This is a genomic window from Pseudomonas sp. AL03, from assembly GCF_029960815.1.
Taxonomy (GTDB): Bacteria; Pseudomonadota; Gammaproteobacteria; order Pseudomonadales; family Pseudomonadaceae; genus Aquipseudomonas.
Genome location: NZ_JASBRE010000009.1, coordinates 1 through 57,671 on the forward strand (window position 1 = coordinate 1; position 57,671 = coordinate 57,671).

The following is a 57,671-nucleotide window of genomic DNA, read 5'->3' on the forward strand; positions in this document are numbered from 1 at the left end:
TCGCGCTGGGCACGCAGGGCAATTTCCTCGGCGCCTTTCCTGTCCTCGATGCGCAGTTCGTTGTATCCACCACCGCCGGGGCTGCTCTGGCTACGGAAAATGCTGCGAGTGTGCTCGGCGGGCAAATCCAGTGGCACCGGGGTTGAGGCGTTTGGCAGACAGTTGAGGATAAAAGGTTTGTCAGGATCGCCCTCGCTGAAGCCCACCAGCACTTCCATGCCGACTCGCGGGATCAACACGCCGCCATAGCTGTCATGGGCCCAGCCGGTGGCGACGCGCAGCCAGCCACTCGATTGTTCGTTGTGCTGACCGTCACGGTCCCAGAGCAGTTGAACCTTTACTCGGCCGTACTCGTCGCAGTAGATCTCTTCACCGGGCGGGCCGGTGACGACCGCATGTTGGTTGCCCGTCATCTTGGGTTTGGGGTGTTCAAGGGCCGGTCGGAATATCACGTCCCAAGGTGTGGCGACGAAGTGGTTACGGTAGCCCTGACTGAAACCATCCTGCGGACTACTGTCGGTGATTGACTCCTCAAGCACTTGGGGTTGCAGGCCAACATGTTCGACTTCAGTCAGAAGCCACAGGCCATTGCGGTCAGCGCGTGGGTGTTCGGTCATCTCGACAAAATGGCCGCTGCGCAGGGCGCACTGATCGCTACGCCCTTCGGCTTGCTGGTAATCGGCACGGTGGCGTTCCAGCGCCAGATTGGCCAGATGTTTACCGCGCTCACGATGGGTGAACTGACCTGGGAATCCATAATCCTCAAGGTGCGGCAGCAGCGGGTTTTTAGTCTCGCTGTCGAGTTGCAGGCGCGGTTTCTCGAAGTCGTAATCACGACGGCTGACGTGGGTCGGGCGGGTTTCCAGTCGCAGCTTGAAACGGTCGATCACCGGCGCTCCGGCGACCATGCCACTGCCTGGCCTGTACGCGGTTGACTGGGAGGGTTTCGAGAAGCTGGTTTGATCGTCGCCGAACACCAGCACATGCCCATCGGCGCTGTGCTCAAAATGAAAGTGCAGGCCTTCTTCCTCACACAACCTTTGCAGGAAATGCAGTCCGGTTTCGTACTGCACGCAATACAGCCGTGGCCGGTACTCGGCGCTGAGTTGGAAGCGCCAGGCATCGGGCTGCATCCCTTGGCCGTTCAGCACGCTGGCGATGATCTGCGGCACGCTCAGGTGCTGGAAAATACGCTGATTGTGGCAGTGGGTGAGGTAGGCGAGTTGGGGCACCAGGGTCATCTGATAGCGGGTCAGGCGTTTGCCTGAATCGCCTTGGGCGGCTCCAAAGATCTGCCCGTGAATGCCGGCGCCGTCAGGACCGAAGCGCAGAAAAGCCGAGCGATGCAGCAGAGAATCGAGGTCCAGGTCGGGGCGTTCGCTGACCAATTCGAGTTTGACTTCGTAGGGCTGGTTAAGCGCTTCCTTGGCGCGGAATTTGAGTACCTGAAGGTCGTGGGAAAAACCGTCAATGTCGAGTTTGAAAGCGACCTGCTTGGCATCGCTGAGCATCCACATGTCCCTGTGTCTATTTGTAAGCACGGGACTTTGCGTGGATCTACCAATCGGCGCAGTCAGACGAATCGATATTTAGCGTAGGACGCTTCCGTTAAGCCGAATGGTTGTCGAATATCGTTTTCAAATAGCCGAGCAGCGTTTCATAGAGTGCGTCGACCTCGGCGACCTGCCCCCGAGCCCGCAGACAGCCGTGAACCAACCCGTCCCCGTAATAAAGCGTCGCTGCCACACCTGCTGCGTTCAGTCGCTCGGCGTAGAGCACACCGTCATCGCGCAGCGGGTCGAATTGAGCCACGGCGATCAAGGTCGGCGGCAAACCACTGAAATCCTCGGCGAGCAACGGCATCGCATAGGCACCTGGCTGTCGGGTGCCGCGCAAGTACAAGGCGTGATAACACTCCAGATCGCTGCTGCTGAGCAAGGGAGCATCGATGCATTCACTGCGCGATGGCAATCGCTGATCACCACCCAGCCCCGGATAAATCAGGACCTGCGCAGCCGGCAATGGCTCGCCCGCATCGCGCAACGCCAGACACAACGCCGCCGCCAGGTTGCCACCGGCGCTGTCCCCGGCCACCAGCGTTCGCTCGGGATCGAGCAGCAATGGCCCGGCCCGTAGCGCGCGCCAGACCCCCAGACAATCCTCGAACGCCGCCGGAAACGGATGTTCCGGCGCCAACCGATAATCGACGGCGATCACCAGCACGCCGAGCGTCGACGCCAGTTCGGCGCAGATGAAGTCGTGGGAATCCAGGTCGCCCACCACCCACCCGCCGCCGTGCAGATACACGATGCACGGACAACCGCTGGTCGGTGGTGAAACCGGCGGTTGATACGACCGCACCGGCACGCCTGCCAATTCAAAGTCGACCACATAAAGCCCGGCAGGACGCGGCGGGGTAAACGCCCGGCACATCCGGCTGTAGGCCTGACGCAAACCGGTGAGGTTGCTGTCGGTGCTGTTGAAGCTGACGGTTTTCTCGACGAACGCCGTCATCTGTTCGGATAAAGGATAGGCCGCCATCAAGGTTTCAAACTGGCCTGAACGGTTGCCACGCCTTCCTTGCCATCGAAACTGCTGACACCCGCCAGCCAGCGCTGCAAATCTTCCGGATGGTCGCGCAGCCATTGTTTGGCAACTTCCTGAGGTGTCTTGCGCTCCATGATCGGCACCATCAACTGGCTTTCCTGGGCGGCGGTGAAGGTCAGGTTTTCCAGCAGGCGGTTTACGTTCGGACAGCGCTGGGCGTAGTCCGGGGCGGTCACCGTGGAAACGGTTGCGGCGCCCTCGTTCGGGCCGTAAACGTCTTCGCTGCCGGTCAGGTAGGCGATCTTCATGTTGATGTTCATCGGGTGCGGAGTCCAACCGACGAACACCACGAATTCCTTGCGATTCACCGCCCGTTGTACGGCGGCAAGCATGCCGGCCTCACCGGACTCGATCAGCTTGAAGTCCTTCAGGCCAAAGCGATTGGTCTCGATCATGGTTTTGATGGTGGTGTTGGCGCCACTGCCCGGCTCGATGCCGTAGATCTTGCCGCCGAGCTGATCCTTGAATTTGGCGATGTCGGCGAAGGTTTTCAGGCCCGCTTCGGCGACGTACTCAGGTACGGCGAGCGTTGCCTGAGCGTCGGCCAGGCTCGGCTTGTCCATGATTTTCACCTGATTGGCGGCCACGAACGGTGCGATGTTTTTGTCCATCGCCGGTTTCCAGTAACCAAGGTAGATGTCCAGACGCTTGTCGCGGATGCCGGCGAAGATGATTTGCTGCACGGCGCTGGTTTGCTTGCTTTCGTAGCCGAGGCCGTTGAGCAGCACATCGGCCATGCCGCTGGTGGCAATCACGTCGGTCCAGTTGACCACGCCCATGCGCACGGCCTTGCAGGAAACGTCGTCAGCGGCCAGGACACTGGTGCTCAGAAGAGCGGTGCCGCAGAGGATTGAGAGACAGCGGGTGAACAGTCTTTTCATTGGGGAGGTTCTCGTGCGGCAGCGGATTATTATGGGCCCGGTGTCTAGTGCACCGTGCCCAGAACATTACGCAGCGTCGAGAGGTTAAAAGCGAACTGTAGCGACCGTGTTTTGCACGGTGGCGACTGTCCTGATCGATCGTTCCCACGCTCCGCGTGGGAACGATCAGTTACCGGTAGTGTTTCTCGCCCCAAGCCAACAGTCCTTGCAGCAATTCCTTGAGCACCACCTGGGTCGGTGCCGCCAGATCCGGGCGATAACGGAACGGCTCGAACTCTTCCATATAGGTGCACTGCCCCAACTCCAGTTGCACCGCATGGATGTTCTCGGCCGGATTGCCGTAATGCCGGGTAATGTGGCCGCCCTTGAAGCGACCGTTCAGCACATGGCTGTAATCGCCGTGGCGTGCGCAGATGGCTTCTAGCTGACCGGCCAACTGTGGATCGCAACTGGCGCCGTTGAAGGTGCCAAGATTGAAGTCCGGCAGTTTGCCGTCGAACAGGTGCGGGATCACCGAGCGGATCGAGTGCGCATCGAACAGCAGTGCGTAGCCAAACTCGGCTTTCAGTCGCGCCAGCTCGTTTTGCAAGGTGCTGTGATACGGCGTCCAGACCTGCTCCAGGTAAGTCGCTCGTTCCGCCGCTGACGGCTCCATGCCCTCACGGAACAACGGAATGCCGTCGAACAGCGTCGCCGGGTACAGGCCGGTGGTGGCGCCGACATACAAAGGCTTGTCGTCAGACGGTCGGTTCAGGTCGATGACAAACCGCGAGTACTCGGCAGCCAACGTGCTGGCGCCCAGGTCGGCAGCAAATTCGTACAACTGCGGGATATGCCAGTCAGTGTCCGGCAGGCTTTTCGCGTCGGGGATCAACCCCGCTTCAACCGCCGGGGTCAGTTGCAGGCCCGCGTGGGGCATGCTGATCAGCAACGGCACGCGGCCTTGTTTGAAGTTCAGAACCTTATCCACAACTGCTCTCCTAAACGCTTGTTTCGACGCCGTGACGCACGACGCGTTTTTCCAGGTCACCGCCCAGCCAGTACGACAGGTCGGCCGGACGATCGATTTGCCAGGCGACGAAATCCGCGACCTTGCCGACTTCCAGCGAGCCGTGAGTCTCGGCCATGCCCAACGCGGTGGCAGCATGAATCGTTGCACCGGCCAGCGCTTCTTCCGGGGTCATGCGCAAACAGGTGCACGCCATGTTCAGCATCAAGCGCAACGACAACGCTGGTGAGGTGCCAGGATTGAGGTCGCTGGCGATGGCGATTTTCACCCCGTGTTTGCGCAAGGCGTCCATCGGCGGCAACTGGGTCTCGCGCAGAAAGTAGAAGGCGCCGGGCAGCAACACCGCGACGGTGCCGGACTTGGCCATGGCGATGGCGTCGTCTTCGGTCATGAATTCCAGGTGATCGGCCGACAGTGCGTGGTAACGCGCCGCCAGACTCGAACCGTGCAACGACGACAACTGCTCGGCGTGCAGCTTCACCGGCAAGCCGAGTTGTTGTGCAGTGACGAATACGCGCTCGACCTGCGCCGGCGAGAACGCCAGGTATTCGCAGAACGCATCCACCGCATCCACCAGACCTTCGGCGGCCAGGGCGGGAAGCATCTCGGCGCAGATGTGGTCGATGTAGTCGTCGGCGCGATCCGCGTATTCCGGCGGCAAGGCGTGGGCGGCAAGGCACGTGCTGCGCACGCTGACCGGCAGTTCGGCGCCGAGACGGCGAATCACCCGCAGGATCTTGCGTTCGTTGGCCAGGTCCAGGCCGTAGCCGGATTTCATCTCGACCGTGGTCACGCCGTCGCGCATCAGGCTTTTCAGGCGTTTGGCGGCGCTGGCGAACAGTTCGTCTTCAGTGGCCGCGCGGGTGGCGCGTACGGTGCTGGCAATGCCACCACCGGCCGCTGCGATTTCGGCATAGCTGACGCCTTGCAGGCGCTGTTCGAATTCATCGCTGCGGTTACCGCCGAACACCGTGTGGGTGTGGCAGTCGATCAGGCCCGGTGTAACCCAAGCCCCTTTTAAATCATTGACGGCCGGGTATTCGCCCGCCGGCAGTTCAGCGCGTGGGCCGATCCACTCAATGTGCGCACCGGACGTCACGATGGCCGCATCCTCGATGATCGAGTAGACGCCTTGCGCCATGGTTGCGACGTGGCAGTGTTGCCAGAGAGTTTTCATCCTTGGCCTCCGTTAGGTTATCGATGAGAAAAAGAAGGTTCCTGCTCCACCGGCACTGCCTTCCCTGCCGCCGGTTTCACCCACGTCAGGTAGGCCAGCACCAGCAACACAATCCAGACCACGCCGACGATCAGAGCTGCCTGGGTGTCCGGGAAATAGCCCAGCACGCCGAAGATGAACAGCATGAAGGCAATCGCCGCCATCGGCGCATAGGGCCAGAACGGCACCGGGAATTTCAACTGTGCGACCTGTTCGCTACTCATGGAACGACGCATGGCCACTTGGGTGAACAGAATCATCAACCAGACCCACACCGTGGCAAAGGTCGCGACGGAGGCGATTAACAGAAAGACGTTTTCCGGAATCAGGTAGTTCAACAACACGCCCAGCAGCAGCGCACCGCTCATCACCACCACCGTCAGCCACGGCACGCCATTGCGCGACAACCGGGCAAAGCCTTTAGGTGCATGCCCTTGCTGAGCCAGGCCATACATCATGCGACCCGCGCCGAAGATGTCACTGTTGATGGCCGACACCGCCGCCGAAATCACCACGATATTAAGAATAGTTGCCGCCGAACTGATCCCCAGATTGTCGAAAATCTGCACAAACGGGCTGCCCTGGCTGCCGATCTGCTGCCATGGAAAGATCGACATCAGCACGAACATGGTCAGCACGTAGAACAGCAAAATACGCAGCGGTACGGCATTGATCGCCCGGGGCAGCACGTGCTGCGGGTCTTTGGCTTCACCGGCCGTCACGCCGATGATTTCAATGCCGCCGAACGCAAACATCACCACCGCGAACGAAGCAATCAGGCCGCCCACGCCATTGGGCATGAAGCCGCCATGGCTCCAGAGATTGCTGATGTCGGTCGCCTGGGCGCCGGGCGCAGTGCTGATGCCGAACAGCATGATGCCGAAGCCACCCAGGATCATCGCGACGATGGCCGCGACCTTGAGCAGCGACAGCCAGAACTCCATTTCACCGAAGACTTTGACGTTGCACAGGTTCAAGCCGCCGACCACCGAAACGATGCCTAGCACCCAGATCCAACGGGCGACTTCCGGAAACCAGAATCCCATATAAATGCCGAACGCGGTGACGTCGGCCATACCGACGATGACCATTTCAAACGCGTAGGTCCAACCGAGGATGAAGCCCGCCATCGGCCCAAGATAGGTGCTGGCGTACTGGCCGAACGAGCCGGCCACCGGGTTGTGCACCGCCATCTCACCGAGGGCGCGCATGACCACGAACACCGCCGCGCCACCGATCAGGTAAGCCAGCAGTACCGCGGGGCCGGCCATTTGAATGGCCGAGGCAGAACCGTAAAACAGCCCGGTGCCGATCGCCGACCCCAGTGCCATGAAGCGAATATGTCGGGCAGAGAGCCCGCGTTTGAGTCCTTTTGATTGCTGTTGCATTGCTCGTCCTTAATTATTTTTATTGGCGACATGATCGTTCCCACGCTCCGCGTGGGAATGCCTCTGGGGACGCTCCGCGTCCAGTGACGCGGAGCGTCACGGGCTGCATTCCCACGCAGAGCGTGGGAACGATCATCAGAGAAGGAGCCGTTACAGGCTAGGCAGCAACTTCGCCGGTACCAGCGCGTTCAGGCAGCGGGTCGCCAACAACTCGCTCGCTGCGTTGATGTCCGGTGCAAAGAAACGATCCTTCTCATAGAACGGCACTTGCGCACGCAGAATCGCCCGGGCTTCTTCCAGTTTCGAAGAAGTTTTCAACCCTTCACGCAGATCCAGACCCTGGACCGCCGCCAACCATTCCACCGCGAGAACACCGCGAGTGTTTTCGGCCATTTCCCACAGCCGCTTACCGGCAGCCGGGGCCATGGACACGTGGTCTTCCTGGTTCGCCGACGTCGGCAGGCTGTCCACCGAATGCGGATGGGACAGTGCCTTGTTCTCGCTGGCCAGTGCCGCCGCGGTCACTTGGGCGATCATGAAGCCGGAGTTCACGCCGCCATTGGCCACCAGGAACGGCGGCAGTTGCGACATGTGCTTGTCCATCATCAGCGAGATACGACGCTCGCTCAGGGAGCCGATTTCAGCGATGGCCAGGGCCATGTTGTCAGCGGCCATGGCCACCGGTTCGGCGTGAAAGTTACCGCCGGAGATCACGTCGCCTTCAGCGGCGAAGACCAGCGGGTTGTCCGAAACGGCGTTGGCTTCAATGGCGAGCACTTCAGCGGCTTGACGGAACTGGGTCAGGCAGGCGCCCATGACTTGCGGCTGGCAGCGCAGGGAGTACGGGTCCTGAACCTTTTCGCAGTTCTGGTGCGAGTCGGACACTTCGCTGCGCTCACCCAGCAAATCGCGGTAAGCGGCAGCGGCGTCGATTTGGCCTTTCTGACCGCGAGCGGCATGGATCCGTGCGTCGAACGGCGAGCGCGAGCCCAACACGGCTTCGACGGTCAGGGCGCCAAGCGCCACAGCGCCAGCGAACAGGTCTTCACCTTCGAACAGACCACGCAGCGCGTAAGCGGTGGAAACCTGGGTGCCGTTGAGCAGCGCCAGACCTTCTTTCGCCGCCAGGGTCAGCGGGGTCAGACCGGCGACTTTCAGCGCTTCAGTCGCTTCCATCCATTCGCCTTTGTAGCGAGCTTTGCCTTCACCCAGCAACACCAACGACATGTGGGCCAAAGGCGCCAGGTCGCCGGATGCACCGACCGAACCTTTCAATGGAATATGCGGGTAAACCTCGGCATTGATCAGGGCGATCAGGGCGTCGATGACCTTACGACGAATGCCGGAGAAACCACGGCTCAGGCTGTTGACCTTGAGCACCATGACCAGTCGAACCAGCGCGTCGCTGATCGGCTCACCGACACCGGCGGCGTGGGACAGCACCAGCGAGCGCTGCAGGTTCTCCAGGTCTTCGCTGGCGATACGGGTCGAAGCCAGCAGGCCGAAACCGGTGTTGATGCCATAAGCGGTGCGGTTCTCGGCGAGGATCTGTTCCACGCAGGCAACGCTGGCTTCGATCTGGGCTGAGGCGCTGTTGTCGAGGGTGATTTTGACCGGCTGCTGATAGATATCACGCAGTTGGGCAAGGCTCAGTTGGCCGGGAATCAAATTAAGCACAGTCACTTTTATTCTCCTTTTGAGAGTTTTCTTCTTTTGTTAAGAAGAGTACTAACCAGACGCTCCGGAGATGTCCGTTGTCCGTCGCTTCCCGTCTTTTGGCGGGCTGCGCCTTGGCACGCTGGTGTTTTGTGGAAATCAGTTCAGGTTAGGTAAAGCGTTGTGCAGCAAAATCGGGTCTTTCAACACACCGGCAGCGGCGGCGATGTCCGGTGCCAGCCAGCGGTCCTGGTCGTAGGCCGGGACCCGCTCGCGCAACAGACGCCAGGCCGTATCGGTGCCGGCGCCGAAACGTTGTTCCTTGAGAAATTCAAACGCCTGGGCCGCCAGCAGGTACTCAATCGCGAGGATCTGCGTGCAGTTTTCCAGGGCGCGATGCAGCTTCAGCGCGGCGTTGGTGCCCATGCTCAAGTGGTCTTCCTGCAGGCCCGAGGTGACGTAGTTGTCGAGCACTGCCGGTTGCGCCAACTGACGGTTTTCCGCGCACAGCGAAGCGGCGACGTATTGGACGATCATCATTCCGGAATTGACCCCCGGGTTAGCCACGAGGAATGCCGGCAAACCGCTGACATGCGGGTTGATCAAGCGGTCCAGGCGACGCTCGGCGATGGAGCCGATTTCCGCCATGGCAATCGCCAGCAAATCTGCGGCCAATGCCACTGACTGGCCGTGCGGGTTGGCCTGGGACATGATGCGGAAATTGTCCGGCGTACCCAGCAGCAACGGATTATCGGTGCAGCCGTTGAGTTCGGTTTCGATCTGTTGAGTCGCGTGCGCCAGTTGATCTCGTGCAGCACCGTGGACTTGCGGAATAGAACGGATGCTCAGCGCATCCTGCGTGCGGATGCCTATGCTCGAAGCAATCACTTCACTGCCATCCAGCAACGCCCGCAGATTGGTGCCAACCTGCTGCATGCCCGGATGCGGCTTGAGCGCGATGATCTCGGCGTCGAACGCGGCAATCTGGCCACGCTGGGCCTCGAAGCTCATCGCGCCGATCACGTCAGCCCATTGCAGCAGGCGCGTGGCATCAGCAATCGCCAGACAGCTCAGGCCGGTCATGCACGGCGTGCCGTTGACCAGGCACAAGCCGTCCTTGGCACCGAGCTGAACCGGTTGCAAACCTTCTTCGGCCAGAGCTTGTTGCGCAGAAACGATCTGCCCGCGATAGCTGACATTGCCGACGCCCAGCAACGCGATGCCGATGTGCGCCATGTGGGTCAGGTAACCGACCGAACCCTGGGACGGCACTTGCGCAGTAATACCGCGATTGAGCAACGCCAGCAACGCTTCGACCACCCGGCGGTGAATCCCGGACTTGCCCTGGCTGTAATTGAGAATGGCGGCGCAGAGGATCGCGCGAGTCTGCTCGTCGGCCAATGGTGCGCCAACGCCACAGGCGTGGCTGAGCAAGGTGTTGCGCGAGAGTTGGCTGAGTTGCTCGTCTTTCAACGAGACATTGCACAAGGCACCAAGGCCGGTGTTGACGCCATAGGCGCGCTCGCCGCTGGCGACGATACGCTGGACGATGGCCTGGGCATTCTCGATCCGCGCCCAGGCCTGTGGCGACAGCTCAAGCTGTGCGCCATGGCGGGCTACGGCGACCACATCCTGCCAACGCAGGTGGTCGCCTGCGATAACGATTTTTTCAGCCTGGGACATCTGGAGCCTCATACCAATTCTGTTTTGATCGTTCCCACGCTCTGCGTGGGAATGCCGCCTGGGACGCTCTGCGTCCCGTTGTCAGCGCAAGGTCCAAGCCCTGCGAATGTGACGCGGAGCGTCACGGGATGCATTCCCACGCAGAGCGTGGGAACGATCATCACCTCAAACCACCGCAGCCCGCCGCTGAACGAACCGATCCACATACTCATCCGCCGGCGAATGCAGGATCTCTCGCGGCGTACCCACCTGAATCAGGCGCCCGTCCTTGAGAATCGCAATCCGGTTACCAATCCGCACCGCCTCATCAAGGTCGTGGGTGATGAAGACGATGGTCTTGTGCAGGGTCTTCTGCAGTTCCAGCAACTGGTCCTGCATCTCTGCGCGAATCAGCGGGTCGAGCGCACTGAAGGCTTCGTCCATCAGGATGATGTCGGTGTCCGCCGCCAGTGCGCGAGCCAGGCCCACACGCTGGCGCATGCCGCCGGAAAGCTGATGCGGGTATTTGTTTTCGTAGCCTTTCAGGCCTACGGTGTTGATCCAGTGCAAGGCTCGCTCGGCGCACATTTGCTTGGTCTCGCCACGCACTTTCAGGCCGTAGGCGACGTTATCCACCACGGTCTTGTGCGGCAGCAGGCCAAAGCTCTGGAACACCATGCTGATCTTGTGCCGACGAAATTCGCGCAGGGCTTCCATGTCGTATTGCAGGATGTCCACGCCATCCACCAGGATCGCGCCGCTGGTCGGGTCGATCAGGCGATTGAAGTGGCGCACCAGAGTGGACTTGCCGGAGCCCGACAGGCCCATGATCACGAAGATCTCGCCAGTAGCGATGCTCAGGGACAAGTCGTTCACGCCGACCACGCAGCCGGTTTCGGCCAGCACCTGATCCTTGGTTTTGCCCTGGCCAATCATGGCCAGCGCTTCCTTGGAACGGTTGCCGAAAATCTTGAAGACGTTTTTGACTTCGATTTTGCTGATGGCTTCGTTGTTCATTTGCTCACCTCATGCCGTGGCCGACCGTACGCCTGAGTAATGCGGTCGATGACCACTGCCAGAATCACGATCGCCAGACCGGCCTCAAGACCACGTCCGACGTTGAGGGTCTGAATCCCCACCAACACGTCTTCACCCAAGCCACGGGCACCGATCATCGAGGCAATCACGACCATCGACAGGGCCATCATGGTCGTCTGGTTGATCCCGGCCATGATGCTCGGCAGGGCCAGCGGAAGTTGCACGCCAAACAGTTGCTGCCAACGGTTGGCACCGAAGGCATTGATCGCTTCCATCACTTCACCGTCGACCTGGCGAATGCCCAGATCAGTCAGGCGAATCAGCGGTGGCGCGGCGTAGATCACGGTGGCGAAAATCGCCGGAACCTTGCCCAGACCGAACAGCATCAGCACCGGGATCAGGTACACGAAACTCGGCATGGTCTGCATGATGTCCAGCAACGGCATCAATACCGAACGCAGGCGATTGCTGCGCGCCGAGAGAATGCCCAGCGGAATACCGATCAGCACCGAAATGACCGTCGCCACCATCATCAGCGCCAGGGTCTGCATCAGCTTGTCCCAGAGGCCGACCGCACCGACCAGAAACAACAGACCGACGATAACCGCAGTGGTCACCACTTTACGGGTCGCGTGCCAGGCAACGCCCGCCACGATCGCCAGCATCAGCCACCAGGGCGCCGCACGCAGCAGGCCTTCAAGATTGACGATGGCCCACAAGAGGGTGTCGGAGATGCTGCGGAACACGTCGCCGTAGTTGGTGACCAGCGAATCGACCCAACCGTTGACCCAGTCGGCGATGGAAAAGGTAAAGCTTTCGGGAAACATAAGAGACTCTCAATCAAGGGGTTGCGATCAAGCGTCCGACTGCCGCTCAGGGCAGTCGGAGAGGCTCAACCTACAAGGCCGCGTCGATCTTTTTGGCTGCGTCTTCGCTCACCCATGCATGCCAGACTTCAGGATGTTCCTTGAGGAAGATTTTCGCCAGTTTTGGTGACTCGATCCGCTCTTTGGCCATACGCCCGAGATTCTGGTTGAGCAGGTCGATTGGCAGGTTGACCTTTTCCAGCACAGCCACCAGTTCCGGGGCTTGCTCGTGGAAGGTCTTGGACAGGCCGACCTTGATGGTCACGCGCTTGTCCACGCCTGGTTTCTCTTCGAGTTTAACCAGGTCCACCTGGCCCATCAGCGGGGTTGGCGACCAGTAGTAGAACAGGATCGGCTCGCCACGTTTGTAGCTCGACAACACGGCGGCATCCAGCGCCGGGCCGGTGCCTGGGCGGAAGTTGGTGTAGGTGCTTTCCAGGCCGTAGCTTTTGAGCATTTCGCTGTTGTCCAGTTCACAGGTCCAGCCGGCCGGGCAGTTGTAGAAACGGCCCTTGGATGGCTCTTCCTGATCCTTGAACACGGCGGCGTACTTGGCCAGGTCGGCGATGTTTTTCAGGTCCGGCGCCTTGGGTTCCAGCTTGCGCTTGGCGTCGCCTTCGATCACGTAGCGCGGCACGTACCAGCCTTCGATCGCGCCAACGACCGGAGCGCCGACACCGACCACCTTGCCGGCCTTCTCGGCCTTGTTCCAGACCTCGCTGCGTCCGACCCACTCTTCGGCGAACACTTGAATGTCGTTGCTGCTCAGGGCGTTTTCCATGGTGATGGAGTTGCCTGGCAGGCTGTCGACCTTGCAGTCGTAACCTTTCTCCAGCACGACCTGCATCACGTCGGTCAACAGCATGCCGCTTTCCCAGTTCAGGCCGGCGAATTTCACCGGTTTGCCCGACTCGCACCAACCAGCCGCCTGAGTAGCGCCGGCACTGGCCAGCAGGCCCATGGAAAGCAATGTGGTCAGCAGGGTCTTGTTCGATTTCATTATGTGACGCTCCTAATCATGAATTGGCTTACGGCAGTCAAGAGGCATCCAGCCCTGTCCACGTCCAATCAGGCCTGCGCCGCAGCGCGACCGGCCCCGCTTGTTTTAGGTTGTACGACGCTGTCCTGCTCGACCGGCAGAATCAGTTGATCGGGTACGGTGCCATGCCATTTTTTTGCGCACACGTAATACAGGGCTGCGGGAAGCACCAGACCGATGATCCAGGAAATATCCACACCACCCAGGGCGTCTACCAGCGGACCGGTATAGAACTTGGTGGAGATGAACGGCAGTTGCACCAGTACACCGAAGACATAGACGCTGATACCGAGGGGGTTCCAACGGCCGTAGCGACCGTTCGGATCGGCCAACGCCGGCACGTCATAGCGCTCGCGGGTGATGCAGTAGTAGTCCACCAGGTTGATCGCGCTCCATGGCGTAAAGAACGCCAGCAAGAACAGGATGAACGACTTGAACGCACCGAGGAACGAGTGCTGACCGAGCAGCGCGATCAGGGTCGCAGTACCGACGATGACCAGCACGAAAACCAGACGCTGCAAGCGCGTGACCTGCAGGTGACCACGGAAACCGCTGATGATGGTCGCGATGCACATGAAGCTGCCGTAGGAATTCAGCGTGGAGATGGTGACCTTGCCGAACGCGATGCTGAAGTACAGCAGCGCAGCGGTGGCACCGGTACCGCCCAAACCAACGATGTAGGCTACTTCGTGGCCGGCGAATTGCCCATTGGCCGTGGCGGCGGCAAACACGCCGAGGATCATCGCCACCTGTGCGCCAATGACCGAACCCGCGCCAGCGGCGAAAAACGTTTTCACCGAGGAAATCTTACTTGGCAGGTAGCGTGAATAGTCAGCCACGTAAGGGCCGAAGGCGATCTGCCAGGACGCCGCGAGCGACACCGAGAGCAGGAAACTGCTCCAGCTGAAGTGGCGGATTTGCAGCAGTGCGCCAATGTCAGTCTGGCTCATCAGACGACTGAACAGGTAAACAAAGGCAATCACACCAATAACGCTGGCGACACGGCCAATGAAATGGATCACCCGATAACCGAGCACCGTGACCAGCACGATGACACTGGCGAAGATGAGAATACCGACGCTGTCGCTGACGCCAAGCAACTGGCCCAGCGCCTGACCGGAAAGCACGGTTCCCGTTGCGGTGAAGCCGAGGTACATCAAACAGACCAGCACGATCGGGATGGCCGCGCCATAAACCCCGAACTGTACCCGGCTGGAGATCATCTGCGGCAGGCCAAGCTTGGGCCCTTGCGCGGCATGCAGCGCCATGACACCGCCGCCGAGCAATTGACCGATCAGCAAACCGATCAACGACCAGAACACATCGCCACCGAGTACCACCGCCAATGCACCGGTGACAATCGCAGTGATTTGCAGGTTGGCACCCAACCACAGGGTGAATTGGCTTAACAGACGACCGTGTCTTTCCGCTTCCGGGATGTAGTCGATCGAACGTTTCTCGATCAACGGTTCACTGCCTGCACGATCGCTATTAACAGCCATGATTCAACCTCTGTGGATTGTTATTAAGGTTTACTCGACCTCTGTAGCAGCTGCCGCAGGCTGCGTCGGGTTGCGAAGCGACCCCGGCATTCCAAAGTGGAACGAAGGTCCTTCGGCCCTTAACGCAGGCTCCGCCAGCTGCTACATAGCTTACTTACCGGTAATCATCGGCAGGTTCAGCCCCTGTTCCTTGGCGCAGTCGATCGCGATCTGGTAACCCGCATCGGCGTGACGCATGACACCGGTGGCCGGATCGTTGTGCAGTACGCGAGCGATACGCTCGGCCGCTTCGTCAGTACCGTCGCAGACAATCACCATGCCCGAGTGCTGGGAGAAGCCCATGCCGACGCCGCCGCCGTGGTGCAGGGAAACCCAGGTCGCGCCGCTCGCGGTGTTGAGCAGCGCGTTGAGCAGTGGCCAGTCGGACACGGCATCGGAACCGTCCTGCATGGATTCGGTTTCGCGGTTTGGGCTGGCGACAGAACCGGAGTCCAGGTGGTCGCGACCGATCACGATTGGCGCGGACAATTCACCGCTGCGCACCATTTCGTTGAACGCCAGACCGAGCTTGGCGCGCAGGCCCAGGCCAACCCAGCAGATACGTGCCGGCAGACCCTGGAAGCTGATGCGCTCGCGTGCCATGTCCAGCCAATTGTGCAGGTGGGCGTCGTCCGGGATCAGCTCTTTTACTTTGGCGTCGGTTTTGTAGATGTCCTGCGGATCGCCCGACAGTGCAGCCCAACGGAATGGACCGATGCCGCGGCAGAACAGCGGACGGATGTAAGCCGGTACGAAGCCTGGGAAGTCGAATGCGTTTTCCACGCCTTCTTCTTGGGCCATCTGACGGATGTTGTTGCCGTAGTCGAAGGTCGGAATACCCATTTTCTGGAAGTCGAGCATCGCTTTAACGTGCACGGCCATCGATTGCTTGGCGGCTTTGACCACGGCAGCTGGCTCGGTCTTGGCGCGAGCGCGGTATTCGTCCCAGGTCCAGCCGGCTGGCAGGTAACCGTTGAGCGGGTCGTGGGCGCTGGTCTGGTCGGTGACCATGTCCGGGCGCACGCCGCGCTTGACCAGTTCCGGCAGGATTTCTGCCGCGTTACCCAGCAGCGCGATGGAAATCGCCTTGCCTTCTTTGGTGTATTTTTCGATGCGGGCCAGCGCGTCGTCGAGGTCGGTGGCTTGCTCATCGACATAACGGCTGTTCAAACGGAAATCGATACTGACCTGCTGGCATTCGATGTTCAGCGAGCAAGCGCCGGCCAGGGTCGCGGCCAGAGGCTGAGCGCCGCCCATGCCACCGAGGCCTGCGGTCAGGACCCAACGACCTTTCAGGTCATCGTTGTAGTGCTGGCGACCGGCTTCGACGAAGGTTTCGTAGGTGCCTTGAACGATGCCCTGGCTGCCGATGTAGATCCAGCTGCCGGCGGTCATCTGGCCGTACATGGCCAGGCCTTTGGCGTCGAGTTCGTTGAAGTGTTCCCAACTCGCCCAGTGTGGCACCAGGTTGGAGTTGGCAATCAGTACGCGCGGGGCGTTACTGTGAGTCTTGAACACGCCGACCGGCTTGCCAGATTGCACCAGCAGGGTCTCGTCGTCGTTCAGGTTGGTCAGGCTTTCGACGATCTTGTCGTAGCATTCCCAGTTACGCGCCGCACGACCGATACCACCGTAAACCACCAGTTCTTTAGGGTTCTCGGCGACTTCCGGGTCGAGGTTGTTCATCAGCATGCGCAACGGCGCTTCGGTCAGCCAGCTCTTGGCGGTCAGCTTGTTACCGCGGGCAGCGCGGATTTCGACATTGCGGTATTTAGTAGGTTTCTGGGTATTGTCAGTCACGAAAAAGACTCCTCAGCGATCAATCCAAACCAACCCTGGCGGTGGGCAGCCAGCTTGTGCGCATCGTTGCGCCACAAGCGAATCAGTTGACGCTGCGAGGAGTCTCGATTGACTCATACGCATACGTCTTTACTTGTACATACAAGCATATGCAATCAAGCGGCCAACTTGTTGGATGGCTGTTCAAGAAAAGTTTTGAAAGGGCTGGAAAGCGCATGGATCAAGGGTTTTGGCAAAGATGAAATTTTTCGGGGGGATTTTGCGAGAGGGATTACAGCTGTTACTTGAGCGGGGGTTTGCGCCACGCTGGGGCGTTCGGTAACAAGTTGGTGCGCATTTGGGAACGGATTTGCTCGGTGAAAAAGCTTCGCGGGCAAGCCTCGCTCCTACAGGTTTTGCGTCGATCACCAATAGTTGGATCGACATCAATCCTGTAGGAGCGAGGCTTGCCCGCGAAAGGGATTTTGAATCAGCGTGTGATCAGCTCAATCACACAGCACGAGCCGTTAATGGAGACTTCCAAAAGCCCGGTATTACCGTCAAGTTGCAGGCAATCATGGCGGCCCAGTTGCGAGGCACTGTTACCGACCTGCACTTCAAGCTCGTCGGTGATACTGAACACGAGCACAGTGCCCGCCGAGCTGAAAAAACGCTGCTCGCCGTCCAGCCACTGCAACCGCGCGCGGTAACGCTGCGGCGCATAGATCAGGTTGAAATCGCGAATCGGCCCACCGAGTAATGTGCAGGTAACGTGGCTCTCGCCGCTGAAGGCGAACGGATCAAGCGATAACAGCGCCCGCGTCACCTGACCGTCGACCGACAAGGTCATGCCGTCGCCTTGCAACACCGTGATGATCCGCTCATAACCGGCGAACGTGGAAAACCCGCCCGATTCGCCGATATCGGCAATCGACAGACGCCAGCCGAAACCGTCAAGGCCAGTGCCTGCATCACGGGTGATCTCTTCAGTGCTGCCGCCGCCGTTTTTCCACGGCATGCGCGGATAATCTTTTGCGCGTAGAACCTTTACTTGACTCATTTATGGCTCTCTATTTATGAAACCGTCCTTCCAGACGATGACGGGAACCGGGGTGGATCAAACGGGCGGCGGTCACCGGCTGACGGCCGGACCAGGTGCGGCGACGAATCAGCAGGCACGGCTCGCCCTTTTCAATCTGCAGCAACTTGCATTCGCTGGCCTCGGCCAGGATCGCCTCGACCACATGCTCGCCTTCGGTCAGCGGCGCGACCTGGTTCAGATAGGCGTATGGCGTTTGCAGGGTGAAGTCCTGCTTGAGGTAGTCCGGCGCCACCAGTGCGTTGACGAAACGGTCTTCGATTTGCACCGGGATATCGTTTTCGAAATGCACAATCAGCGAGTGAAAGACTTTCTGGCCTTCACGCATGTCCAGCGCCAAGGCGCGCTCGGAACCGGCGGCCTCTTCCTCGAGGGTGATGACCTTGCAGGTATGACGATGGCCACGGGAGGCGATTTCGTCGGCGATGTTGTGCACTTCAAACAGCGCGGACTGACTTTTCGGCTCGGCGACAAAAGTCCCGACACCTTGCATGCGCACCAACAGACCGTCGGCGGTCATCTCGCGCAGGGCGCGGTTGATGGTCATGCGGCTGAAACCCAGTTGGTTGACCAGCTCGCTTTCCGACGGAACGCGGTAGTGCGGCGGCCAGTTTCCACTGTCGATTTGCTGGGTGATCATCTGTTTGACGCGGGCGTACAAGGGCGCCGGACTGTCGCCCATGTGTGCGGCCAACGGAGAGACTGCAGGCGGAGTCGGCACGGTTAATCCTTGTTCGTTGAAGAGAAGTTGCTAGCTTGCCGGAGTTTACCGAGCAGGCAAACGTCTGTATATGTATATACAAATAACACACGATGGGGTGCTGAACCATGTCCGCCTTCTTTGCCGAACGCGCGCTGCTGCCTAGTGGATGGGCCAACAATGTACGTCTTGAGGTCAGCGCCGGTGGCGTGTTGACCCATATCCAGGCCGATTCCCACGCAGATGGCGCCGAACGGCTTAGCGGTCCGCTGCTGCCTGGGATGCCGAATTTACACTCCCACGCCTTCCAGCGGGCCATGGCCGGGCTGGCGGAAGTGGCAGGTAATCCGAACGACAGTTTCTGGACCTGGCGCGATTTGATGTATCGCCTCGTCGGAAAAATCAGCCCGGAGCAGCTCGGCGTCATCGCTCGTCAGCTGTACATCGAAATGCTCAAGGCCGGTTACACCTCGGTCGCAGAATTTCACTACGTACACCACGACACCAACGGTCAGCCGTACGCCGACCCAGCCGAACTGGCGCTGCGCATCTGCCAGGCCGCCAGTTCAGCCGGCATCGGCCTGACCCTGCTGCCGGTGCTCTACAGCCATTCCGGGCTCGGCGGTCAGGCCCCGAACGAAGGTCAGCGCCGCTTTATCAACAGTACCGAAAACTACCTCAAGCTTCAGTCGCGCTTGCAGCCAATCCTGGCGCAACAGCCGGCGCAGTCGCTGGGTTTGTGTTTCCACTCGTTGCGTGCGGTAACACCGCAGCAAATCAGCGAAGTGCTGGCCGCCAGCGACAAGCGGTGCCCGGTGCACATTCACATCGCCGAGCAGCAGAAAGAAGTTGATGACTGCCTGGGCTGGAGCGGTCGCCGTCCGCTGCAATGGCTGTACGAAAACACCGAGGTCGATCAACGCTGGTGCCTGGTTCACGCGACCCACGCCAACCCGGAAGAAGTCACGCTGATGGCCAAGAGTCGCGCCATCGCCGGTTTGTGCCTGACGACCGAAGCCAACCTCGGCGACGGTATCTTCCCGGCGGTGGATTTCCTCGCTCAGGGCGGGCGCATGGGCATCGGTTCCGACAGCCATGTGTCATTGAGCGTGGTGGAAGAATTGCGCTGGTTGGAATATGGCCAGCGCCTGCGCGACCAACGTCGTAATCGTTTGTATGGCGCGGATCAGCCGATGGTTGGCCGCACGCTGTACGACGCAGCGCTGGATGGCGGGGCTCAGGCGTTGGGTCAGCCGATTGGCGCGCTGGAAGTTGGCAAACGTGCGGATTGGCTGGTGCTGGATGGCAACGATCCGTACCTGGCGACAGCCAGTGGCGACGGGATTCTGAATCGTTGGTTGTTTGCCGGTGGCGACCGCCAGGTGCGGGATGTGCTGGTCAACGGCCAGTGGGTTGTGCGTGATGGGCATCATGCCGGGGAAGAAGAAAGCAACCGCGCCTTCACCCAGGTCTTGCGCGATCTCCTGGGCTAATCCCTCATTGATCGTTCCCACTTCGCGCGGGAACGATCAGTAGCGGAGTAATCAGTTCGAAGTCTTGGCCATCTGCGTATCGGTCGCGCGCCAAATCAGTCGCGTGGTGTCGTAGCCCTGCTGACGTGCCTTGCTCAGCAATTCCTCACGCACAACGCCATTGACCGTCGGGGTCCGTGACAGCAGCCACAGATACTTGCGGCTCGGATCGCCAACAATGGCGGTCTTGTAGTCATCGCTGACGTACAACACCCAGTACTCGCCCTTCGCAACACCCGGTATCAGCCGCGAAAACCAGTTGTCGAACTCGACCCACAATTTGTCGGTCTTGCCCGGCACCTGTGGCCAAGCCGTGCCTTTGGCCTCTTCCCATTGCCAGTCCGCCGTCAGACAGCGGTTCAGTACCAACACGTCGCCGTCAGGCTTGAGCGTGTAATGGGCTTCGGATTGCGCGCAATTGCGCTGGAAATACATCGGCAGACGGGCCAACTCGTACCAGGTCCCTTGGTACTTCTTAAGATTGACGCTGTTGACAGTTTTCGGTGCCAACGAATCTACGCCGGAAGTGGCGCAGCCGGCCAAAACCAGGCCGGCTAAAAGGACTATCAGTAACCGTTTCATTGTTTTTCTCCCGTGGGCGCTTAGCCCCGGATTACTTCAGGCCTTGGCCGGAAAACATCAGCACTTGGTCACCGGCGTACTGCACGCTGATAAAACTGTTCTTGTCACCCCAGGTACAACTGGACATGCCGAGCGCGCCCGAGCAGTCGGTGGGTTTGCCCAGCAAGGTTTCTACCTCGGCCTTGGGCATGCCTGACGACAGCTTCGAGTAGTTTTCCTGATTGACCTTGCTGCACGCGGCCAACAACACGCAGAACGAAAGCAGGGCGATAGAACGCAGCGACATTGTGTAGCTCCTGGGGCGAAGGGGAATGGCATGACTGCCAAGCTGAAGCTTAGAAGAGAAAACCCCTGTCTGGTTCCGTGACTGGCCGGCTATTTGTGGGCCGCTCGTCTGTCTTTCGTGAAATATCAGGAACTTTCGTTGGCTGTTGAGTGTTTCGTCGGTTTTCGCAAAAGCCGCCTAATCTTTGCCGCCGCTCAGTCGACATATAAGCAGCGCAAGCCCACGACTGTGGCAAATTGACGCCCCTTTGTTGACCAGCCTCTTCGCGGTAGTTCATTTAATGACCAGAAACATGAAGTTCAGCCACAAGATCTTGTTGGCTGCTGCCCTCGTGGTGGCCGTTGCGTTCGCTTGCTTCATCCTCTTCAACGACTACCGCCAACGGCAAACCTTGCGCAGCAGTACCGAATCCTCGATGCAGGAGCTCGGCAGCCTGACCACCAGCAACATCCAGACCTGGCTGGAAAGCCGCATTCAGTTGCTGCAATCGCTGTCCCAGCAGATCTCGGTGGACGGCAGCGCTCAGGCCAACCTCAAGCGCGCCATCGACCTGCCGGCCTACACCAGTAATTTTCAGCTGAGCTACTTTGGTGGCTCCGACGGCGTGATGTTTTCGGTCCCGGCGGGCAATCGTGCGGCGGATTACGATCCCCGCGCCCGTGGCTGGTACAAGGCGGCCAACGGTGCGCAACAGACCATCGTCACCGAGCCTTACATTGCCGCGTCGTCGGGCAAACTGGTGATCACCGTCGCCACGCCGGTGAAACATCAGAATCAAATGATCGGCGTCGCCGGCGCAGACATTGACCTGTCCAGCGTCAGCGCAATCATCAACTCGCTGAACTTCGGCGGCCACGGCCATGCCTTTATCGTCAGTGCCGGCGGCAAAATCCTGATCCACCCGGACAGCAAACTGGTACTCAAGAGCCTGACCGACGCCTACCCGAACGGCGCCCCGAACGTCAGCCCGGGCTTGAAGGAAGTCGAACTCGACGGCAAGACCCAATTCATCTCCTTTACACACGTCAACGGTGTGCCCTCGGCAGGCTGGTACGTGGCGCTGGTGCTGGATCAGGACACCGCGTTCTCGATGCTCAGCGAATTCCGTACTTCGGCGATTATCGCCATGGTCATTGCCGTGGTGATCATCATCGCGCTGTTGGGCATGCTGATCAGCTTCTTGATGCAACCGTTGCTGACCATGGGCCGCGCCATGCATGACATCGCCGAAGGTGAAGGCGACCTGACCAAACGACTGACCATCCACGGCCAGGACGAATTCGGCGCGCTGGGCACCTCGTTCAACCGTTTCGTGGAGCGTATTCACACCTCGATCCGCGAGGTGTCCTCGGCCACTGGCCTGGTCAATGAAGTCGCGCTGCGTGTAGTTGCCGCGTCGAACTCGTCGATGTTCAACTCCGACCAGCAAGCCTCGCGTACCAGCAGCGTGGCCGCAGCCATCAACGAGCTCGGCGCCGCCGCCCAGGAAATCGCCCAGAACGCCGCCCTCGCCTCTCAGCATTCGAGCGATGCTCGCGCATTGGCCGAAGACGGTCAGCAAGTCGTCGATAAAACCATCGCGGCGATGCAGCAGCTCTCGGCGAAGATCAGCGATTCGTGCGGCAACATCGAAACGCTCAACAGCAACACCGTGAACATCGGGCAGATTCTGGAAGTGATCACCAGCATCTCCCAGCAGACCAATTTGCTGGCCCTCAACGCAGCCATCGAAGCGGCTCGTGCCGGTGAAGCCGGTCGTGGTTTTGCCGTAGTGGCCGACGAAGTGCGCAACCTCGCGCACCGCACCCAGGATTCGGCGCAGCAGGTGCAGAAGATGATCGAGGAACTGCAAGTCGGCGCCCGGGAAGCCGTGAGCACCATGACCGACAGCCAGCGCCAGAGCGAAAGCAGCGTCGGCATCGCCAACCAGGCGGGCGAACGTCTGGGCAGCGTGACTCAGCGGATCGGTGAGATCGACGGGATGAACCAGTCGGTGGCCACAGCAACGGAAGAGCAGACGGCGGTGGTGGAGTCGATCAACGTCGACATCACCAAGATCAACACGCTGAATCAGGAAGGTGTGGAGAACTTGCAGTCGACCTTGCGCGCATGTGCCGATCTTGAGCGGCAGGCGGCGCGGCTGAAGCAGTTGGTGGGTAGCTTCAGGATCTAACGCGTTATTGAGGGCCTCATCGCGAGCTTGCTCGTGATGACGGCCTAAGCCGCAACGAAGAGTTAGAACCGAGACCCAGGCCCGCTCAGAAACTCAATTTCCTCAGCCGTAGATTCCCTTCCCAACACCGCATTCCTATGCGGAAACCGCCCAAACCGCGCAATCACCTTTTGATGCCGCTCGGCATAATCCAGGTTATCGGCAAACACCGCTCGGTCAGCTACTGGCTGCTCGGCAACCAGCGCGATAAACCGCGAGACGGCTTCATTCTGCACCGCCAGATTCTCGCAATGCTCAAACACCAGATAGATAAATACCCGCTGTAGGGGTCGCAACTGCCGATCGAAATCCGCAGCGATGCCTTGCGCCACCAGCGCCTGAGCCCTGAGATCGCCTGCAAAAGATTTTGGAGTGTCGCGAAAGATCATTCGCGGGAGTTGATCGAGCAGTAGCACCAGAGCCAGCCAACCTTCGGGGCGTTGCGCCCAGTCGGTCAATTCGCCGGCCAGTGCCTGCTCGACCCAGTCCCCGAAACGCGTCTGCGCTTCGAGGTCCTGGCTGTCGCGCTTGCCGAACCATAACTTGCCCTTGTCAGCCGCTACTTCGTTGGGTGATTCGGAGTTTCCAAACCACCATTCGAGCAACGGCTGCCAGGGCGCGGTCATGTTTATTCCTTGTGGTAAGCCGTGACGCGTGCGACTTCTTCTTTCGAGCCGAGGAACACCGCTACGCGCTGGTGCAGGCCTTCAGGCTGAATGTCGAGAATGCGCTGGTGACCATCGGTGGACGCGCCGCCCGCTTGCTCAACCAGGAACGACATCGGGTTGGCTTCATACATCAAACGCAGCTTGCCCGGTTTCGACGGTTCGCGGCTGTCGCGTGGGTACATGAACAGACCGCCACGGGTCAGGATGCGGTGCACGTCGGCAACCATCGCGGCAACCCAGCGCATGTTGTAGTTCTTTTTCAGCGGGCCTTCGTCGCCCGCCAGCAATTCGCCGACGTAGCGTTGTACCGGCGCTTCCCAGTGACGCTGGTTGGACGCGTTGATCGCGAATTCCTGAGTGGACTCCGGGATCGTGATGTCTTCGTGAGTCAACACGAAGCTGCCCATTTCACGGTCCAGGGTAAAGCCTTTCACGCCATCGCCCAGGGTCAGCACCAGCATGGTCTGCGGGCCGTAGATGGCATAACCGGCGGCTACCTGCTCGGTGCCTGGCTGCAGGAAGGCCTTTTCGTTCAGGGCTTCGTTCTGGCTCAGGTATTCGTTCGGGCAACGCAGCACCGAGAAGATAGTACCGACCGGTGCGTTGATATCAATGTTCGACGAGCCGTCCAGTGGGTCGAATACCAGCAAGTACGCGCCTTTCGGGTATTTGCCCGGGATCTGGTAGGCATTGTCCATTTCTTCGGACGCCATGCCCGCCAGGTGACCGCCCCATTCGTTGGCTTCGAGCAGGATCTCGTTGGAGATCACGTCGAGTTTCTTCTGCACTTCGCCTTGGACGTTTTCGGTGCCCATGCTGCCCAGAACACCACCGAGGGCGCCTTTGGACACGGCGTGGCTGATTTCCTTGCAGGCGCGCGCCACCACTTCGATCAGGAAACGCAGATCGGCAGGCGTGTTGTTGCTACGGGTCTGCTCAATCAAATAGCGACTCAGGGTAACGCGGGACATGGAAGGCTCCGGTGGAATGGGGGGGCTAAAAACCCGCGCAGTTTAACGCGAGTCGGGGCGCATTTCCTCCTATCAGACGTGTTACACCCAATAGAGTTCATGCACCCGGTTGAGCGTAGTTCGAAACCGCCCGGATGTGCACCGGGCGTTGCTGCCAGTTTCAAGGCTTGACCGGCGGCTTGCGCAACAGACTGAATGCCATCCCGGCCAGAAACAAAACGCTGAGCAGCAACACCGCCCACAACCCGAACTTCTTCCAATGGGTGTCAGTCGCAGCAGCCGTTGTCACTGTCGACGCCGGCGTGACCACCGCCCCGCCCTCCACCGTAGCCTTGCCCAACGTCGCCAACTTTGCAGCGCTGTAATCCGGAATCAACGTCGACAGCGGCAGGCTCGCCGCCTTCACCGTGGCACTTCCGAGTGCGAGCGTATAAGGCCCCGCCCCGCGCGCCAGAAACACCAATTGAGTGGAGCGCACGGCGAACCGCACAGTCGGAGCCTCGGCCCCCAGACCGCCACCGCGCTCGTCCACCGTCAGCTTCAACTGCTGCACGGTTTGCCCTGACAGCTGCAATTCGTTCTGCACCACGTCCTGGCCATTCTGGGTCAGGCGATAGAGCAAACCGCTGCTCAGCGGCTGCCACGGCAGGCTGCTTTCCCGACGACCGGACAAGGTCACTGGCGCCAAACTGTTGGGCTGACTCAACTCGACCTGCAAGCGCTCGACATTCAGCCCCATGGGTAATTGCCAGGTGTATTCACCCGCCTTCACGCTGCTGCCGGCCAGCGGTTGTGACCAGACCAGCGGTAGCGGCAGGCTGCGGGTCTTGGCGCTTTGCAGTTGCGCCGAGGTCAACGTCGGGGCCGATTGCGGCGTGTTCCACAGCAAGCGCAGATAACGGGCCGATTGACCCGGCAGAGCGACGTCATGCTGCTCGACCCGTTCATCGGCAAACGTCAGGCGTGCCACCTGACCTTCGCCCCACGACTGCCAATGTTGCAAGTCGTCGCTGGCTTCGATGGAGAAACGCTGGAAGCCGTCGCGTTCGCTGGTCCAGTCGAGGATCAACTGCTGCAACGGTGCTTTAATGCTGCTGGCGTCGAGCAACCAGCCGCGCAGCATTTCTTCGCCCGCCTCCAACTGACTGGACGGCTGCACTTCGACCAGCGTGCCGTTGGCATTCGATTGCACCCGCACGCTCGGTGCGTGCTCGGTGGAATCCGCCGAGTTGTACAGCGGGAACCATTTCACGTCGGTCAGGGTGCGGTTTTCGCTGGTTTGCGCTGGCGCGCGGGCCAAGGAATAAGCCTGAGCCTCACCGGCGGCATTGAACACGCGCACATCGCTGAGATCGGTTTGCCGCGCATTCAATTGCACACTCAAGGGCAATTCGAGGCGATACCACGGGCCTTCGCCGCTCACGGACAACGGCACTTGGGTGGCGAAGTCCGCCGGTTTTTCCTGAGCACTGGCCGACAGCGCCACACCCAGCGCAACAGCGCCCAACCAACCCAAGTTCAGCTTCTGACTCAAGAGGACACTCCTTCGGTTTGCGGGGCCGGTTTTTCAGCCTCCGGCACAGACTCGGCGCGCTTGGGCGGCAACGGGGCGAAATAGCCCACGACCAACAGCAACACGCCAACGCCGATAAACGAGACGATCCGGGCGAGTCCGCCGCGGTTACTCAACTCGACAAAGAACAGTTTGGCCACCACCACACCGATCAGCCCCGCACCGATCAGCCAGACTTCGCGGCGATCACGCAGATGACCGCCGATCATCAGACTCAAGGCCATCAAGGTCCAGACGATAGACAGACCGGCCTGCACCCGCATGGATTCGAGCAACGCCTCCAGTTCGAACGGCACACCGCCCCAATGGTGGGCTGTGCGCATCACCAGCGCAGTAAAGAACACAAACAGCGAGGCGCCAGCGATCAGTTGCGTGGCGTGATCAAAGTAGTCCTTGCGAATCGCCAGTTGCGTCACGGCGCTGCGGGACCAGACATAAACCCCGAACAGCGCAAACAGCAAACCCAACTCCAGCGGATTGATCAGTGGCACGTAAGGCAACGGCTCGGCGGTGCCGTCGCTGACGACGTTCGCCAGCCAGAACCAGCCGAGCATCAGCAACGCCAGAGGCGCGGCGGCATAGACACGGTATTCGCGCGGATAAGCCGATACCGGCCATGGCCAGCCACGGGGGGCCGCCATCAGCACCAAATACAGGCTCGGCAGAATCGCCCAACCCAACCAGCGCCAGGCGTTGTACTGCTCGGACAACAGCAACAGGCCGTAACGCAGCTCCAGGGCCAGCACGCCGATCAACAGCCAGCAACCGAGCACGTGGGCGGTACTGAGGGCGCGCGCCGGCAGCATCGGCGCCAGACGTCTTAGAGAGATGAAATGCACAACGAACACGGCCGCCCATACCAGCCAACCCACATTGGCCGCCGGGTGATAACGCGAGTGCCACGCAGCAAGCAACACCAACCCGGCAGCAGGAATCAGCAAGGTGCAGAGTAAGCCCAGCGCCGACCATTTCGAACGCAACGCCAACACCGTCCACAGCGCAACGCTCAGCGCCGCAACGGCCAGCAGCAACGTCGCTTGCAGATTCAGCGGTGCAAAGCGCAGCACTTCGCTGATCCACGCCAGCGCCCACCAGCCCGCTCCCCACACCAGCAGCACTTCGGACAAACGCTGCAAGCTCAGCACATCAAACGCCGAGGCATGGTTGCCGAGCTGCAAGCGCCACGCTCCGACCATCGCGGCCAAGCCCAACACCAGCGGCGTCCAGAAGCCGCTATGGGCCAGAGGTTTCAAACCTTCGCTGGCCAGCGGCCCGAGCAGGTCCGGACCGGCGAACAGGAACGCCGCGCCGCCAATCACCTGCAACAGCAGACCGAAGACAAAACTCACGCGCTGCTTCAGGTACAGACTCAGCCAAATGATGAATAGACCACTGGCCGCCCATACCGCACTCGCCGTTTGCCATGGCAGGACGAACAGCACCGCCAGATTGATCAACACCAGACCGGCCAGCAGCACCACCGACAAGCCGCGCAGCAATCGCACGTCACTTCGGACCATCTGATCGCGAGCCGCCAACAACATGCCGGCGATCAACGCCAGGCCGATCAAGGACGCGCTGAGCAAACCGCTCCAGCCAGCGCTGAACACGGCGGCAGACTCACCGCTGGAGCCTTGCAGCCGCAGCAGGAACAACGCACCGCCGAGCAATTGCACGGCGAACGCGGTGAACAGGAAGGTGCGCGATTGCAGACGCAAGCCGACAAACAACGTCGCCAACCCCGCCAGTGCCCAACTGATCGCGGTGCCGTGGGTCAGGAAGAACAATGGCGCCAGCAGATAGAGGAAGGTCAGACCGAGGCAGGCCAATACGGGCAGCCCTTTGCGTTCCCATTCCGACGCTTGTTCGGGCAAGGCTTTGCGCAATTGATAGAAGCTGAACAACAACGCCGCGCCGAGCATCAACGCGCCCAGTGGAGCGCCGTCGAGCAAGCTGCTGTCGCCGATCCGCAATTCGCTGACAAACGCCAGGGCCGAGCCCAATTGCAGCAGCAAGGCAAAGGCTCGGGCCAGCGGTCGTTGCTGACGCAGGCCAAGCCAGAAGATTCCGGCGCCTTCGACGGCCCATGCAGCAGCGGTCCAGCGCGCATCGAGCCCCAACGGAATGGCCAGGCTGGCGAAGATCACGCCCAGCGCCAGACAGGTTTCCGCCAGCAGCAACGCTCGTCCGCCCATCAGCAACCGTGCCAGGCCCATGTAAATCATGCCCAACGCCAACGCGCTGAAGGCAGCGGCAAACTCGAGATGCTGAACCAGAGCGAACTGCAAACCGAAGCCCACCAACGGAGGACCGAACAGCATCGTGCCGTCGACGTAATCACCCTTTTGCGTCGACCAGCGCAGCAGCGCCTCTCGGCTGTCATCCTCGGGTGCATCGCTCATTTCCAGCAGCTTGCGCCGAGCGAACAGCAGGCCGATGGCCAGGTACATCAGGAAAAACACAATCAGAAACGGCTCGGTGCTCCACAACAATTCCGGCGCGTAGGAACGCAGGCCCCAGGCGAAACCGATGCCGAAGGTGCCGACGAAGCCGATCAAGTTGAGCAGCCGCCAGGCCTTGAACCAGGCGATGGCGAGGATGCCGGCGTTGAGCAAGGCAAAGTAGCTGAACAGCGCGACAGGGTTGCCAGCGCCGGTGGAGGTCAGGATCGGCGCCGCGAAACCGCCGAGTGCCGCAGCGGCGGCGAGACCCAGCGCGTCCTGGGTGATGGCAAGAATCGCCGAAAACACCGTCACCGCGACCAGCAGGCCCAACGCTGCAGTAGGATCGAGCAGCGGATGCAGGCGCATTGCGGCAAACACCGTCAGGTACAGCACCGCGATCCCGGTGCCTTGCAGCATCAACGCGTAATGGCTGTTGCGCAGTCGCAGCCACCAACCCAGGCCAAGCAAGCCCAACGCAGCCGCCGCGACACCGGCGTAACGCAACTCGATCGGCACCACCATGCCTTCGGTGGCGTAACGCAGCAGGAACGCCAGACCGAGAAACAACAGCACCACACCGACCCGCAGCACGGTGTTGCCGCCGAACAGCCAGTTGCGGGCGCCGCTGATGGCGCGCTCGATGACATTCGGACCGCGCGGGATGACGGGCTGTTGCGGCTCGCGGGCGACTGGCTCGGGTTTCCAGGGATCGTCGCGCAGTGGACGTCTGGTTTCAGCAGCGGCCGCGGTGATCGGTTCGAGTTCGGGAGGGAGTTCCCAGATCAGCTCCGGGGCCTCGGCAGGGATTTCGTCGAGAATGAATTCAAGAGGTGCGCCGGCCTCGCTGGCAACGGGTTCACTGATTTGCGGCGCTTTGACGCCTGACACCTCCAGCAATGCCAAACGCTGCTCGACCGCACTCAGCGCCACCTGCACCTGTTCAAGCAGCCGGCGCTGCTCGACAGTTTGTGAATCCAGGCGGCCAATGCGAATGGCCTGGCCAATTCCCAACCCGAGCAGCCCGCCCAGCAGCGCATCGCTGAACGACTCGTCGAGTATCCAACCCAGCACCAGCCCAATCAGCATGAACATCCATTGCATTGTCGATATCCCTAAGCGCAGTGGCCAATCCGGCGAACTGACGCTCAGTATATCGATCAGGCCCAACAAACGTCGGGCCTTGCTCGCAATTATTGCTAAAAGTTACTCCAGCGCTTTCCAGATATCCGTGGCGTACTCACGAATCGTCCGGTCGGAGGAGAACCAGCCCATCCGGGAAGTGCTCAACACCGCTGAACGCCACCATTCGTTCGAATCGTGCCAATGGGCTTCAACCCGCATCTGCGCGTCCCAGTAAGAGTCGAAATCGGCGCAGACCAGGAAGCGATCATAGTCGATCAGCGAATCGATCAATCCTGCGTAACGGGACGGATCATCCGGCGAGAACACCCCGCCGCGTATCGCTTGCAGCACGTCATTCAAACGGTGTGACGCCGCAATATCCGGCGTCGCATTGAACTCATGGTTCTGCTTTCGCGCTTCAACCTGCTGAGCGCTGAGGCCGAAGATGAACATGTGTTCGACGCCGATGCGTTCGCACATTTCGACGTTGGCGCCATCGAGGGTACCGATGGTCAGCGCGCCGTTCAGGCCGAACTTCATATTGCTGGTGCCCGAGGCCTCGAAGCCTGCGGTGGAAATCTGCTCCGACAAATCCGCTGCCGGGATGATGCTTTCCGCCAGACTGACGTTGTAGTTGGGCAAGAACACCACTTTCAGCAACCCGCGCACGGTCGGGTCGTTGTTCACCACCCGGGCGATGTCGTTGGTCAATTTGATGATCAGCTTGGCCTGGTGATAACTGGCCGCGGCCTTGCCGGCGAAGATCTTCACCCGCGGCACCCAATCGATTTCCGGCTCGGCGCGAATGGCCTGATACAGCGCGACGGTGTGCAACAGGTTGAGCAACTGACGTTTATATTCGTGGATCCGTTTGACCTGTACGTCGAACATCGCTGCCGGGTTGACCGCGACCCCCAGGCGTTCGTGAATGATGTACGCCAGGGCTTTTTTGCTGTGCAGGCGCTGCTCGGCGAACGCCTTGCGGAACGCAGGCTTCTCGGCGAACGGTTCCAGCTCGAGCAAACGCTCTTCGGCGTTGTCCAGCAGATCCGGACCGAGGGCGTCGACCATCATCGAGGTCAGCTCCGGGTTGGCCTGGTAGAGCCAGCGGCGGAAGGTGATGCCGTTGGTCTTGTTGTTGATCCGGTCCGGGTAGAGTTTGTGCAGTTCGGAAAACACCGTTTTGCGCATCAGCTGCGTATGCAGGCCGGAGACGCCGTTGACGCTGTGGGAACCGAGGAACGCCAGGTTGCCCATGCGCACGCGGCGGCCGTTGTCTTCCTCGATCAGCGACACCGCGCGCAGCACTTCAAAGTCGTGAATACCTTTGGCGCGCAGCGAATCGATGTGCTGGGCATTGATCAAATAAATGATTTGCATGTGCCGCGGCAACATCCGCTCCATCAAACCGACCGGCCAGGTTTCCAGCGCTTCCGGCAGCAGCGTGTGGTTGGTATAGGAGAGCGTGTCGACGGTGACTTGCCACGCCGCATCCCACGCGACGTCGTAAACATCGACCAACTGACGCATCAGCTCGGCCACGGCAATCGAGGGATGGGTGTCGTTGAGCTGGATCGCTGCATGATCGCCCAGGGTCAGGACCGAGGTGTGCATGTTGCGATGACGGCGCAGCAAGTCCTGCAAGGATGCGGCGACAAAGAAATACTCCTGACGCAGGCGCAGTTCCTGGCCCGCTTCGGTGCTGTCCGCCGGGTAGAGCACCCGAGAAATACTTTCGGCCCGGGCGACTTCTGCCACGGCGCCCAAGTGGTCACCGGCGTTGAAGCGTTCCAGGTGCAAATCTTCCATGGCCCGGGCGCGCCACAAGCGCAGCGTGTTGACGCTCGCCCCGCGCCAGCCGACGACCGGCGTGTCATAAGCAATCGCGCGAACGGTTTCCGCTGGCGTCCAGACTTGCCTGGACTTGCCGGTTTCGTCGGTGACCGTTTCGACACTGCCGCCGAAGCCGATCGGGTAAACGACCTCGGGCCGTTCGAACTCCCAAGGGTTGCCGAAATCCAGCCAGTGTTCGGTCTGCTCCTGCTGCCAGCCGTCGACGATGGCCTGGCGGAACAAGCCGTGTTCGTAACGAATGCCGTAACCGTGGCCGGCAATGCCAAGTGTCGACATGCTTTCCATGAAGCATGCGGCCAGACGACCGAGGCCGCCGTTGCCCAACGCTGCGTCGGGCTCCAACAGACGGATGCGTTCAAGGTCGACGCCGAGCTCTGTCAGGGCCTCGCGGGCCACATCAAGCAGGCCGAGGTTGCTCAGGCTGTCGTAGAGCAGACGGCCGATAAGAAATTCGAGGGAGAGGTAGTAAACCCGCTTTTGACCTTTGCGGTAGATCTGCCGGGTGTGGTCCATCCAGTGCTCGACCATGTGATCGCGCGCCGCCAGGGCAATGGCTTCGAACCAGTCGTGGTCGAAGGCGTGATCCGGGTCTTTGCCCACCGCGTAGGTGAGTTTGGTCAAGACGGCGTCGCGAAATGCGGCCACCTCTGCTTCGCGAACAAGTGGTTCTTGAGTCATCGATAGGACCTCGAGCGAGCGTGGAGTTGTTGAGCCTAGACGGTCTGACAGGCCGTTGGAACTCTGGTTCGGCAGTTTTTCCCGTTAGTGTGAGATAGATCGACATTACCTTGTCGCGCACCGGAAAGAATGCAGGGGCCGTGCCGGGTTACAGGTGTTACTGGGCGGTATACGAAAAAATCTGGCGAAAGGCTGTTCAAAAATTCACCAGTCCCGGTATGATCGCGCGCCCTGATGCACGCTGGTAACAACCCATGATGAAGTCCAACCTGATCGCCGCTGCGGAGATCGACCGCCTCGACACCTGGGCCAAGTACTCAGCCCCGATGTGCGGTTCGTGCGTTTCCAGCTGCTGCACCCTGCCGGTCGAGGTCAAGATCAAGGATCTGATCCGTATCGGCATCGTCGATGAATTCGAGCGCGGCGAGCCACCAAAGAACATCGCCAAGCGTCTGCAGAAGGAAGGCATCGTCGAGCGTTACAACCAGAAGTCCGAGATCTTCACCCTTCAGCGCATGAGCAACAACGATTGCCTGTACCTGGATCGTAAGAGCCGTCTGTGCACTATTTATGAAAAGCGCCCGGATACTTGCCGCAACCATCCGAAAATCGGGCCTCGGCCGGGGTATTGCGCTTACAAGCCGAAAGAAGTGGCGCGTGAGACCAGCGAGAGCCGTCGGACCCTCGAGAAGTTTTAACGTCGCCTCGATCCCCCGTAGCAGCTGTCGAGCCCCAGCGAGGCTGCGTTCGGCTGCGGAGCAGTCGCAGACCGGAAAATACGACTTATAGGATGCACCGCAGCGTTTGATTTCACGACTGCTGCGCAGCCGAACGCAGCCTCGCAGGCTCGGCAGCTGCTACAGCCAGACAAAACAAAACGCCCCCGACCTTACGATCGGGGGCGTTTTTTTAGCTGCTAACTAAGTCGAAACTCAGTTACCGGCTTTCTTGGCAGCGCGGGTACGCTCGCTTTCGCCCAGGATCTTCTTGCGAAGACGGATGGACTTAGGAGTGACTTCGCACAATTCGTCTTCTTGAACGAATTCCAGCGCCTGCTCCAGGGTGAAGCGGATAGGCGGAACCAGAGCGATGGTCTCGTCTTTACCCGAAGCACGCATGTTGTCGAGCTTCTTGCCTTTGGTTGGGTTGACGCCCAGGTCGTTGTCGCGGCTGTTGATGCCGACGATTTGACCTTCGTACACGTCTTCACCGTGACCCAGGAACAATTTGCCGCGAGCTTGCAGGGTTTCCAGCGAGTAAGTCAGCGCCTTACCGGTAGCCACCGAAACCAGCACGCCGTTCTGACGGCCGGACATGTCGCCGGACTTCATCACGTCGTAACGGTCGAAGATCGAGGTCAGGATGCCTGCACCGGAGGTCAGGGTCAGGAACTCGTTACGGAAACCGATCAAACCACGTGCCGGGATGTTGTACTCAAGGCGCACACGGCCCTTGCCATCCGGAACCATGTTGGTCAGGTCGCCTTTACGGATACCGATCTGTTCCATGATCGCGCCCTGGGATACTTCCGGCAGGTCGATGGTCACGTTTTCGTACGGTTCGTGCTTGACGCCGTCAACCATGCGGATGATCACTTCCGGACGACCAACACCCATTTCGAAGCCTTCGCGACGCATGGTTTCGATCAGTACCGAGAGGTGCAGCTCACCACGGCCGGAGACTTTGAACTTGTCGGCGGTGTCGCCTTCTTCAACGCGCAGAGCAACGTTGAACAGCAGTTCCTTGTCCAGACGCTCCTTGATGTTACGGCTGGTGACGAACTTGCCTTCTTTACCGCAGAAAGGTGAGTCGTTTACCTGGAAGGTCATGGAAACGGTGGGTTCGTCAACGGTCAGCGGCTTCATCGCTTCAACATTCAGTGGGTCGCACAGCGTGTCGGAGATGAACAACTGGTCGAAGCCGCTGATGCAGACGATGTCGCCGGCAGCTGCTTCTTCAACGTCGATACGGTGCAGACCGTGGTGACCCATCAACTTCAGGATACGACCGTTACGCTTCTTGCCGTCAATGTCGATAGCCACAACTTGAGTGTTCGGCTTGACGCGACCACGAGCGATACGGCCAACGCCGATAACACCCAGGAAGCTGTTGTAGTCCAGAGCCGAGATTTGCATCTGGAACGGGCCGTCACGGTCAACCAGTGGAGCAGGGACGTGGTCAACAATGGCCTGGTACAGCGGGGTCATGTCTTCAGCCATGTCGGTGTGTTTCAGACCGGCAATACCGTTCAGGGCCGAAGCGTAAACAACCTGGAAGTCCAGTTGTTCTTCGGTAGCACCCAGGTTGTCGAACAGGTCGAAGATCTGATCCAGAACCCAGTCCGGACGCGCGCCTGGACGGTCAACCTTGTTGATGACCACGATTGGACGCAGGCCGGCTTCGAAAGCCTTCTTGGTCACGAAACGGGTTTGCGGCATAGGGCCGTCTTGAGCGTCAACCAGCAGCAGAACGGAGTCAACCATCGACATTACGCGTTCAACTTCGCCGCCGAAGTCGGCGTGGCCCGGGGTGTCCACGATGTTGATGTGGTAGCCGTTCCAGTTGATGGCGGTGTTTTTCGCCAGAATGGTAATACCGCGCTCTTTCTCCTGGTCGTTGGAGTCCATCACGCGCTCGTCGTTGAGCTCGTTGCGCTCCAGGGTGCCGGATTGACGCAAGAGTTTATCTACCAGGGTGGTCTTACCATGGTCAACGTGAGCAATGATGGCGATGTTACGTAGATTTTCGATCACTTGTGTATCTCGATCAGAGGATTCGGTGTGCTGACAAGTCTTGGCAGCGATTAACAGTAGAGTCAGGCCTTGCCGTTACAGCTTGACGGCGGCGTCGGGGGGCCGGTGACGCAGGCCACAGGCAAACAGCCCCGGGCTCTTAGCTCGGTCGATAAACGCGCACATTGGCATGCCCCTCACTGAGCAAATGGTGGGCATGCAGGCGACTCATCACGCCTTTGTCGCAATACAGCAGGTACTGGCGAGTAGGGTCCAGTTCCTTGAAACGAGCGTTCAATGCATAAAACGGCATCGCTTGTACCTCGATGCCAGCCAAGCCCAGCGGGTCATCTTCAGCGGCATCCGGGTGACGGATGTCGATAACGATCTGACCAGCCAGCGCTTCGCTGACTTCTTCAATCTCCAAGTCCTGGCCCAATTCGTCGATCACGCGATCGATCGGCACCAGTTTGGCGTTCTCGAGCGCACGCTCAAGCACTGCCATGTCGAACTGTTGTTCTTCGTACTCCACGCGCGGACGCTTGGCGTGGGTCTTGGGGTTCACCGAGATGACCCCGCAGTATTCCGGCATGTGCTTGGCGAAGTCGGCAGTACCGATTTCGTTGGCCAGGTCGATGATGTCCTGCTTGTGACTGGCGATCAGCGGACGCAAGACCAGCTTGTCGGTCACGCAGTCGATCACGGACAGGTTCGGCAGCGTCTGGCTCGACACCTGGGAAATCGCTTCGCCGGTGACCAGCGCATCAATGTCCAGCCGATCGGCAATACGGGAAGCAGCGCGCAACATCATACGCTTCAAAACTACACCCATATGACTGTTATCGACTTTACCGAGAATTTCTCCCAGTACTTCCTCGAACGGCACACTCACAAATAACACGCGCTGGGAGCTGCCGTACTTCTTCCAGATGAAGTGCGCGACTTCCATAACGCCCAGTTCATGGGCCCGTCCGCCCAGGTTGAAGAAGCAAAAATGGCTCATCAGCCCGCGGCGCATGATCTGGTAAGCGGCGACGGTGGAATCGAAACCGCCAGACATCAGCACAAGTGTCTGTTCCAGGGCACCCAGCGGATAACCGCCGATGCTGTTGTGCTGGTCGTGGATCACAAACAACCGTTTGTCGCGAATCTCGATACGAACTTCGATTTCCGGCTCTTTCAGCGAAATTCCGGCGGCGCCGCACTGACGACGCAGTTGGCTGCCGACGTATTTCTCGACATCCATCGAGCTGAATTCGTGCTTGCCGGCACGCTTGCAGCGCACCGAAAAAATCTTCCCGGCCAACGCATCACCGAAGTGCTGCTTGCACTTGGCGACGATGTCGTCGAAGTCGCCCAGCGGGTATTCGTCGACCTGCAGGAAATGCGCGATGCCCGGCATGCAGCTCAGGCGCTCGGTCATCTCCTTCAGGGCTTTGGGCTCGCTGACGCGGGTTTCCAGCTCGAGATTGTCCCACACACCGTTCACCACCACAGCCGGGTCCAGGTCGCGGAGCACGGTACGGATGTTTTTGGCCAACTGGCGGATGAAACGCATCCGTACCGGGCGGCTCTTGATGGTGATCTCGGGGAAGACTTTTACGATTAGTTTCATGAAAACAGCGCGCGCTGGGCCAGCCGAAAAAGGGGGGCGCGGATTATAGCGGAAATTGCTCAAGGTTTAACCAGTTAATGTGCAGAAGGTTTTGCGCGCACCAAAACAGGTCATTTGTTGAGTTTAACGCTACATTACGGGGCGCGATTTCCAGTTCTACCCTGCTTTGTTCCTTTATTAAGCGTGATATTGGGGCAAAAAACCCATGGTGGGGCACTGGCATGCAATTTGCTCCCTTGTGAGGCAGGTTGCCTTGGCAGAGTATTCGCGCCGGCATCACCCACATTCCAAGGGCATCCACTACTAAGCCCGAAGCCACCCGGAGGACACTATGTCGAAGTCGGTTCAACTCATCAAAGATCATGACGTCAAATGGATTGATCTGCGCTTCACGGACACCAAAGGCACTCAGCACCACGTGACCATGCCGGCTCGCGACGCGCTGGATGACGCTTTCTTTGAAGAAGGCAAAATGTTCGACGGTTCCTCCATCGCCGGCTGGAAAGGCATCGAAGCCTCCGACATGATCCTGCTGCCGGACGACAGCACTGCCGTTCTCGACCCGTTCACCGAAGATCCAACGCTGATCATCGTTTGCGACGTAATCGAGCCTTCGACCATGCAAGGCTACGATCGCGACCCACGCGCGATCGCCAAGCGTGCCGAGGAGTACCTGAAGTCGACCGATATCGGTGACACCGTATTTGTGGGTCCAGAGCCTGAGTTCTTCATCTTCGATCAGGTGAAGTTCAAGTCCGACATTTCCGGCTCGATGTTCAAAATCTTCTCCGAACAAGGTTCGTGGATGTCCGACCAAGACATCGAAGGCGGCAACCATGGCCACCGCCCAGGCATCAAAGGTGGTTACTTCCCGGTTCCACCGTTCGACCACGACCACGAAATCCGTACCTCCATGTGCAACGCCATGGAAGAAATGGGCTTGGTCATCGAAGTTCACCACCACGAAGTGGCGACTGCCGGTCAGAACGAAATCGGTGTGAAGTTCAACACCCTGGTAGCCAAGGCTGACGAAGTTCAGACCCTGAAGTACTGCGTACACAACGTGGCTGTCGCTTATGGCCGCACCGCAACCTTCATGCCTAAGCCTCTGTACGGCGACAACGGCTCGGGTATGCACGTTCACCTGTCCATCGCCAAAGATGGCAAGAACACCTTCGCTGGCGAAGGCTATGCCGGCCTGTCCGATACCGCTCTGTTCTTCATCGGCGGCATCATCAAGCACGGTAAGGCCCTGAACGGCTTCACCAACCCGTCGACCAACTCCTACAAGCGTCTGGTCCCAGGTTTCGAAGCACCGGTAATGCTGGCCTACTCGGCTCGCAACCGTTCCGCTTCGATCCGTATTCCTTACGTGTCCAGCCCTCGCGCTCGCCGTATCGAAGCTCGCTTCCCGGATCCAGCAGCCAACCCGTACCTGGCCTTCGCTGCCCTGGTAATGGCTGGCCTGGACGGTATCCAGAACAAGATCCACCCTGGCGATGCTGCTGACAAAAACCTGTATGACCTGCCGCCTGAAGAGGCGAAAGAGATCCCACAAGTTTGCGGCAGCCTGAAAGAAGCCCTGGAAGAGCTGGACAAAGGTCGTGCGTTCCTGACCAAAGGCGGCGTTTTCAGCGACGACTTCATCGACGCTTACATCGCCCTGAAAAGCGAAGAAGAAATCAAAGTACGTACCTTCGTACACCCACTGGAATACGAGCTGTACTACAGCTGCTAATCCGGTAGCGTCGGCTCCACGCGGCGTGACAAAAAGAGGCCTCCTTCGGGAGGCCTTTTTTGTGGGCGCTCGTTCCCACGCTCTGCGTTGGAACAATCATAACGCGGCTGTTTATGTGAGCGGATGTTGGGTAGGTTGGGCTAACCGGCACCACTCGCCTATGCTGCAATCCAACGCGTTCGTTTCTGGTCGATTTTATGGGTCGTGGTTTTCTATTCATCTTGCTGGTGATCGCCCTGCCCGCTGCAGCGCAGATCTATAAGTACACCGACGCCGACGGCAACACCGCCTACAGCAATCAACCGCCCGACGGTGTTAAAGCTCAACCGGTCGAATTGCCTCCGCTCAACAGTGTGGAAAGCCAGCCGCCGGGCGCACCTGCACCGCCTGTCGAAGCCAACGGCCGTGAGCAACCACGCAATGCCTACGAGGTACTGGAACTGACCGACCTGCCCACCGAGGAGGCGTTACGCGCCAACAACGGCACTTTCACCGTCAGCGTATTGATCAAGCCACGCCTGCAAGGCCCGCATCTGTTGAGGTTGTTGCTGGATGATCAGCCCTACGGCCAACCGAGCAACGTTCCGATCCTGCAACTGGTGAACGTCGATCGCGGCGAACACAGCCTCGCTGTGCAGGTGATCGATGGGAAAAACCTGGTGCAGCAGAGTCCCGCCGTGACGTTTACCGTACAACGGGTGCATAAGCCATGAGGGTGTGGCTGCTGATCGCCTGCTTGATCGCCCTGCCGGTGACGGCCGAGGTTTTCACCTACGTCGACGCTCAGGGCAATCGGGTCTACACCGACCAGCCAAGGTCCGGCAACGCCAAGCGCGTGCCGCTGGCGACGAGCAATCGCATGTCCGCCAACCCAACCGGTGCTGCGCCGATGACAGCCCCGAAGAAAACCGAAGCCAAACCGCTTTTCCGCTACGACATGCTCCGCGTACTGGTGCCGGAACCAGACGCCACAGTGCGCGCTGGCGAGATTATCGTCAGCGTCACCAGCGAACCCGGCCTGCAACGGGGCCATCGCTACCGATTGCTCCTCGACGGCCAACCCACCGCAGAGCCCGGCCCAAGCCCGGTATTCGCCTTGAGCAACATCGATCGCGGCAGCCATAACCTCTCTGTGGAAATCCTCGACGAGCAGGACCACATCGTTGAGCGCACAGCCAACCAGCCGTTCCACATGCTGCGCATCTCCCTGGCGCAGAAGCGCCAGGTCAAACCCTGCGCGCTCCCCGATTACGGCCAACGGCCAGAATGTCCGCTCAAAGACAAACCCATCGAGCCGAAAAATTCCTTCCTGCGTTTCTTCTAACGCCGTTCAGCTTTGCGCACTATATTGGTGCGATAGGCTGCACCATACCCACATCTCAACCCATTTTGGTTCGAAAGTACCCGCCAAAGCCGGAAGAACGCCACGTAAACGAGCGTCAAACGCCCGTTTCAGGCCTTAAACGCTTCTTTTCGGAGCCTTGGTTTGGTTTTTGCATTTTCCTTGCATCGGCGCGTTATTCACGCGCATGCCCTGCTCCAAAGAGGTCCGAATGACCATCAGTGACGCACTGCATCGTCTGCTACTCGACAACCTGACCACCGCCACCATTCTGCTCGACGCCGAACTGCGCCTCGAGTACATGAACCCGGCAGCGGAGATGCTCCTGGCCATCAGCGGTCAGCGTAGCCATGGGCAGTTCATCAGTGAGTTGTTCACCGAATCCACCGAGGCGCTGAACTCCCTGCGCCAGGCGGTCGAGCAGGCGCACCCGTTCACCAAGCGCGAAGCGATGCTCACCGCCCTTACCGGCCAGACCCTGACTGTCGACTACGCGGTTACGCCGATACTCGCCAACGGCGCCACCATGCTGCTGCTGGAAGTCCACCCTCGCGACCGCTTGCTGCGCATCACCAAGGAAGAAGCGCAGCTGTCGAAGCAGGAAACCAGCAAGATGCTGGTGCGTGGCCTCGCTCACGAAATCAAGAACCCTCTCGGCGGGATACGCGGCGCGGCCCAATTGCTCGCTCGCGAACTGCCGGAAGAAAGCCTGCGCGACTACACCAACGTAATCATTGAAGAGGCCGACCGCCTGCGCAATCTGGTCGATCGCATGCTCGGTTCCAACAAACTGCCATCGCTGGCGATGTGCAACGTCCACGAAGTGCTCGAACGCGTCTGTCATCTGGTGGAAGCCGAAAGTCAGGGCTGCATCACGTTGGTGCGCGACTACGACCCCAGCATTCCGGACGTGTTGATCGACCGCGAACAAATGATTCAGGCCGTTCTGAACATTGTGCGCAATGCGATGCAGGCCATCAGCAGCCAGAACGAGCTGCGCCTTGGCCGCATCAGCCTGCGTACCCGCGCCATGCGCCAGTTCACCATTGGCCACGTGCGTCATCGCCTGGTGACCAAGATCGAAATCATCGACAACGGCCCGGGCATTCCCGCGGAGTTGCAGGAAACCATCTTCTTTCCCATGGTCAGCGGCCGCCCGGACGGTACCGGGCTGGGCCTGGCCATAACCCAGAACATCATCAGCCAGCACCAGGGTCTGATCGAATGTGACAGCCATCCAGGCCACACCACCTTCTCGATCTTTCTGCCACTGGAACAAGGAGCCACATCGACATGAGCCGTAGTGAAACCGTGTGGATCGTCGATGACGACCGTTCTATCCGTTGGGTCCTGGAAAAAGCCTTGCAGCAAGAAGGCATGACCACACAAAGCTTCGACAGCGCCGATGGCGTGATGAGCCGCCTGGCGCGCCAGCAGCCGGACGTGATCATCTCCGACATCCGCATGCCGGGCGCCAGCGGTCTGGACCTTCTGGCGCGGATTCGCGAACAACACCCACGACTGCCGGTCATCATCATGACCGCTCACTCCGATCTGGACAGCGCTGTCGCGTCCTATCAGGGCGGCGCGTTTGAATACCTGCCCAAGCCGTTCGATGTCGACGAAGCGGTGTCCCTGGTCAAGCGCGCCAACCAGCACGCCCAGGAACAGCAAGGCCTGGAAGTCCCGGTCGCCTTGACCCGCACCCCGGAAATCATCGGCGAAGCGCCAGCGATGCAGGAAGTGTTTCGCGCCATCGGGCGCTTGAGCCACTCCAACATCACCGTGCTGATCAACGGCGAATCCGGGACCGGTAAAGAGCTCGTGGCCCACGCCCTGCACCGTCACAGCCCGCGCGCGGCTTCGCCGTTCATTGCGCTGAACATGGCGGCGATCCCGAAGGACCTGATGGAATCCGAGCTGTTCGGTCATGAGAAAGGCGCGTTCACCGGCGCGGCCAACCTGCGTCGCGGGCGTTTTGAACAGGCTGACGGCGGCACGCTGTTCCTCGATGAAATCGGCGACATGCCAGCAGACACCCAAACTCGTTTGCTGCGGGTATTGGCCGACGGCGAGTTCTACCGCGTCGGCGGCCATGTGCCGGTGAAGGTCGATGTGCGAATCATCGCCGCGACTCACCAGAATCTGGAAACCCTGGTGCACGCCGGGAAATTCCGTGAGGACTTGTTCCACCGCCTCAACGTCATCCGCATCCATATTCCACGGCTGTCGGACCGTCGCGAAGACATCCCGACCCTGGCCAAGCACTTCCTCAGCCGCGCCGCGCAAGAACTGGCGGTGGAACCGAAGCTGCTGAAAAGCGAAGCCGAGGAATACCTGAAAAACCTGCCGTGGGGCGGCAACGTGCGTCAGCTGGAGAACACCTGCCGCTGGATCACGGTGATGGCTTCGGGTCGCGAAGTGCACATCAGCGACCTGCCGCCAGAGTTGCTGAACCTGCCGCAGGATTCAGCGCCGGTGACCAATTGGGAGCAAGCGCTGCGTCAGTGGGCTGATCAGGCGCTGGCCCGTGGCCAGTCGAACCTGCTCGACAGCGCCGTGCCGGCCTTCGAGCGGATCATGATCGAGACCGCCCTCAAACACACCGCCGGCCGCCGCCGCGATGCCGCCGTTTTGCTGGGCTGGGGGCGTAATACCCTGACGCGCAAGATCAAGGAATTGGGGATGAAGGTTGATGGTGGGGATGAAGATGAGGGGGATGAGGGTTAACTTTTAACCCGATCGTTCCCACGCTCTGCGTGGGAATGCAGCCCGGGACGCTCCGCGTCCCTGCCGAAGCGGACGCAGAGCGTCCATTGAGGCATTCCCACGCGGGAGCGTGGGAACGATCATCGCCCTGCGTGCACCGCCTGAATGCACCGTGAACCGCAATCGCGCACGCCAACTAATCCGAAATCCAGCCTGCGCTCACAATCGAACCCCTATCGAAAAAACACGAAAGCCCCGAATCACGGGGCTTTCAGCGTTTCAAAGCGGCTTTCTGTTTCAGTTTGTTAAAACCTGGCACGCCCCCTGCAATGGTCCATTCAGTGATTCGATTCACTACCCAGTTTCGGGAACCTTGGTACAGGCAGGCCGGGGATTCCCTCTTTTATTGCTCTCGGAGATGGATCTCCAGTCGCCAGCGGTCATCGACCTCGCTACCGACCCACTCGCCCTGCAGTGGCCGGGCCGCCACCACCGTCAGCAACAACCCCCCATCACTCAAACGTACTCGCCAGTTCACGCTCTTGTCGTTGATTTTGAGCTGACCTTTCTGCGCCTTGCCTTCAGCCTCAAACAGCAGCGCAAGGCTACCGTCGACGAACTCGCCGTGAGTCTTGGGCTCGTTGTTGAACCACACCACCAGCCCATCGTTCGACACCTCCACTTGCTGCAATTCGCTGGGGTCGGGGGTGGTCAGGCGACCGATCATCAACCCCACCATCACCCCGACAATCGCCAGTGAAGCTATCACCCGTGGGAATAGTTTCGAACGCAGATCCGCTTGCGGCGTAGAATGCTGCTCATCTTTACCTTCGGAGCCGTGCATGTTTCACGTCATCCTTTTCCAACCAGAAATTCCGCCGAATACCGGCAACGTTATCAGGCTGTGCGCCAACAGTGGCTGCCACCTGCATTTGATCGAACCGCTGGGCTTCGAGATGGACGACAAGCGCCTGCGCCGGGCCGGCCTCGATTACCACGAGTATGCCACCCTGCAACGCCACGCAGACCTCGCCAGCTGTCTGGAAAGCCTCGGTCACCCTCGGCTGTTCGCCTTCACCACCAAGGGCTCGCGGCCGTTCCACGATGCCAGCTTCGCCGAGGGCGATGCGTTCCTGTTCGGCCCTGAAAGTCGTGGTTTGCCGGCGGAAGTACTCGATGCGCTGCCCGGTGAACAGCGCTTGCGCCTGCCGATGCGTGAAGGCTGCCGCAGCCTGAACCTGTCAAACACCGTGGCGGTTGCCGTCTACGAAGGCTGGCGTCAGCTCGGCTTCAAGTAACCGAAGCCCCCTGTAGCAACTGCCGCAGGCTGCGTTCGACCCGAAGGGTCGCGGCGATCTCGAAAGAACGACCGCTACGCGGCCGAACGCAGCCTTCGGCAGCTGCTACAGGGTTTTGCAGTCCCATGAAAAAAGCGCCTGTTACGGCGCTTTTTTCATTGTTGCATCGAGCGTTTATTGCACAGTCGGGGTTTCGCCCGCAGTCTGCATGCGCTGCAGTTCCTGTGCGTACAGCGCGTCGAAGTTCACCGGAGCCAGCATCAGGGCCGGGAACGAACCGCGGGTGACCAGGCTGTCCAGGGTTTCGCGAGCGTACGGGAACAGGATGTTCGGGCAGAACGCGCCGAGGGTGTGGCTCATCGAAGCGTCATCGAGGTTCTTGATCAGGAAGATCCCGGCCTGTTGCACTTCAGCAATGAACGCCACTTCGTCGCCGTTCTTCACGGTGACGGACAGGGTCAGTACGACTTCGTGGAAATCGCCTTCCAGTGCCTTTTGACGGGTGTTCAGATCCAGACCGACGCTTGGTTCCCACTGCTGACGGAAGATCGCCGGGCTTTTCGGGGCTTCGAAGGACAAGTCACGTACGTAGATGCGCTGCAAGGAGAATTGCGGTGCGGTTTCTTCTTCGCTAGCTGCAGTGTTCTGTTGGTCAGTCATCTCAGATCCTTTCTGATCTTGGGGTCTTACAGGGAAGGCATTCAGGCCTTGAGCATGGCGTCGAGCTTGCCGGCGCGCTCCAGGGCAAACAAATCATCACAGCCACCAATATGGCGCTCGCCGATCCAGATCTGCGGCACGGACGTACGTCCGGCCTTCTGGGCCATGGCGGCGCGCACCTGAGGCTTGCCATCGACCTTGATCTCTTCGAAGGCCACGCCTTTGTTCTCGAGCAGGTACTTGGCTCGCGAGCAGTAAGGGCAGTAATCGCTGGAATAGACGACGACGTTGCTCATATCACTTCACCAGCGGCAGGTTGTCACCCTTCCAGCTGGAAATACCGCCGGAGAGCTTGGCGGCGGTGAAGCCTGATTTCATCAGTTCGCGGGCATGAGTGCCGGCAGTCTGGCCCATGGCATCGACCAGGATGATGGTCTTGGCCTTGTGCTTTTCCAGTTCGCCGACGCGAGCGGTCAGTTTGTCGTGAGGAATGTTCAACGCGCCAACGATGTGACCGGCGGTGAAATCCTTGGTCGGACGAATGTCGATCACCACGCCTGCGTCTTTGTTGACCAGCCCGGTCAGTTCACCGGTGCTCAGGCTACGACCGCCACCTTTCATCTCATGGGCGATCAGCAGAGCCAGCAGAACAACGAAAATACCGGCCAGCAAATAGTGGGTAGTGGCAAATGCAATCAGGTGATCAAGCATTTAAGGTGGTTCCAGGGCGTTAAAAGTGGGCCAGTATACACAGCCCATATGGTGCGCCAAACCCCGTCCGGCGGTGACGTGGATTGAACTTGCCTTTAAACTGCCACTCCCTTTTCCATCGCCCTCTTAATTCAGCCACGAGTGGAATCCATGACTACCACGCCTAAACCTTTGGTCCTGATTATTCTCGACGGCTTCGGTCACAGTGAGAGCCCTGAATCCAACGCCATCTATGCGGCCAAGAAGCCCGTACTGGACCGCCTGACCGCTACCGTGCCGAACGGCCTGATCTCGGGCAGCGGCATGGACGTCGGTCTGCCGGATGGCCAGATGGGCAACTCCGAAGTCGGCCACATGAACCTCGGCGCCGGCCGCGTGGTGTATCAGGACTTCACGCGTGTGACCAAATCGATCCGCGATGGCGAGTTTTTCGAAAACCCGACTATCTGCGCCGCTGTAGACAAAGCCGTCGCTGCCGGCAAAGCCGTGCACTTCATGGGCCTGCTGTCCGATGGCGGCGTTCACAGCCACCAGGATCACCTGGTTGCCATGGCCGAACTGGCTTTCAAGCGAGGCGCCGAAAAAATCTATCTGCACGCCTTCCTTGATGGCCGCGACACGCCGCCGAAAAGCGCTCAGCCGTCCATCGAGCTGCTGGACGCTGCGTTCCAGGCACTCGGCAAAGGTCGGATCGCCAGCATTGTCGGTCGTTACTTTGCCATGGACCGCGACAACCGTTGGGACCGCGTGTCCCAGGCCTACAACCTGATTGTCGATGGCAACGGCGAATTCAACGCCGCCACCGCTCAGGAAGGCCTGCAAGCCGCGTACGAACGTGGCGAGAGCGACGAATTCGTCAAAGCCACCTCCATCGGTGACCCGGTGAAAGTCGAAGACGGCGACGCCGTGGTGTTCATGAACTTCCGCGCCGACCGCGCCCGTGAACTGACCCGCGTGTTCGTTGAAGACGATTTCAAGGAATTCGAACGTGCCCGCCAGCCAAAACTGGCCGGCTTCGTCATGCTGACCCAGTACGCCGCCAGCATTCCCGCGCCATCGGCCTTCGCTGCGGGCAGCCTGGACAACGTGCTGGGCGACTACCTGGCGAAAAACGGCAAGACCCAGCTGCGCATCGCCGAGACCGAGAAGTATGCCCACGTGACCTTCTTCTTCTCCGGTGGCCGCGAAGAACCGTTCCCGGGCGAAGAGCGCATCCTGATCCCGTCGCCGAAAGTCGCCACCTATGACTTGCAGCCGGAGATGAGTGCGCCGGAAGTTACCGACCGCATCGTCGATGCCATCGAAAACCAGCGTTACGACGTGATCGTGGTCAACTACGCCAACGGCGACATGGTCGGCCACAGCGGCGTGTTCGACGCAGCCGTCAAAGCCGTTGAATGCCTGGACCTGTGCGTTGGCCGCATCGTTGACGCGCTGGAAAAAGTCGGCGGCGAAGCGCTGATCACTGCCGACCACGGCAACGTCGAGCAAATGGCCGACGAGTCCACCGGCCAGGCGCATACCGCCCACACCACCGAGCCGGTGCCGTTCATCTATGTCGGCAAGCGTGACTTCAAGGTTCGCGACGGCGGCGTGCTGGCGGATGTGGCCCCGACCATGCTGATGTTGATGGGGCTTGAGAAACCTGCCGAGATGACTGGCACTTCGATATTGGTCTGATGGCAAAAGCGCCCGATCAATAGCCCGAAACGGCTTTTTATGACGAACGCCTCAAAGCAGTTGCCTTTGAGGCGTTTTTTTTGCAGCGCTTGGCGGGCATACTAGGCCGTCCCTTTCCCTGGTGTCGCCCGCCTCTATGCTTCGCGTCCTGATAGCCCTTGCTCTGACATGCCTGCTCCAACCGGCCTTTGCTGACGAGCGCGCGCAAACCCAACAACAGTTGGACGCCACGCGTCAGGACATTGCCGAGCTGAAAAAACTGCTGGGCAAGCTCCAGGAAGAAAAATCCGGTGTGCAAAAAGACCTCAAAGGCACCGAAACCGAGATGGGCAAGCTTGAGAAGCAGGTCGAATCCCTGCAAAAAGAGCTGAAGAAAAGCGAAGCCGAGCTGCAGCGACTCGATGCCGAGAAAAAAAAACTCCAGAGCGCGCGCATTGAACAGCAACGACTGATCGCCATCCAGGCCCGCGCGGCCTATCAAAACGGCCGTCAGGAGTACTTGAAGCTGCTGCTCAACCAGCAAAACCCGGAAAAATTCGCCCGCACCCTCACCTATTACGACTACCTGAGCCAGGCCCGCCTGGAGCAGCTGAAGAATTTCAACGAAACCCTGCGCCAACTGGCCAATGTCGAAAAAGACATCGCCCTGCAACAGGCGCAATTGCTGGTGCAGAAAAGCAGCCTCGACAGCCAGCGCGACGAACTGGACAAAGTCCGCAAGGAGCGCCAGCAAGTCCTGGCCAAGCTCAGCGACGACGTGAAGGCCCGCGATCAGAAGCTGGCAGCCCGCGAGCAGGATCAGGCAGACCTGTCTAAAGTCCTTAAAACCATTGAAGAAACCCTGGCCCGTCAGGCCCGTGAGGCAGAGGAAGCGCGGCAAAAAGCGCTGATCGCCCAGCAGGAAGCCGAAAAAAAGCGTTTACGTGAGGCTCAGGCTGAAGCAGACGCAGACGCCACTGACGCCCCACGCAAACCCGTTAAATCGACGCCCGGCGCTCTGGTATCAAACTCAGGCGAGACCTTTGGCGGCCCTTTCGCGTCAAGCCGGGGAAAACTTCCTTGGCCCGTTGATGGTCGACTGCTGGCACGCTTTGGCGAAACCCGTGGCGATGACGCCCGCACCAAGTGGGACGGCGTGATGATCAGCGCCTCCGCCGGCAGCCAGGTGCACGCCGTGCATGGTGGTCGTGTGGTGTTCGCCGACTGGTTGCGTGGCGCCGGGCTGCTGGTGATTCTCGACCATGGCAACGGTTTTTTGAGTCTTTATGGTCACAACCAGACGCTGCTCAAGTCTGCGGGTGACGTTGTAAAAGCCGGTGAGTCCATCTCCACTGTGGGTAGCAGTGGCGGGCAGGACACACCAGCGCTGTATTTCGCTATTCGTCAGCAGGGTCACCCGAGTGATCCGGCGCAATGGTGTCGTGCGCAAGGATAAGTACGCCATCTACTTCAGGAGTTCGTTCGACATGCTGCATTTGTCCCGCCTTACCTCGCTGGCCCTGACGATCGCCCTGGTGATCGGCGCGCCTCTGGCGTTCGCCGCTCAACCGGCTCCGGCAGTCGCACCTGCGGGCACTGCTGCGACCACCAAGGCGCCATTGCCGCTGGAAGAGTTGCGCACCTTCGCCGAGGTCATGGACCGGATCAAAGCCGCCTATGTCGAGCCGGTGGACGACAAGACCCTGCTGGAAAACGCCATCAAAGGCATGCTCAGCAACCTCGACCCACACTCCGCCTACCTGGGCCCGGAAGACTTCGCTGAGTTGCAGGAAAGCACCAGCGGTGAATTCGGCGGCCTGGGCATCGAAGTTGGCGCCGAAGACGGTTTCATCAAGGTCGTGTCACCGATCGACGACACCCCGGCCTCCAAGGCTGGCATTCAGGCCGGCGACTTCATCGTCAAGATCAACGGCCAGCCGACCCGCGGCCAGAGCATGACCGAAGCCGTGGACAAGATGCGCGGCAAGATCGGCCAGAAAATCACCCTGACCCTGGTACGCGACGGCGGTACACCGTTCGACGTGACCCTGGCCCGCGCCATCATTCAAGTGAAGAGCGTAAAGAGCCAGCTGCTGGAATCCGGTTACGGCTACATCCGCATCACCCAGTTCCAGGTCAAGACCGGTGAAGAAGTCTCCAAAGCCCTGGCCAAGCTGCGCAAGGACAACGGCAAGAAGCTCAAAGGCATCATTCTCGACCTGCGTAACAACCCGGGCGGCGTGCTGCAAGCGGCGGTGGAAGTGGTCGACCACTTCATCACCAAGGGCCTGATCGTTTACACCAAGGGCCGTATCGCCAACTCTGAACTGCGCTTCTCCGCCACCGGCAAAGACGAAAGCGAAGCCGTGCCAATGGTCGCACTGATCAACGGCGGCAGCGCCTCGGCGTCGGAAATTGTCGCCGGTGCCTTGCAGGATCAGAAACGCGCGGTGGTCATGGGTACCACCAGTTTCGGCAAAGGCTCGGTACAAACCGTCCTGCCGCTGAACAACGAACGCGCACTGAAAATCACCACGGCGCTGTATTACACGCCGAACGGTCGCTCGATCCAGGCTCAGGGCATCGTCCCGGACATCGAAGTACGCAAGGCCAAAATCACCAGCGAGCAGGACGGCGAGTACTTCAAGGAAGCCGATCTGCAAGGTCACCTGGGCAATGGCAACGGCGGCGCCGACAAACCGACCAGCTCCAGCGGCAAAGCCAAGGCGATGCCACAGGATGACGACTACCAATTGGCCCAGGCGCTGAGCCTGCTCAAAGGGCTGAGCATCACCTCCGGCCGCTGAGATGCCGCTGCGGTTCATCCTCGGCTTGCTGTGCTGCCTGGCGGGTGTTGCTCATGCAACGCCCGTCGCGACGGCACCTCAAAAAGCCTACCTAAGTCTGATCATCGATGACCTGGGGCAGAACCTGCCCCGGGATCGTCGCGTGCTGGCCCTGCCCGGCCCCGTCACCACGGCGATCATGCCCGACACACCCCACGCCACTGAATTCGCCCGCGAGGCCCATCGTGCCGGCAAGATCGTCATCCTGCACATGCCCATGGACCCGGCAACGGGGCCGTTCGCCTGGCATCCTGATTTGCCCATCGACGAACTTGAGAAACGCCTGAACGCGGCGTTCAAGGTCGTGCCCTATACCGCTGGCATCAACAATCATATGGGCAGTCGCATGACGGCTCAGCCGGCCGCCATGGCCTGGTTGATGGCGGACCTGCAACGTCGGCACAAATTCTTCGTCGACAGCCGCACCAGCGCGCAAACCGTAGCCGCTCAGCAGGCGCAGAAGATCGATCTGGCGAGCATTTCGCGGGATGTGTTTCTGGATGATGAGCAAACTGAAGCGGCGATCTTCACGCAGCTACAGAAGGCCATCAGCCTGGCGCGCAAGCAGGGTTCGGCGGTGATGATTGGTCATCCATACCCGCAGACACTGGCGGTGCTCGAACGTGAACTGCCGAAGTTCAAGGCTCAGGGCATTGAGTGGATTGATATTAAACAAATGATCAGTGTGCGCAGTAACAAGGCGATGGCTGCCCATGGCAAGGACGGGACTTATCGATAAACAGTAGCGTCGTGCTCTGCGCGCCAGGCAGTAGCATAATGATTAGTTAATGAAAACAATCACAACCGCTAACAACTGTAATCCCTCTTTAGAACAACATTAAACTAATCTACGCCAGTCTTGAATTTTTACTGACGCCAAGGACTGGCCATGACTAAATTAAAACTTGCACTGACAATTGCTGCACTTACAACAACCTGCACTGCCTTCGCCAACCCCATTGACTATGGGGACGGTGCAGAAAACTTTTCATCTCCTGATTATTTGAAAAACAAAGATGGAAAATTCAACTATTGGAAGGGTATCGGAAAGCTTTCAGGCCCTCTCGGTAATTGCACGACTTTTGTAATCGACACTCATAGCAAGCTGGACTCAGATCCGGTCTATGCACTGACCAGCGCTCATTGCTTGAACAAGAAAAATGGCGTGATCGATATAGATAAACCGATAGAAGGCACCATTACCTTCAACTATTTCGATGACACCACAGACGCCTACAAAAACTTTCCTGTGAAAAAAGTCGTCTGGAGCAGCATTCAAGGTATCGATCTGGGCATTCTCGAGCTGGATACCACACAGGGTGAACTAAAGGCAGCCGGGGTAGCCCCGCTTAAACTGGCAAGCGAAGCCCCTGCGGAAGATACCGATATTCTTATAGTCAACGCGGCAAGCGGCTATCCACTAAAGGCTGCAGCTTGTACACATCACTCGTCCTCGGCTTTGTTCGAAAAACCCTGGGTGTGGCGCCACAGCGTCCGGAACCAGTGCAAAGGCATCGTCGGAGGCAGTTCCGGCAGCCCTGTTCTGATCAGGGCAACCAATGAGGTATATGCCGTGCTGGGCACTCGGGCCAAGGATGTAACACGCCTGCCGGGCTATGACTATGTAGAAAGTAGTAACTACGGTAGTCCAACAGCGATACTCAACGACTGCGTTGTCGATGGCAGAATCAATACTGACCCTAACACTTGCCAACTTTATCCAACCGCGTCCCTGCCATTACCTTCAGACATTATCCAGTATGCAAAAATCGCGATCGAAACAGATGGAAAGCCACTTATGCCGACGTGGAACTTTCCGATCAATGTCAGCACTCGCCACTATCGATATAAGCAAACGTACATTCCACTCGATTGCGAAAAACCAGACGGTTACAGCCCATCCATTGACGGCATCAACGCCTTAGTTGACGTATCGATGGGACCGCAACCCGGACTTAACAATCTGTGCATTATCGGCACGGACAGCCTGGACAATCCACTGCCTGCGGGAACTTACAGAAACGCAGTGACCGTTCCAACCTATCTTCATGCCGCTGGCCCGACCCCCGCTCCCGAACTCGTTATTTTCTTTGACAAGAAAGTGAATAGGGTCTCGATCGAATGGCCAGTGAGAAAGAACGAAGGTATCGATCTTTACCAACGAAAATATGGAAAACCGGAGCAAACTAACTGCGACGATCCGCAGGGCTACACGGATGTAACCTTTAACATGTCGCGCGGGGAAAGGGATATGCCTCTGAAGGTTTGCACCTACGCTCACGATACAAACAAACAACGTTCGGCAGTGCACGAATACATCCTGGAGTGGGAGGCGCTTACAGGTACCGCGCCATGATGTCATCCACCACACCTTCCTTGCGCAACTGATCCAGTGCCGCCTGCAGCTTCGCCACCACCTCATCCGGCACATCCTTGTTCAGCGCCAGGTACAACTCGGCGCTGTTGAATCGCAGCACGGTTTTGAGGCCGGTCACGCCATCCTGTCGAGCGAGGTAACGGCCGGCAGGGTCGCCGGTGGCCCACAGGTCGATCTGGCCGTTGACCAGTTTCTTCGCGTTGTCCTGATCCCGCAGTACGACAATCGGCTTCAACCCTTGCTTGGCCAGTGTCTCGGCAATCGCGTCGCCCTTATACGCACCAATCTTGTATTTGCGCGCCTCATCCAGCGTTCCCAGGTTGATCTTGCTGTCAGCCTTGGCCAGCATGATCCAGTCGTCCGGACCGATAGGACCAACCCACTTGAACAGTTTCTCGCGGTCCGGCAACCGCGCCATCACGAAAACCCCGTAACCCGGTTTCTCCAGGGCGAGTTTGTAGATTCGCTCCCAAGGGAAACGCAGCGTCAAGCTGTAAGTGACTTCGGCACGTTTGAACATCTCGCGGACGATGTCGACGGCGATGCCGTTGATGTTCTCGTCCTGAGCGAAGTTCTTGCCGTTCTTCGCCATGTTGTACGGTGGGAAGTTTTCAGTCAGCAACACCAGATCGGTGTCGGGATTTTCTGCGGCATGCGCCCCATTGACGAGCAATAGAGAAGCGCTGGCGAGGGCAAGAAGAAGGTGTCTAAGCATGTCTGGCTACCGAGATCCATGGCGTACCCAAGAGTGCCTTGAGCCCGCCATGATGTCCACTGGCCTGTATCGGTATGTTTAGCGCATCACGATGCCGCGATGGGCCATGTAGGCCTTGGCTTCCTGCACGGTGTATTCACCAAAGTGGAAAATACTCGCCGCCAATACCGCGCTGGCGTGGCCTTCGAGTATGCCGTCGGCCAAATGTTGCAGATTGCCGACGCCGCCCGAAGCAATCACCGGAATACCCAACGCATCGCTGATGGCGCGGGTAACGCCCAGGTCGAAGCCGTTTTTCATGCCGTCCTGGTCCATGCTGGTCAACAGGATTTCACCGGCACCCAGGCCTTCCATTTTCTTCGCCCATTCAACGGCGTCGAGACCGGTAGGTTTGCGACCGCCGTGGGTAAAGATTTCCCAGCGCGGGGTTTCGCCCGGGCCGGAGACCTTCTTGGCGTCGATGGCAACGACGATGCACTGCGAACCGAAATGCTGCGCCGCTTCGCCCACGAATTCCGGGTTGAACACCGCAGCAGTATTGATCGAGACCTTGTCCGCACCAGCGTTGAGCAGGTTGCGAATATCCTGCACGGTGCGCACGCCGCCGCCCACGGTCAGCGGAATGAACACTTGGCTGGCCATGCGCTCAACGGTATGCAGCGTGGTGTCGCGACCATCGACGCTGGCGGTGATGTCGAGAAAGGTAATCTCGTCGGCACCCTGCTCGTCATAGCGACGGGCAATTTCTACCGGGTCGCCGGCGTCGCGGATGTTCTCGAACTTGACGCCCTTGACCACCCGGCCGTTATCCACGTCCAGGCAAGGGATGATGCGTTTGGCCAGCGCCATGGTCAGTCCTCAGCCTTTGTACGAATCGCAGAAAGCTTGCGCTTCAGCGACATCGAGAGTGCCTTCGTAGATCGCCCGGCCAGTGATGGCGCCGATGATGCCTGGCGCCTTGGCGTCGAGCAGCGACTTGATGTCACCGAGGTTGTGGATGCCGCCGGAAGCGATCACCGGGATCTTGGTTGCAGCGGCCAACGCAGCGGTGAACGGCACGTTGCAGCCCTGCATCATGCCGTCTTTGGCGATGTCGGTATAAACGATCGCGGACACGCCATCAGCTTCGAATTGCTTGGCCAGGTCGATCACCTGAAGGGTGCTGATCTCAGCCCAGCCGTCGGTGGCGACGAAACCGTCTTTGGCATCCAGACCGACGATCACTTTGCCCGGAAACGCGCGGCAGGCTTCAGCAACGAAGGCCGGATCTTTCACGGCTTTGGTGCCGATGATCACGTAGCTCACGCCGGCCTTCACGTAGTGTTCGATGGTTTCGAGGGAACGGATACCGCCGCCGATCTGGATCGGCAGGTTCGGGTAGCGCTTGGCGATGGCGGTGACCACTTCGCCGTTGACCGGCTGGCCTTCGAAAGCGCCGTTCAAGTCGACCAGATGCAGACGACGGCAACCGCCCTCCACCCACTTGGCAGCCATGCTCACCGGGTCATCGGAAAACACCGTGGAATCTTCCATGCGGCCCTGGCGCAGACGAACACAGGCACCGTCTTTAAGATCGATAGCGGGAATAATCAGCATCTGGCAAACCTTCAAATTCGATTGTTCAGCTTCACTCGAAAATCAGTTTTTCTCGAGCGCCCACAGGTCGCTTTCGATGCTTTCGAACCTCTCTTTGAGGTGCGCCTGCACATCGAAAATCGCCCTGTTGTAATAGTGCGGAGCAATTTCGCGGGTAAACAGCTCAAGGATTTCAGCCGCCTCGAACGAACCCAAGTCCAGTTCGAAGCGATCTTCCATGAAGCGTTTGATCTTGTGATTGGCCTCGCTCTCCTGTTCAGGAGTGAGGGTCAGGATCGGCGGCTTCTTTTTGACGGCCATTTACCAGAGACCATCCCACGCAGCGAAGTTCTGCAGCAATTGCAGGCCATGGGTATGGCTCTTCTCCGGGTGGAACTGCACGGCGAAACGTGAGCCATCGGCCAGCGCGGCGGCGAAATCAACACCGTAGTGACCGCCACCCACCACCTGCCGCGCATTGCCGGCGGCGATGTAGTAGCTGTGCACGAAGTAGAAACGCGCCAGGTCCGGGATGTTGTGCCACAGCGGGTGTGTGACCGTCTGCTTCACTTCGTTCCAGCCCATGTGCGGGACTTTCAGGTGCTCGCCGTCTTCGTGCAGGTCTTTTCCAAAGAACTTCACTGCGCCTGGAAACAGGCCGATGCAGTCAACGCCGTCGTTCTCTTCACTGCTGTCGAGCAAGGCTTGCATGCCCACGCAGATGCCGAGGAACGGACGGTCCTGGCTGACTTCACGCACCAGCGAGTCGAAGCCCAGGCGACGGATCTCCGCCATGCAATCGCGAATCGCGCCGACGCCGGGGAATACCACCCGGTCGGCTTCGCGAATCACATCGGCATCGCTGGTGATCAGGACCTTGCCGGCACCGACGTGCTCGAGGGCCTTGGCCACCGAGTGCAGGTTGCCCATGCCGTAATCGATAACCGCGACCGTCTGCATTACAGAACGCCTTTGGTCGACGGCATCTGACCGGCCATGCGGTCATCCAGCTCTACCGCCATGCGCAGGGCGCGGCCGAAAGCCTTGAACACGGTCTCGATCTGGTGGTGGGTGTTGGTGCCACGCAGGTTGTCGATGTGCAGGCTGACGAGGGCATGGTTGACGAAGCCCTGGAAGAACTCCTGGAACAGGTCAACGTCGAAGCCGCCGACGGTGGCGCGGGTATAGGGCACATGCATCTGCAAGCCAGGACGGCCGGAGAAGTCGATCACCACGCGCGACAGCGCTTCATCGAGCGGCACGTAGGCGTGGCCATAGCGACGGATGCCTTTCTTGTCGCCGATGGCTTTGGCGAAGGCCTGACCCAGGGTGATACCGACGTCTTCCACGGTGTGGTGGTCGTCGATATGCAGGTCGCCCTTGCTGACAATATCCAGGTCGATCAGCCCGTGACGGGCGATCTGGTCCAGCATGTGCTCAAGAAAAGGAACACCGATATCAAATCGGGCCTTTCCGGTGCCATCCAGGTTGATCGAGGCTTTGATCTGGGTTTCCAGAGTGTCGCGCTCGACTGACGCCTTACGTTCGGCCATCACCAGCTCCGCAAAATCATTGGGCGAAAAAGGCAGCCATTATAGGGGCGCGGGCCGGAAACAGAAACACGAGAGGTGATATCCCTGACGGACAGGACCCCGTGTTGTCGTGGATAGACATGTCAGTACAAGTATCTCAAGAGCACTGATCGCTCCCGCGCTCTGCGTGGGAACGATCAGACAGGGGTTGTGTGTTAGTGGAAGAGGACTGCAGTTTTCTGCAGAGTCACCCAAACACCCCACGCCAACGGAACCCCCACCACCAGCCATGCAGCAATCGCCAACGGCTTGGTGCCCGCATCCGCTTTCCACTCCAATACGGTGCTGCTATCAGCACCCTTGTCGTGGCCCAGCGCCTGTTCGGCAGCCAGTTCAGCGTCGGTCATGAAGTACTTGTCAGCCACCGGACGCACCAGCAGGTTGCACAAGAAACCCAGCACCAGCAGGCCCGCGAGGATGTACAGCGTGATGTCGTATGCTGCGGCGCGTTCAACGCCGATGCTCAGCTGATACTCACGCAGGTAGTTCACCAACACCGGACCCAACACACCCGCCGCCGCCCACGCCGTCAGCAGACGACCATGGATCGCGCCGACCATTTGCGTGCCGAACAGGTCCGCGAGATACGCAGGGACCGTCGCAAAACCACCGCCGTACATCGACAGGATGATGCAGAAGGCCGCCACGAACAGCGCAACGTTGCCCAAGTGACCGAGGTTCGGAATCAACGCGTACAGGGCAAAGCCCAAAGCAAAGAACACGAAGTAGGTGTTTTTGCGACCCAGGTAGTCGGAGAATGACGCCCAGAAGAACCGGCCACCGATGTTGAACAGGCTCAGCAAACCGGTGAAACCGGCAGCGATCGCTGCGATCGAGGCCAACTGCGAGGCGTCGAGCTGACCGAAAGTCAGACCGTTACCCAGCAACTTACCGGCGAACACTTCCTGCAACAGCGGCGACGCCATGCCGAGGATGCCGATACCGGCGGACACGTTCAGGCACAGCACCAGCCACACCAGACGGAATTGCGGGGTTTTCCACGCCACATTCACGTGCACGTGACGGTGGGTGATCATCGCGTTGGAAGCTTTTTTCGCCGGAGCGGTCCAGCCTTCAGGCTTCCAGCCGGTTGGCGGAACGCGGTAGGACAGTGCGCCACCGATCATGAACACGAAGTAGATCGCGGCCATTACCAGGAAGCTCTGCCATACGCCGACGCTGGTTGGCGAAGCGAAGTGGCCCATCAGGGCTGCGGCCAGCGGAGCACCGACCATCGCGCCACCGCCAAAACCCATGATCGCCATGCCGGTCGCCATGCCGCGTTTGTCCGGGAACCACTTGATCAGGGTTGAAACCGGCGAGATGTAACCCAGGCCCAGGCCGATACCGCCAATGACCCCGGAGCCGATCCACATCAGCCAAATCTGGTGGGTATAGACCCCCAGCGCTGAAATCAGTAGACCGCCACACCAGCACAGTGCCGACACAACGCCGGCCTTGCGTGGCCCGGCGTGTTCCAGCCAGCCACCCCAGATCGCTGCCGAGCAGCCGAGGAAGATGAAGAACAAGGTGTAGATCCACCCGAGCATCGAGATCGGCCAGTCGCATTGGGACGAAAAAACTTGCGAGATGAAGCTCATGTCCGGCGCGCAAGCCGCTGCCTTGGTCACACCCAGAGCTTTGGACAGTGGCAACCAGAACACCGAGAAGCCGTAGGCCATGCCGATGCAAAGGTGGA

Annotated in this window: 49 protein-coding genes (1 of these 49 running past the window's edge); 14 read left to right on the forward strand and 35 right to left on the reverse strand. The window is 59.5% G+C overall.

Annotation, left to right across the window (positions count from 1 at the left end; all coding sequences use genetic code 11):
- From tssI to hutC, 15 genes are all read right to left on the reverse strand, one after another.
- Nucleotides 1-1,511, reverse strand: a 1,511-nt coding sequence (gene tssI, locus QK293_RS10940; protein WP_282377298.1) for a type VI secretion system tip protein TssI/VgrG, incomplete at its 3' end; no start/stop codon positions are given.
- 97 nt (nt 1,512-1,608) lie between these two features.
- Nucleotides 1,609-2,541 (reverse strand): alpha/beta hydrolase, encoded by a 933-nt coding sequence (locus QK293_RS10945; RefSeq protein ID WP_282377299.1) that lies wholly within the window; start codon nt 2,539-2,541, stop codon nt 1,609-1,611.
- Nucleotides 2,541-3,488 (reverse strand): choline ABC transporter substrate-binding protein, encoded by a 948-nt coding sequence (locus QK293_RS10950; RefSeq protein ID WP_282377300.1) that lies wholly within the window; start codon nt 3,486-3,488, stop codon nt 2,541-2,543. Before QK293_RS10950 ends, QK293_RS10945 begins: the two co-directional genes overlap by 1 nt.
- Nucleotides 3,489-3,657: 169 nt before the next feature.
- Nucleotides 3,658-4,458, reverse strand: a complete 801-nt coding sequence (gene hutG / locus QK293_RS10955) for an N-formylglutamate deformylase (RefSeq protein WP_282377301.1) — start codon at nt 4,456-4,458, stop codon at nt 3,658-3,660.
- A gap of 10 nt (nt 4,459-4,468) precedes the next feature.
- The gene (gene hutI, locus QK293_RS10960) at nt 4,469-5,674 is read right to left on the reverse strand and encodes an imidazolonepropionase (RefSeq protein WP_282377303.1); all 1,206 of its coding nucleotides are present in this window, start codon (nt 5,672-5,674) and stop codon (nt 4,469-4,471) included.
- A 17-nt stretch (nt 5,675-5,691) separates the two neighbouring features.
- Nucleotides 5,692-7,101, reverse strand: a complete 1,410-nt coding sequence (locus QK293_RS10965) for an amino acid permease (protein WP_282377304.1) — start codon at nt 7,099-7,101, stop codon at nt 5,692-5,694.
- Nucleotides 7,102-7,251: 150 nt separating this feature from the next.
- Nucleotides 7,252-8,784, reverse strand: a complete 1,533-nt coding sequence (hutH, locus tag QK293_RS10970; protein ID WP_282377305.1) for a histidine ammonia-lyase — start codon at nt 8,782-8,784, stop codon at nt 7,252-7,254.
- Between the two features lie 132 nt (nt 8,785-8,916).
- The gene (gene hutH, locus QK293_RS10975) at nt 8,917-10,440 is read right to left on the reverse strand and encodes a histidine ammonia-lyase (RefSeq protein ID WP_282377306.1); all 1,524 of its coding nucleotides are present in this window, start codon (nt 10,438-10,440) and stop codon (nt 8,917-8,919) included.
- A 165-nt stretch (nt 10,441-10,605) separates the two neighbouring features.
- The gene (locus tag QK293_RS10980; RefSeq protein WP_282377307.1) at nt 10,606-11,436 is read right to left on the reverse strand and encodes a glycine betaine/L-proline ABC transporter ATP-binding protein; all 831 of its coding nucleotides are present in this window, start codon (nt 11,434-11,436) and stop codon (nt 10,606-10,608) included.
- Complete coding sequence (locus QK293_RS10985) at nt 11,433-12,284, reverse strand: proline/glycine betaine ABC transporter permease (RefSeq protein WP_053153259.1); 852 nt, start codon at nt 12,282-12,284, stop codon at nt 11,433-11,435. The genes QK293_RS10980 and QK293_RS10985 overlap by 4 nt, the downstream gene beginning before the upstream one ends.
- Before the next feature lie 70 nt (nt 12,285-12,354).
- A complete protein-coding gene (locus tag QK293_RS10990; protein ID WP_282377308.1) occupies nt 12,355-13,323 on the reverse strand; it encodes an ABC transporter substrate-binding protein in 969 nt (322 codons plus the stop codon).
- A gap of 68 nt (nt 13,324-13,391) precedes the next feature.
- Entirely contained in the window at nt 13,392-14,864 is a 1,473-nt protein-coding gene (locus tag QK293_RS10995; RefSeq protein ID WP_282377309.1) for a cytosine permease, read from the reverse strand.
- Between the two features lie 150 nt (nt 14,865-15,014).
- The gene (gene hutU / locus QK293_RS11000; protein ID WP_131061240.1) at nt 15,015-16,703 is read right to left on the reverse strand and encodes a urocanate hydratase; all 1,689 of its coding nucleotides are present in this window, start codon (nt 16,701-16,703) and stop codon (nt 15,015-15,017) included.
- A gap of 469 nt (nt 16,704-17,172) precedes the next feature.
- On the reverse strand, nt 17,173-17,742 hold the full coding sequence (locus QK293_RS11005) for a HutD family protein (RefSeq protein ID WP_282377310.1): 570 nt from the start codon (nt 17,740-17,742) through the stop codon (nt 17,173-17,175).
- A 10-nt stretch (nt 17,743-17,752) separates the two neighbouring features.
- Nucleotides 17,753-18,463 carry a histidine utilization repressor gene (gene hutC, locus QK293_RS11010; RefSeq protein ID WP_177326944.1) on the reverse strand — a complete coding sequence of 237 codons (711 nt, stop codon included), beginning with the start codon at nt 18,461-18,463 and terminating at the stop codon, nt 17,753-17,755.
- Between the two features lie 146 nt (nt 18,464-18,609).
- Here hutC and QK293_RS11015 point away from each other — a divergent pair, with 146 nt between their 5' ends.
- On the forward strand, nt 18,610-19,974 hold the full coding sequence (locus tag QK293_RS11015) for a formimidoylglutamate deiminase (protein WP_282377311.1): 1,365 nt from the start codon (nt 18,610-18,612) through the stop codon (nt 19,972-19,974).
- A gap of 51 nt (nt 19,975-20,025) precedes the next feature.
- Here QK293_RS11015 and QK293_RS11020 read toward each other — a convergent pair whose 3' ends face one another.
- Nucleotides 20,026-20,595: a lipocalin family protein gene (locus QK293_RS11020; RefSeq protein WP_282377312.1), complete on the reverse strand. Its 570-nt coding sequence runs from the start codon at nt 20,593-20,595 to the stop codon at nt 20,026-20,028.
- A 31-nt stretch (nt 20,596-20,626) separates the two neighbouring features.
- Nucleotides 20,627-20,881, reverse strand: coding sequence for a hypothetical protein (locus tag QK293_RS11025; RefSeq protein ID WP_131061244.1), 255 nt, complete (start codon nt 20,879-20,881; stop codon nt 20,627-20,629).
- A gap of 280 nt (nt 20,882-21,161) precedes the next feature.
- Here QK293_RS11025 and QK293_RS11030 point away from each other — a divergent pair, with 280 nt between their 5' ends.
- Nucleotides 21,162-23,054, forward strand: coding sequence for a methyl-accepting chemotaxis protein (locus QK293_RS11030; protein WP_282377313.1), 1,893 nt, complete (start codon nt 21,162-21,164; stop codon nt 23,052-23,054).
- Between the two features lie 62 nt (nt 23,055-23,116).
- On the opposite strand, the gene QK293_RS11035 is transcribed toward QK293_RS11030, so the two are convergent.
- From QK293_RS11035 to QK293_RS11055, 5 genes are all read right to left on the reverse strand, one after another.
- Nucleotides 23,117-23,719 (reverse strand): DUF924 family protein, encoded by a 603-nt coding sequence (locus QK293_RS11035; RefSeq protein WP_282377314.1) that lies wholly within the window; start codon nt 23,717-23,719, stop codon nt 23,117-23,119.
- A 2-nt stretch (nt 23,720-23,721) separates the two neighbouring features.
- Complete coding sequence (locus tag QK293_RS11040; protein WP_282377315.1) at nt 23,722-24,732, reverse strand: class 1 fructose-bisphosphatase; 1,011 nt, start codon at nt 24,730-24,732, stop codon at nt 23,722-23,724.
- Nucleotides 24,733-24,892: 160 nt separating this feature from the next.
- Entirely contained in the window at nt 24,893-26,266 is a 1,374-nt protein-coding gene (locus QK293_RS11045; protein ID WP_282377317.1) for a DUF3999 domain-containing protein, read from the reverse strand.
- A complete protein-coding gene (locus QK293_RS11050) occupies nt 26,263-29,850 on the reverse strand; it encodes a DUF2339 domain-containing protein (protein ID WP_282377319.1) in 3,588 nt (1,195 codons plus the stop codon). Before QK293_RS11050 ends, QK293_RS11045 begins: the two co-directional genes overlap by 4 nt.
- Nucleotides 29,851-29,952: 102 nt before the next feature.
- A complete protein-coding gene (locus QK293_RS11055) occupies nt 29,953-32,403 on the reverse strand; it encodes a glycogen/starch/alpha-glucan phosphorylase (protein WP_282377321.1) in 2,451 nt (816 codons plus the stop codon).
- A 254-nt stretch (nt 32,404-32,657) separates the two neighbouring features.
- Here QK293_RS11055 and QK293_RS11060 point away from each other — a divergent pair, with 254 nt between their 5' ends.
- Complete coding sequence (locus QK293_RS11060; protein WP_008149447.1) at nt 32,658-33,101, forward strand: YkgJ family cysteine cluster protein; 444 nt, start codon at nt 32,658-32,660, stop codon at nt 33,099-33,101.
- Between the two features lie 234 nt (nt 33,102-33,335).
- Here the strand turns inward: QK293_RS11060 and typA are convergent, their stop codons facing one another.
- Together typA and thiI are read right to left on the reverse strand one after the other, a co-directional pair.
- On the reverse strand, nt 33,336-35,156 hold the full coding sequence (typA, locus tag QK293_RS11065; RefSeq protein WP_282377322.1) for a translational GTPase TypA: 1,821 nt from the start codon (nt 35,154-35,156) through the stop codon (nt 33,336-33,338).
- Nucleotides 35,157-35,295: 139 nt separating this feature from the next.
- Nucleotides 35,296-36,750 carry a tRNA uracil 4-sulfurtransferase ThiI gene (gene thiI, locus QK293_RS11070; protein ID WP_282377323.1) on the reverse strand — a complete coding sequence of 485 codons (1,455 nt, stop codon included), beginning with the start codon at nt 36,748-36,750 and terminating at the stop codon, nt 35,296-35,298.
- Between the two features lie 331 nt (nt 36,751-37,081).
- Here thiI and glnA point away from each other — a divergent pair, with 331 nt between their 5' ends.
- The 5 genes from glnA to ntrC all read left to right on the forward strand — a co-directional run bounded on the left by glnA (nt 37,082) and on the right by ntrC (nt 42,560).
- The gene (glnA, locus tag QK293_RS11075) at nt 37,082-38,488 is read left to right on the forward strand and encodes a type I glutamate--ammonia ligase (protein WP_282377324.1); all 1,407 of its coding nucleotides are present in this window, start codon (nt 37,082-37,084) and stop codon (nt 38,486-38,488) included.
- A 197-nt stretch (nt 38,489-38,685) separates the two neighbouring features.
- The gene (locus QK293_RS11080; RefSeq protein WP_282377325.1) at nt 38,686-39,201 is read left to right on the forward strand and encodes a DUF4124 domain-containing protein; all 516 of its coding nucleotides are present in this window, start codon (nt 38,686-38,688) and stop codon (nt 39,199-39,201) included.
- On the forward strand, nt 39,198-39,812 hold the full coding sequence (locus QK293_RS11085; RefSeq protein WP_282377326.1) for a DUF4124 domain-containing protein: 615 nt from the start codon (nt 39,198-39,200) through the stop codon (nt 39,810-39,812). The genes QK293_RS11080 and QK293_RS11085 overlap by 4 nt, the downstream gene beginning before the upstream one ends.
- A 229-nt stretch (nt 39,813-40,041) precedes the next feature.
- Nucleotides 40,042-41,127 carry a nitrogen regulation protein NR(II) gene (gene glnL, locus QK293_RS11090; protein WP_008024908.1) on the forward strand — a complete coding sequence of 362 codons (1,086 nt, stop codon included), beginning with the start codon at nt 40,042-40,044 and terminating at the stop codon, nt 41,125-41,127.
- Entirely contained in the window at nt 41,124-42,560 is a 1,437-nt protein-coding gene (ntrC, locus tag QK293_RS11095) for a nitrogen regulation protein NR(I) (protein ID WP_282377328.1), read from the forward strand. Before glnL ends, ntrC begins: the two co-directional genes overlap by 4 nt.
- Before the next feature lie 382 nt (nt 42,561-42,942).
- On the opposite strand, the gene QK293_RS11100 is transcribed toward ntrC, so the two are convergent.
- Nucleotides 42,943-43,383 carry a hypothetical protein gene (locus QK293_RS11100; RefSeq protein ID WP_282377329.1) on the reverse strand — a complete coding sequence of 147 codons (441 nt, stop codon included), beginning with the start codon at nt 43,381-43,383 and terminating at the stop codon, nt 42,943-42,945.
- Between QK293_RS11100 and QK293_RS11105 the strand changes: the two genes are divergently transcribed.
- A complete protein-coding gene (locus QK293_RS11105) occupies nt 43,382-43,837 on the forward strand; it encodes a tRNA (cytidine(34)-2'-O)-methyltransferase (RefSeq protein ID WP_007949025.1) in 456 nt (151 codons plus the stop codon). The genes QK293_RS11100 and QK293_RS11105 overlap by 2 nt on opposite strands.
- A 174-nt stretch (nt 43,838-44,011) precedes the next feature.
- On the opposite strand, the gene secB is transcribed toward QK293_RS11105, so the two are convergent.
- The 3 genes from secB to QK293_RS11120 are packed head-to-tail and all read right to left on the reverse strand — an operon-like array spanning nt 44,012 to nt 45,208.
- Nucleotides 44,012-44,497, reverse strand: coding sequence for a protein-export chaperone SecB (gene secB / locus QK293_RS11110; RefSeq protein WP_149416743.1), 486 nt, complete (start codon nt 44,495-44,497; stop codon nt 44,012-44,014).
- A 41-nt stretch (nt 44,498-44,538) separates the two neighbouring features.
- Nucleotides 44,539-44,793 carry a glutaredoxin 3 gene (gene grxC / locus QK293_RS11115; protein WP_010464569.1) on the reverse strand — a complete coding sequence of 85 codons (255 nt, stop codon included), beginning with the start codon at nt 44,791-44,793 and terminating at the stop codon, nt 44,539-44,541.
- Nucleotide 44,794: 1 nt separating this feature from the next.
- Nucleotides 44,795-45,208 carry a rhodanese-like domain-containing protein gene (locus tag QK293_RS11120; protein WP_282377335.1) on the reverse strand — a complete coding sequence of 138 codons (414 nt, stop codon included), beginning with the start codon at nt 45,206-45,208 and terminating at the stop codon, nt 44,795-44,797.
- Nucleotides 45,209-45,358: 150 nt separating this feature from the next.
- Between QK293_RS11120 and gpmI the strand changes: the two genes are divergently transcribed.
- From gpmI to QK293_RS11145, 5 genes are all read left to right on the forward strand, one after another.
- Nucleotides 45,359-46,888, forward strand: coding sequence for a 2,3-bisphosphoglycerate-independent phosphoglycerate mutase (gene gpmI / locus QK293_RS11125; protein ID WP_282377336.1), 1,530 nt, complete (start codon nt 45,359-45,361; stop codon nt 46,886-46,888).
- Between the two features lie 136 nt (nt 46,889-47,024).
- Complete coding sequence (locus QK293_RS11130) at nt 47,025-48,323, forward strand: murein hydrolase activator EnvC (RefSeq protein ID WP_282377337.1); 1,299 nt, start codon at nt 47,025-47,027, stop codon at nt 48,321-48,323.
- Nucleotides 48,324-48,354: 31 nt separating this feature from the next.
- Nucleotides 48,355-49,674, forward strand: coding sequence for a S41 family peptidase (locus tag QK293_RS11135; protein WP_282377338.1), 1,320 nt, complete (start codon nt 48,355-48,357; stop codon nt 49,672-49,674).
- A 1-nt stretch (nt 49,675) separates the two neighbouring features.
- Nucleotides 49,676-50,452, forward strand: a complete 777-nt coding sequence (locus QK293_RS11140) for a divergent polysaccharide deacetylase family protein (protein WP_282377339.1) — start codon at nt 49,676-49,678, stop codon at nt 50,450-50,452.
- 150 nt (nt 50,453-50,602) lie between these two features.
- Nucleotides 50,603-52,069 (forward strand): trypsin-like peptidase domain-containing protein, encoded by a 1,467-nt coding sequence (locus QK293_RS11145; RefSeq protein WP_282377340.1) that lies wholly within the window; start codon nt 50,603-50,605, stop codon nt 52,067-52,069.
- On the opposite strand, the gene QK293_RS11150 is transcribed toward QK293_RS11145, so the two are convergent.
- The 7 genes from QK293_RS11150 to QK293_RS11180 form a co-directional block, all read right to left on the reverse strand.
- Nucleotides 52,050-52,805: an ABC transporter substrate-binding protein gene (locus QK293_RS11150; protein ID WP_282377341.1), complete on the reverse strand. Its 756-nt coding sequence runs from the start codon at nt 52,803-52,805 to the stop codon at nt 52,050-52,052. The genes QK293_RS11145 and QK293_RS11150 overlap by 20 nt on opposite strands.
- Before the next feature lie 78 nt (nt 52,806-52,883).
- On the reverse strand, nt 52,884-53,654 hold the full coding sequence (gene hisF / locus QK293_RS11155; RefSeq protein ID WP_007897430.1) for an imidazole glycerol phosphate synthase subunit HisF: 771 nt from the start codon (nt 53,652-53,654) through the stop codon (nt 52,884-52,886).
- Nucleotides 53,655-53,663: 9 nt separating this feature from the next.
- Nucleotides 53,664-54,401 (reverse strand): 1-(5-phosphoribosyl)-5-[(5-phosphoribosylamino)methylideneamino]imidazole-4-carboxamide isomerase, encoded by a 738-nt coding sequence (hisA, locus tag QK293_RS11160; protein ID WP_282377342.1) that lies wholly within the window; start codon nt 54,399-54,401, stop codon nt 53,664-53,666.
- 42 nt (nt 54,402-54,443) lie between these two features.
- Nucleotides 54,444-54,701, reverse strand: coding sequence for a DUF2164 domain-containing protein (locus tag QK293_RS11165; protein ID WP_020795737.1), 258 nt, complete (start codon nt 54,699-54,701; stop codon nt 54,444-54,446).
- Nucleotides 54,702-55,340: an imidazole glycerol phosphate synthase subunit HisH gene (gene hisH / locus QK293_RS11170; protein ID WP_282377343.1), complete on the reverse strand. Its 639-nt coding sequence runs from the start codon at nt 55,338-55,340 to the stop codon at nt 54,702-54,704.
- On the reverse strand, nt 55,340-55,933 hold the full coding sequence (gene hisB, locus QK293_RS11175) for an imidazoleglycerol-phosphate dehydratase HisB (protein WP_003218037.1): 594 nt from the start codon (nt 55,931-55,933) through the stop codon (nt 55,340-55,342). The genes hisH and hisB overlap by 1 nt, the downstream gene beginning before the upstream one ends.
- A 194-nt stretch (nt 55,934-56,127) precedes the next feature.
- Nucleotides 56,128-57,671, reverse strand: the 3' portion of a protein-coding gene (locus tag QK293_RS11180) for an OFA family MFS transporter (RefSeq protein WP_282377344.1). It continues 121 nt past the right edge of the window; the window shows 1,544 of its 1,665 coding nt (coding positions 122-1,665); its start codon lies off the right edge, out of view; its stop codon occupies nt 56,128-56,130.

Excerpts from the sequence above, each read along its gene's own strand:
- QK293_RS10985 (WP_053153259.1), bottom strand. The coding sequence starts at position 12,284 with ATGTTTCCCGAAAGCTTTACCTTTTCCATCGCCGACTGGGTCAACGGT.
- hutI (WP_282377303.1), bottom strand. The coding sequence starts at position 5,674 with ATGAAAACTCTCTGGCAACACTGCCACGTCGCAACCATGGCGCAAGGC.
- QK293_RS11060 (WP_008149447.1), top strand. The coding sequence starts at position 32,658 with ATGATGAAGTCCAACCTGATCGCCGCTGCGGAGATCGACCGCCTCGAC.
- QK293_RS11035 (WP_282377314.1), bottom strand. The coding sequence starts at position 23,719 with ATGACCGCGCCCTGGCAGCCGTTGCTCGAATGGTGGTTTGGAAACTCC.
- secB (WP_149416743.1), bottom strand. The coding sequence starts at position 44,497 with ATGACTGACCAACAGAACACTGCAGCTAGCGAAGAAGAAACCGCACCG.
- QK293_RS11085 (WP_282377326.1), top strand. The coding sequence starts at position 39,198 with ATGAGGGTGTGGCTGCTGATCGCCTGCTTGATCGCCCTGCCGGTGACG.
- ntrC (WP_282377328.1), top strand. The coding sequence starts at position 41,124 with ATGAGCCGTAGTGAAACCGTGTGGATCGTCGATGACGACCGTTCTATC.
- QK293_RS11105 (WP_007949025.1), top strand. The coding sequence starts at position 43,382 with ATGTTTCACGTCATCCTTTTCCAACCAGAAATTCCGCCGAATACCGGC.
- QK293_RS11100 (WP_282377329.1), bottom strand. The coding sequence starts at position 43,383 with ATGCACGGCTCCGAAGGTAAAGATGAGCAGCATTCTACGCCGCAAGCG.
- hisB (WP_003218037.1), bottom strand. The coding sequence starts at position 55,933 with ATGGCCGAACGTAAGGCGTCAGTCGAGCGCGACACTCTGGAAACCCAG.
- QK293_RS11030 (WP_282377313.1), top strand. The coding sequence starts at position 21,162 with ATGACCAGAAACATGAAGTTCAGCCACAAGATCTTGTTGGCTGCTGCC.
- QK293_RS11020 (WP_282377312.1), bottom strand. The coding sequence starts at position 20,595 with ATGAAACGGTTACTGATAGTCCTTTTAGCCGGCCTGGTTTTGGCCGGC.
- QK293_RS11135 (WP_282377338.1), top strand. The coding sequence starts at position 48,355 with ATGCTGCATTTGTCCCGCCTTACCTCGCTGGCCCTGACGATCGCCCTG.
- QK293_RS11055 (WP_282377321.1), bottom strand. The coding sequence starts at position 32,403 with ATGACTCAAGAACCACTTGTTCGCGAAGCAGAGGTGGCCGCATTTCGC.
- thiI (WP_282377323.1), bottom strand. The coding sequence starts at position 36,750 with ATGAAACTAATCGTAAAAGTCTTCCCCGAGATCACCATCAAGAGCCGC.
- glnL (WP_008024908.1), top strand. The coding sequence starts at position 40,042 with ATGACCATCAGTGACGCACTGCATCGTCTGCTACTCGACAACCTGACC.
- QK293_RS11140 (WP_282377339.1), top strand. The coding sequence starts at position 49,676 with ATGCCGCTGCGGTTCATCCTCGGCTTGCTGTGCTGCCTGGCGGGTGTT.
- QK293_RS11145 (WP_282377340.1), top strand. The coding sequence starts at position 50,603 with ATGACTAAATTAAAACTTGCACTGACAATTGCTGCACTTACAACAACC.
- QK293_RS11005 (WP_282377310.1), bottom strand. The coding sequence starts at position 17,742 with ATGAGTCAAGTAAAGGTTCTACGCGCAAAAGATTATCCGCGCATGCCG.
- QK293_RS11015 (WP_282377311.1), top strand. The coding sequence starts at position 18,610 with ATGTCCGCCTTCTTTGCCGAACGCGCGCTGCTGCCTAGTGGATGGGCC.
- QK293_RS10980 (WP_282377307.1), bottom strand. The coding sequence starts at position 11,436 with ATGAACAACGAAGCCATCAGCAAAATCGAAGTCAAAAACGTCTTCAAG.
- QK293_RS11025 (WP_131061244.1), bottom strand. The coding sequence starts at position 20,881 with ATGTCGCTGCGTTCTATCGCCCTGCTTTCGTTCTGCGTGTTGTTGGCC.
- hutC (WP_177326944.1), bottom strand. The coding sequence starts at position 18,463 with ATGGGCGACAGTCCGGCGCCCTTGTACGCCCGCGTCAAACAGATGATC.
- hisF (WP_007897430.1), bottom strand. The coding sequence starts at position 53,654 with ATGGCGCTGGCCAAACGCATCATCCCTTGCCTGGACGTGGATAACGGC.
- QK293_RS11120 (WP_282377335.1), bottom strand. The coding sequence starts at position 45,208 with ATGCTTGATCACCTGATTGCATTTGCCACTACCCACTATTTGCTGGCC.
- grxC (WP_010464569.1), bottom strand. The coding sequence starts at position 44,793 with ATGAGCAACGTCGTCGTCTATTCCAGCGATTACTGCCCTTACTGCTCG.
- QK293_RS11040 (WP_282377315.1), bottom strand. The coding sequence starts at position 24,732 with ATGTCCCGCGTTACCCTGAGTCGCTATTTGATTGAGCAGACCCGTAGC.
- QK293_RS11165 (WP_020795737.1), bottom strand. The coding sequence starts at position 54,701 with ATGGCCGTCAAAAAGAAGCCGCCGATCCTGACCCTCACTCCTGAACAG.
- QK293_RS10965 (WP_282377304.1), bottom strand. The coding sequence starts at position 7,101 with ATGCAACAGCAATCAAAAGGACTCAAACGCGGGCTCTCTGCCCGACAT.
- hisH (WP_282377343.1), bottom strand. The coding sequence starts at position 55,340 with ATGCAGACGGTCGCGGTTATCGATTACGGCATGGGCAACCTGCACTCG.
- QK293_RS10995 (WP_282377309.1), bottom strand. The coding sequence starts at position 14,864 with ATGGCTGTTAATAGCGATCGTGCAGGCAGTGAACCGTTGATCGAGAAA.
- QK293_RS10990 (WP_282377308.1), bottom strand. The coding sequence starts at position 13,323 with ATGAAATCGAACAAGACCCTGCTGACCACATTGCTTTCCATGGGCCTG.
- QK293_RS11080 (WP_282377325.1), top strand. The coding sequence starts at position 38,686 with ATGGGTCGTGGTTTTCTATTCATCTTGCTGGTGATCGCCCTGCCCGCT.
- glnA (WP_282377324.1), top strand. The coding sequence starts at position 37,082 with ATGTCGAAGTCGGTTCAACTCATCAAAGATCATGACGTCAAATGGATT.
- QK293_RS10945 (WP_282377299.1), bottom strand. The coding sequence starts at position 2,541 with ATGGCGGCCTATCCTTTATCCGAACAGATGACGGCGTTCGTCGAGAAA.
- hisA (WP_282377342.1), bottom strand. The coding sequence starts at position 54,401 with ATGCTGATTATTCCCGCTATCGATCTTAAAGACGGTGCCTGTGTTCGT.
- gpmI (WP_282377336.1), top strand. The coding sequence starts at position 45,359 with ATGACTACCACGCCTAAACCTTTGGTCCTGATTATTCTCGACGGCTTC.
- QK293_RS11130 (WP_282377337.1), top strand. The coding sequence starts at position 47,025 with ATGCTTCGCGTCCTGATAGCCCTTGCTCTGACATGCCTGCTCCAACCG.
- QK293_RS11050 (WP_282377319.1), bottom strand. The coding sequence starts at position 29,850 with ATGCAATGGATGTTCATGCTGATTGGGCTGGTGCTGGGTTGGATACTC.
- QK293_RS11150 (WP_282377341.1), bottom strand. The coding sequence starts at position 52,805 with ATGCTTAGACACCTTCTTCTTGCCCTCGCCAGCGCTTCTCTATTGCTC.
- QK293_RS10950 (WP_282377300.1), bottom strand. The coding sequence starts at position 3,488 with ATGAAAAGACTGTTCACCCGCTGTCTCTCAATCCTCTGCGGCACCGCT.
- hutH (WP_282377306.1), bottom strand. The coding sequence starts at position 10,440 with ATGTCCCAGGCTGAAAAAATCGTTATCGCAGGCGACCACCTGCGTTGG.